Below are 55,281 nucleotides of genomic sequence, written 5' to 3'. Positions count from 1 at the left end.
CGAGCGCCTTCGAGCATGCCCATATCGATGAGTTGCTGCATCTGCTCGAGCGAGTCGAAGTGCGAGGTGGTGCTGAGCCGGCTGCCGCTGCCCGTCTCCTCGAAGGCGAAGGCCATGCGGGTGGCCGGGAGGTCGGGGTTCGGTACGCCCGCGGCATCCGAGAACCTGTCGAGAACTTCGAAGCCGTGGGGAGCGTCTGCTGAGGTCCAGTCCCAGCAGCCGTAGTGCACGTCCCCCTCTGGTCCGGTCATCGAGTACACGCTGCGTCCGCCGGCCAGGGCGTCGTGGCGTAGGAACTTGGCCGGATAGGTCGGTGGACCCCAGAACCGCTCGAGCTGGCGCGGGTCGGTGTACGCATCCCAGAGCCGACGCAGGGGCGCCGTGAAGTCGGCGACGATCGTGATGGTGAGCTGGTCGAGGTCTTTCTCGACTGACGTGACAGGCATGATGGTCCTTTCGGTTAGACGTCGAGTGGTGCCGGTTCGTCTTCCGCGAGCAGGATGTCGAGGCGGTCGATACGCGAACGCCAGACCTCCCCGAAGTGGTCGAGCAGGCGCTGCGCTTGGCGGATGCGATCCAGGTTTCCCCGCACCATCCGCTCACGACCACGTGCTTCTTTGGTCACGAGCCCCGCCTCCTCCAACACGGCAACGTGTTTCTGCACTGCCGCGAACGACATGTCGTAGGAGTCCGCCAGCTGCGAGACCGACACATCGGCGAGCAATGTGCGGCGCACGATATCGCGCCGCGTCGCGTCCGCGAGGGCTCGGAAGAGGCGGTTTACGTCCTGCTCGGAAAGCTCTAATACAACCATTTGATTGTATGATATCCAACGGAAACGAGTCACGCAAGCACTTGGAACCCGAATCGAGCTGCCGCAGGGATAACAACCGATCAGAGGTTGCGGTCGGCGTACACGGTCATCGCCTCGTGCACGAAGGCGGCGCCGTCCAGCCCGCCGTAGTTTTGAGCGAGCCGGTCGTCGGCCACGTACTTGGCGCCCATCCAGATGAAGTACTCCTTCGTGGGATGCCCGTCGGGCGCCCGCGGCGTGCCGGGGATGCTGTCCAGCCAGGCGTAGTGTCGCTGCGCGAGAGCCTGGGCCTCAGCGGAGTCGGCCGCGACCTTTCTCGTGGCCGCGGCGGCCCAGTCGGCGCCGAGTTCGGCAGCCGCGATGAGGAAGTCGTCCTGCTGGTCGTCTGACAGCGACCGGTACCAGGCGTCGCTCTCCCGGTAGGATTCCGGGCCCCAGAGCTGCTCGACCTCATCCTTGTACTCGGTGTGGTCGAAGCCGTCGAACATTTTCTCTGCCATCGGTTTCACTCCTTGTTCCAATTTGGTGATGGTGCGCTCGATGCTGGCCATTTGCCGGCCGAGCCGTTGTTGTTCGTGCGCCAGCCACCCGAGGTGCGCACCCAGCGCGGCGATGTCGTCGCGCTGACCGGCCAGTATCTTGCCGATTTCTGGGATGGCGAGTCCGAGTTGACGCAGCAGCAGTACCCGCTGCAGGCGCACCAGCGCGTCCGCGTCGTAGTAGCGGTAGCCGTTGTCGCCGATCCGGCTCGGCGGCACCAGGCCCACGGCGTGGTAGTGCCGCAACGTGCGCTTGGTGGTGCCCGCCAGCCGGGCGATTTCCTGAATGCTCCACTCATTTTCTGGGCTCATCCCGTCCCTCCACGATCGACGGTATGGGGTGACGCTACGTCCAGGTCAACCGGATGCCCAGCCGACGACTCCTCGTCGATGGAGGTCAGGTTCTCCCGGTCAATGGGTGAAGGAGGACCTGAGACCCTCGGTGGGCATGGGCGACGCGAGGTGGTCGAGGTACTCGACGGCCTCCTTGATGTCGCCGATCAGCGCCTCGGCGAGGTTTCGGCTGAGGCCGTTGCGCACCACGATCCGCTGCACGGTGAGGTCCGAGAGGTTGTCGGGCATCGGGTAGGCGGGAACCAGCCAGCCCTTGAGGCGGAGCCGCTCCGACAGGTGGTAGAGGTTCCACTTGTCGGTGTGTCCCTTGACGAGCTGCCAGGCGAATACCGGGATGTCGGTGCCGTCGTTCCACAGCTCGAAGGCCGCCATCTTGCCGATCTCCCCCGCCAGGTACACGGCGACATCCTGCGATGCCTTCTGCACCTTGTAGTAGCCATCCCAGCCCAAGCGCAGAAACAGGTAGTACTGAAGCAGCACCTGCGAGCCCGGGCGGGAGAAGTTGAGCGCGAAGGTCGGCATGTGACCGCCGAGGTAGGTCACGTCGAAGACGAGGTCGCTCGGAAGGTCCTCGACCGTACGCCAGACCACCCAGCCGAGTCCTGGGTAGACGAGGCCGTACTTATGGGCCGATGTGCTGATCGAAGCGACCCGCTCGACGCGGAAATCCCACTCCAGGTCGGGCTGGAGGAAGGGGGCGATCATGCCACCGGAGGCTCCGTCGACGTGGATCTTGACGTCGAACCCGGAGTCGGCCTGGATCCTGTCGAGAGCCTGCGCGATCTGCGCCACCGGTTCGTACATGCCCGTGTAGGTCACGCCCATGATGGCGACGACACCGATGGTGTTCTCATCGACGTATTTCTCGAGCTCGTAGCCGTCGAGCACCTTGTGCTCATCCGTGATCGGCACGTACCGCGCTTCGACGTCCCAGTAGTTGCAGAATTTCTCCCAGCACACCTGCACCGCACTCGAGAGCACGAGGTTGGGTTTCTCGGTCGACTTGCCTGCAGCCCTGCGGGCGAGCTGCCAGCGCCGTTTGAGGGCGAGTCCGCCGAGCATGCAGGCCTCCGAAGAACCGATCGTCGAGGTGCCGACGGCGCTCTTGGCATCGGGCGCGTTCCAGAGACTGGCGATCATCGTCCAGCACCGGGTTTCGATCGCCGCGGTCTGGGGATACTCGTCTTTGTCGATCATGTTCTTGTCGGCCGTCTCGGCATACAGCTTCGAGGCGTGCGGGTCCATCCAGGTTCCGACGAACGTCGCCAAGTTCAATCGCGCGTTTCCGTCGAGCATGGCCTCGTCGTGCACAACCTGGTAGGCGGTCTCCCCGAGCGACTCCTGCGCCGGGATCCGGTCGGTGGGAAAGTCCGTCGCCTCTCCCGGCCTCGCGAATATCGGATTGAGTTGGTTGCGGTCGCTCGTGCCGGTGAACGCATTCGGCGACTCCCCCGGCTTGAACGTTGTGACTTTCGGCTTGGAAACTGTCATCGTCGTGCTCCTGCCTGTCTCGTGGCGCAGTGGAGGTTCGAACCGACATACGGGGAAGCCGAACGGTGTCCGACTCCCCGGTCTCGGGTCTCGGGTTTCAGGTCGCGGTCTCGAATGCCGCCACACCGGTAAGTGTTGCCCGCTTGCCAGGGCGTGGCAAGGCAATGGCGCGCACCGCCCGCAGCTCCGGGTAGAGCAGTCGCAGGTCTCGCTCGACCCGGGCCTGCAGCGTGAAGCCCACGGCGGGACAACCCGCACATGCACCGCGCAGCCGCACGGTGGCCACATCGTCCCTGGCCAGAATCAGGTCGATCGCGCCGCCGTGCGAGCGGATGAAGTCGCCGGCCGCGCCGGCGAGCACGGTTTCCGCGGCCTCGTACAGTCTGTCGTCGGCCGACGGGTCTGGCGCACAGACGGCCAGCGTCCACGCCCCGGGCTGCTCGAGTGCGGCGTGCAGAGCGGCGCGCACGCGTGCGCCCTGTGCCGGCCAGAGCGCATCCGGCCCGAGCGCGATGAGCACGCCGGCGCGGTCGACCCGTATGCGGCGCACGACGCCGGTGCCGAGCATCACGCCGAGATCCCCTGGCGCCGTGCGCACCTCCCCCACGGTCAGGATTCCGGCGGGGATGACCCAGCGGAGCGTGTCTGGCTGGCCCGCGACGGCCTCCGGGTGGGTGGGGATCACGGTGCGGCGCCGGCAGCCACCGCGAGCAGGACCGCGCCGTGGGCCAGCCACGCACCCAGCCAGGCCAACACAAACATGTACCCGAAAGCGATCAACGGCCACTTCCAGGTGCCGGTTTCGCGCCGCATCACCCCGACGGTCGACATACACTGCAGCGCGTAGACGAAGAAGACCAACAGGGCCGCCACTGTCGGGGCGCTGAAGACGGGTTCTCCGGCGTGGCTGCCATCGGTGTATGTCATGGCCGCCAGGGCCTCCGCGGGGTTGTCGGGGTCGGCGGCCGATGCGATCTGGCCGAGCGTGGCCACGAAGGTCTCCCGGGCCGAGAGCGACGCGAGCACACCCACGTTCACCCGCCAGTCGAAGCCGAGCGGATCGAAGACGGGTTCAACCGCTCGGCCGATGGCGGCCGCCGCACTGGTGTCGAGCACATACGCCGAGACGGCGCCGTCGTCGGCCGGGTCGATGCCCGCCGCGCGCAGTTGCGCGTCGGAGTGCAGCGGCAGGTTGAGCAGCAGCCACAGCAGAATCGTCGTGACCAGGATGATGGTTCCACACTTGCGCAGGAACGCGGCGGCCGATCCCCACATCGATAGGGCGATCGAACGCAGCGTCGGAATCCGGTACGGCGGCATCTCCATGTAGAACGGCATCAGCAGGCCATCGCGGTCTTGCACGGCCTTCACGACCCAGGCGGCAACCATGGCGGACACGGCCCCCAGCACGTACAGCGCGAACATGACGAGTCCCTGCACCTGCAGGGGGCCGAACCGTGCGCTCGGGCTGACCAGCAGCCCGATGAGCAGGATATAGACCGGTAGCCGGGCGGAGCAGGTCATCAGCGGCGCGGCCATCATCGTTGCGATGCGGTCCTTGGCCGAGGGCAGGGTTCGGGTCGCCATGATCCCGGGCACCGCACAGGCGAACGAGGAGAGCAACGCCACGAAGGCCCGACCTTCCAGACCGACGGCTCCCATCACCCGGTCCATCAGGAACGCTGCCCGCGACATGTAGCCGATGCCCTCGAGCAGCGAGACCAACAGGAACATCAGCAGAATCTGCGGCAGGAAGACCACGACTCCGCCGACGCCCCCGAGAACGGCGTCGCCGAGAAGGCCGGCCAACCAGGGCAGCGGAACGAAGCGGTGCACCAGATCGGCCAGACCGGAGAACAGCACCTCCACCAAGTCTTGTAGTGGGGCGGCGAACGCGAAGATCACCTGAAAGAAGGCGACCATCACCGTGGCGAAGACCAGCGACCCCCAGAGCGGATGCAGCAGTACCGCGTCGATGCGCGCCGTTCGCCGGTCGGGGCTGGCCGGTCGGTGTCCTGCGGAGTGCAACACCGAGTCCACCCAGGCGCTCTGCTCAGCGCCGCCGCAGGGCGCGTCCAGAACCGGCCGCGGCCATCTCGACCAGCTGGGTAGGGCGTCGCGCAGGTCCGCGATCCCCAGACCACGGTGCGCCACGACCCTGATGACGGGCACGCCCAGGGCGCGTTCGAGGGCCACGGGATCGAGTGCGCCGCCGCGGCCGGCGAGTTCGTCGGTGAGGGTGAGCACAAGCACGGTGGGCAGGTGCAGAGCAAGCACCTGGGCCACGAGGTGCAGCGATCGGCGGAGGGTGGTCGCGTCGACGACCAGGACGAGCGCGTCCGGCCGGCCGATGCCAGGCAGGTTGCCGCTGAGCGCGTCGACGACAACCCGTTCGTCGGGGCTGATCGGGGTGAGCCCGTAGGTGCCGGGCAGGTCCTCCACGGCGAACCGCTGCGAGTCGACGCTCAGCGTGCCGGTGGACCGGCCAACGGTGACCCCCGGATAGTTGCCGGTCTTCGCGTTCAGTCCGGTCAGTCGGTTGAAGATGCTGGTCTTGCCGGCGTTGGGACTGCCGACCAGAAGGATGCGTGCGTCGACGGAGCCTACCGGTGTCGTGACGCCGCCGTGACAGGAGTCGGTCATCGGTCCACGGGCCGCGTCGGTATGGCGGCAGTGATCGACACGGTCACGAGGGCCGCCTGCGCGGCGCGCAGGCACAGGTCGAAATCGCAGACCCGGTAGACCACCGGGTCGCCGAGCGGGGCGCGTCGCAGTGGACGGATGGCCGTGCCGGGCACCAGACCGAGGGCGCCGAGTCGTTCCACGAGGCGCCTGCCGGGCTCGCTGTGGTCACTGCTGATCGCCAGGACACGACCGGTCTGGCCGACGCCGAGCCGGTCGAGAGTGGTGGCGTCGGTGGGGTGCGGCCGCTCGGGCTTTTCTTGGGCGCGGTGCATCCTCGTCATGTTCAATCCCTTGAGCTGGGGTGTGGTGCCGCCGGTGGGCGACCCTCCACCAGCGTAGAGAACATTAGGTAAGGCTAACCTTTATTGCGGCGCACACATGTGCAGGACCGCGGTGGCTTGCTAGCCCTCCGGCGCGATCGGGTCGGTGGCCCTGTCGTACACGTAGACATCCACGCGGGATTCCCTGAGCACGAATCGAGTGAGACTCTCCGGCGGTGATTGCGTGAGGTCCGCGATGGTGACTTGGCCTCCGGGGGAACATGCTTCGGCGTGGATCCCCTCGTTGAGTCCCTGAACAGGGTGGGCCACGAGCACGCAGGTCGTGCCATAGCGAGATTCCCCGCTCCAGACACTGAGATACCCGAAATTCTCGAAGCGCCGCATCTCCTCGGAATCGAGACCCAGCCGGTTGAGCGCGCCGTGCGGGTCTTCTGGCTCGTCGGCGTCGGCACCGTCTGACACCAGCTGGAGCACAAAGTCCGGTGGGGTAATGAACTTTTGCCCGAGTATGTAGTCCGGCGCGAGCCCGTAATTCGGAGGGTGCGGCCACATCACCGTGATGAGGATCGCGTTCACGAAGACGGCCGCGATGGCGACACCGAGGATCGCCAACCGGCGGCGACGACGGCGGGCCACTGGGGCCCCGTCGATGCCGTCGGCCGATGGCGGCTCCTCGGCAGGCTCAGGGAGCGGGCCGCGCTCCGGGGCCGGGGCGGGGACGGCTGCCGCGGCATCGACCCCGGGAGCCCGCTCTCGGTGGCGGGCGGCCTCCAGTTCGGCCAGTCGGGCCTGAGCCGCAGGATCCCCGGTGATGTCGGCATCCCGTCCGTACGCGCGTCGGCGCAGTCGCTCCAACTCATCAGGCTCCTCGGGCTCGACCGGCCCCGGCACATCCATCTCCTCATTATCGGCGCGGGCGCGACCCTGGGATAGGGTCCACGCTGCCCGGCCGCCGTGCTGCGCTTCGCTCGTGAACGGCGAACGTCAGATGCGCGCCGAATGGGTTCTGGTGTCGGGGTCGCTGGCTGCGCGCGCCGCGTCCGTGGTCTCGCCAGGTTCCCAACGGAGCAGGTCGCCCGGCTGGCATTGGAGCACCTCGCAGAGGGCCTCCAACGTGGCGAATCGCACCGCCTTGGCTCGACCGTTCTTCAGCACCGCGATGTTGGCGGGGGTCACCCCCACACGTTCGGCCAAGGTGCCCACGGCCATTTTTCGCCGTGCAAGCATGACGTCGATGTCGACGACGATGGGCATCAGATGACCTCATCGAGTTCGGAGCGCAGCAACTGGGCTTCGGCCTCTCGCGAGACAGCCTGGTCGAGAAGAGCCCGCATCACGACGACGATCAAGGCCACGCCGGCGATCACCAGCGCGAAGCCGCAAACCAGGCCCACGATGCCCGGGGCGATACCACCGGGCGCGAGCAGCACGGCGAGCGCGAAGGTGAGAATCGACGCGGTGGCTATCGCGCCGATAACCACGTTCACGTACTTGAAGGCTGCGCGGGAGAAAACCGCTCCCTTCCGCACCAGCGAGAGCAACTGCCAGATGCAGATTGCGCTGACCTGCATGGTCAGGACACCCAGGACCACGATGATTGCAAACGTGGTGCGGGCCCAGACTTCCGCCCCGTCCAGGTCTGCCCAGAGAAGTGGCACCATTACGGTCTGCACGATCACGGAACCGACGAGCGCCACTGCGATCACAACCCGCAGCGCGATGATTACCGAGATTCTCATAGGTGCTCCTTCGATTGACTGACGGTAGGAATCTATCGTTAATCAATCGAAATAGCGAGCTCTACCGATTCTTGCCCCCAAGACCCGGCACGGACGTCACCTGCTTCATCCACGCGGCGACCTGGCGTTCGTCGAGGTCGTCTACCGACTCGAGCTCCACACCCCGGGTTGACTTGCCCATCCCCACCGGGGTCACCGGCGGCACGGGCTCGAGCGCCGTGCCATTGATGAACATGACCTTGACATGGCTGGCGAAGGCGCCGCAGCTGAAGCACCAGCCGTCCCCGACGCCGTAGTACGCCATGCCCCACTTCACAGAGCGTTGCAGGTCGGGAAGAGTCTTGGCCGCGAGCGCATCGACCGCTTGAGCGACGTCGCGCTGTGGCTGAGGCAGGCTGTCGATGTAGGCGAAGACCGGCTTGTCACCGACCGCAGCTTTGGCGGGGCTGGCCCGGCCCGTCATCGCGTCCGGCGGCGTCCAGGCGGTGTCGCCGCGTGCCGGTGCGCCCGTGGCCGACGTCTGGTCTTCACTCTTGCCGATCTCGCTGCTGTCCATGGCGAGATCATATTCCTCACGCCACGCTCCGCCCCTCCCCTGGCAACTTCAAGCTGAGTGTGTCTGGATCCCCTTGACAATCTTTCTGACGACACTCATGATTGAGCATGGTCAGAACGTTCTGAACCCGTTCCTATTGTGTTCGATCCCAGTCAAGGAGCACCACCAGTGCGATCATTCATCGTCGACAAGTACGCCGGCCCGTTGCACGAAGCGGAGACCCCCGAACCCGTCGTGGGAGACCAGGACGTTCTGGTGCAGGTGGTCGCCGCGGGGCTGAACCAACTCGACGAGAAGGTTCGCGCTGGAGAGTTCAAACAGATACTTCCCTACAAAATGCCTCTGTCTCTCGGTCATGATGTAGCTGGCACGGTGCTGCAGGTTGGGCCGGGCGTGCGTGACTTCACGCCGGGCGACGCGGTCTACGGCCGCGTCCGCGACGGACGCACCGGCACCTTCGCCGAGCGCATCGCCGTTGCCGAGTCCGATCTCGCGCCGGCGCCCCGCACCATCAGCACCGCAGAGGCCGCGTCGCTCCCCCTGGTTGCGTTGACGGCGTGGCAGGCACTCGTCGAGCGCGGCAAGGTGCAGCCCGGGCAGAAAGTCCTCATCCACGCCGGCTCCGGCGGGCTCGGCTCCATGGCGATCCAGCTCGCCAAGCACCTCGGCGCCTACGTCGCCACTACCGCCAGCGGTTCCAATGCGGACTTCCTGCGCGAGATCGGTGCCGACACTGTGATCGACTACCGCACCCAGGACTTCGAAGAGGAACTCTCCGACTACGATCTGGTGCTCGACAGCCTCGGTGGGGAGAACCTCGAGAAGTCCCTACGCGTCCTGGCGCCCGGCGGCAAAGCCATCGGGGTCTCCGGGCCTCCTGACCCCACGTTCGCCCGCACGGCCGGATTGAACCCGGTTCTGCGCGTGGCGATCACCGCGCTGAGCGGCAAGGTCCGGAGACAGGCGAAACGACTCGGTGTCAGCTACGAGTTCCTCCTCATGCGTGCCAGCGGTGAGCAGTTGCGGGAGATCACCGCACTCGTCGAGGCCGGCATCATCCGCCCGATCGTCGGAAAGACCTTCCCCTTCACCCAGACCCCAGAGGCCCTCAAGGCCCTGGTTCGAGGCGGCATCCGCGGCAAAATCGTCGTCACCAACCCCTGACCGAATTTCACTCCCAGAACCACACCCACCGGCCACCAGGAGAACCTCATGAGTACCGTCGACACCGAACCCGTCATCACCTCGTACGCGAAAGCGCCCACCAAGACCATCACCGCAGGGGGAACCACGTACTCCTACCGGGAGCTCGGGCCGAAGGGCGGCATCCCGGTGATTTTCTTCGTGCACCTCGCCGCCACCCTGGACAACTGGGACCCCCGCATCATCGACCCGATCGCGCAGAACCGGCACGTGATCACCTTCGATCAGCCCGGCGTCGGCACCTCAACCGGAACCTTCCCCGGCGAGCTGGACCACGCCGCCGATCAGGCCCATACATTCATCACCGCGCTCGGCTACTCCTTGATCGACATCTTCTCGTTCTCAATGGGCGGCATGATCGCGCAGGACCTCGTCGTCAAACATCCCGATCTCGTTCGCAAGCTCGTGCTCACCGGAACCGGCCCCCGCGGCGGTAGGGATATGGAGAAGGTGGTCGGCACCACGTACTACGACCTGCTCCGCGCCACCCTCACCCGCTCGGACCCGAAAGAGTTCCTGTTCTTCAACCGGAACACCACCGGAAAACGCGCCGGCAAAGCCTTCATCGCCCGCCTCAAGGAACGCATTGTCGACCGCGACACGGACATCAGGCTCACAGCGTTTCGCAGCCAGCTGAAGGCCATCCAACGCTTCGGCCGCTCTGCCCCGTCCGACCTGTCTGTCATCACCCAACCGACCCTGATCGCCAACGGCGACAACGACCGGATGGTGCCATCGGTGCTCTCTCGGGACCTGCACGAGCGCATCGCGGGCTCCGAGCTGATCATCTACCCCGACTCCGGGCACGGTGGCATCTTCCAGTTCCACGAAAGATTCGCACCCGTGGCGGTGAGGTTCCTCGCTCCCTAGTTCCTCCCGCAACTTATCCAGCGTGAGATCAGGCGCGCAAAATCAGGCTCACCTGTGCGGTGATCTCGTCGATGATCTCGTCGACCGATCGCGCGGCGTTCAGGCTCGCGGCCATACTGACGAACATGATCGCCGAGACGACATGGGCCAACGTCGCAGCAGCCTCGGGAGCCACGCGCCGGTCGCGTGCAATGACCTCGGCGACGAGTTGTTCAGTTTGAGTCGTGAGCGTGAGCGCCTCGCGGTGATGGGGCTCCTCAGGGTCGCCGAAGACGATCTCGCGGAGGTAGGTGCGCCCGTTGTCCACCTGCTTGCGGTTGCACTCGACGACCGGGCGAACGACGGCCAGAACGCCGGCCAGCACCCCTTCTGCAGCCACGGCATCCGCTCGGCCCCGTTCCAGTGCTCCAGCGTAGGTCGAGTTCTGCACGAGCAGCAGCAGCTCGCCCTTGGTCTTGGCATAGAGGAAGAGGGTGCCCGCGCCGATGTCCGCTCGGTCCGCGATCTCCTGCGTGGTCACGTCATCAACTCCGCGCGTTGCAAAAAGCTCTCCCGCCGCGGCGGTGATGCGCGCGAGTTTGTCGAGCTTGTTGCGCTCGCGTCGGCCGAGCATCCGGGATTCCACGGTCATTTTTCTCCTCCGGAAATATTTCATGACTGCGATCAGTTATGAGCACAGTCACTACTATCTGCGCTCGAATGTGCCTTGGCTCATTCTCCCACGCAGGACAAGAGCCCGCGCCCTCGACCGACCATCACGGGCTCACACACCCCTTCATTCGTACACCCTCTACAGAAAGTTCACTCATGCCCTCACTCACTGGATCAGTCGTTCTCGTCACCGGCGCGAACGGAGGCATCGGCACCAACTTCGTGCAGCAGGCCCTAGCCCGCGGCGCCGCCAAGGTCTACGCGACCGCCCGCACCCCGCGCAGCTGGGACGACGAGCGCATTGTGCCCCTCGTTTTGGACGTGACCGACGCGGCGTCCATTGCTGCCGTGGTCGCCGCGGCACCCGATGTCACCGTGCTGATCAACAATGCGGGGACCTCCATCTCGAGCCCCGGCATCCTCACGCATAGCGACGCGGAGATCAGGGCGAACGTGGAGACCAACTTCCTCGGGCCGCTGTTCCTGGCTCGGGCCTACGCGCCGCTGCTGGCGAACCGGGAGGGGGCGGCAATCATCGACATCCACTCCGCGCTCAGCTGGTACGCGGTGAACGGCATCTACAGTGCAACCAAGGCCGCCCTGTGGTCAGCGACCAACTCGCTCCGACTCGAGCTTGCGCCCGTCGGAGTGCACGCCGTCGGTGTGCACGTCGGCTGGGTCGACACCGCCATGGCGGCGCACACGACCGACGCGAAGCTCGACCCCGCCGTGCTCGTCGGCAAGGTGTTCGACGCAACCGAAGCCGACGAATACGAGGTCCTCGCCGACGAGACGTCCGTGCAGCTCAAGGCCGGGCTCAGCGCCCCTCTCGAGGCCGTGTACCCGGAGCTCGGCATGGCGAGCCGCTAGCCAACGCGGGAGAGGCCGCCGGGGATCATTCGAGAGAACTCTCCCCGGCGGCCCGTCACTCCTCGGACTCACAGGTGAATCTTGGCCACTGCCCGGGCCACGGCATCGATGGCCAGGGCGACGTCCGCGGCATCAGTCGACCAATTGCTCACCGAGATGCGCAGAACGTCGCGTCCGGCCCATGTCGACCCCGACATCCACACGACACCGTCATCAATCAGCGCCTGCGTGACGGCCCTGGTGCGCTCGGCTGAGCCGAACGACACCGAAACCTGGGTGAAGACGACGTCGTTGAGCACGTCGACCCCGCGGATCGACGACAACCCCTCGGCGAGGGAGCGCGCGTTGGCCGCGAGGCCCTCGATCAGGTTCACCGTTCCGGTGCGCCCCAGCGAGCGGAGCGCCGCCCATACCGGAATTCCGCGCGCCCGTCTCGACAGCTCCGGAACCCGGTCCATCGGATCTGCGACGTTGGCGTCATCCCGAATGAAATAGCTGGTGTGGGCGGTGAATGCCGACTGCGCCGCACCCGCACGTGCCACTATCGCGATGCCGCAGTCGTACGGCACGTTCAGCGTCTTGTGGGCGTCGGTGGCCCAGGAGTCGGCAGTGTCGAGCCCGTCGAGAGCATCCGCCCAACGCGGACTCGCCGCCGCCCACAGCCCGAAGGCGCCGTCGACGTGCACCCACGCGCCATGTTCGTGCGCCATCCGGATCGCCTCGCGGAGCGGGTCGAAGGCGCCCGAGTGCAGATTGCCGACCTGAAGAGCAAGGATCAGCGGGCCCGAGACCGTCGCCATTTCGGCGGCCAGAGCGTCGAGTCGAATCCGTCCCTGTTCGTCGGAGGCGACCAAGGTCGGCTCCCCCAGGCCCAGGTAGCGCAGAGCCAGTTCGACCGAGCTGTGCACCTCGGCGCCGGCCAGCACGGTCACCCTCGGTGAGCCGGTCAGACCGTCCCGGTTGACGTTCCAGCCCGCGGCTTCGAGCACAGCGCCTCGACCGGCCGCCAGCCCCACGAAGTTCGCCATGGTGCCGCCGGTCGTGAACCCCACCGAACTGGCAGCGGGAAGGCCCAGGAGGTCCAGGATCCATGCACCAGCACGCTCCTCGATCGCCGCCGTGGCCGGAGTCGCGTAGCGCAGGCCGTTGTTCTGGTCCCAGGCGCTCACCATCCAGTCCGAAGCCAACGCCGCCGGCAGTGTGCCGCCCATCACCCACCCAAAGAACCGACCGGAGCCGATGGCCATCAGCCCCGGTTCGGCAAGCCTGGCGAGTTCGTCGACGACTTCGGTGGCGTCTGTCGGGCCCTCCGACAGTTCCCTCGCGAAGGCTGTTTCGAGTTGCTCGACGTTCTCTCTCGGGCTCACCGGACGCGACGGCAGGGAGTTCAGCCACTCGGTAGCGTGCGCAGCGGCCTGCGCGAGCGGCGCTCGGTATTCGTCGGGAGTCAACGGCACGGGCACAGAGTACGCCGACCAGGCACCGCCCGGCTAGGTGCGTTTCACCCCGCTCTGCGAGGCGCACCGTTCTAAAGGAGGAAGATTGGTTTCGTGAAGATTCTCTCGATTCAGTCCGCCGTCGCTCATGGCCACGTTGGCAACTCAGCAGCCGTGTTCCCCCTCCAGCGCATCGGGGTCGAAGTGCTGCCGGTCAACACTGTGAACTTCTCCAACCACACCGGGTACGGCGCGTGGCGCGGATCCCTCATCACACCCGAGGATGTGCACGATGTGATCCTCGGCATTGAAGAACGTGGTGTGCTCCCCCAGATCGACGTCGTGCTCTCGGGGTATCAGGGCGGCACCGGCATCGGCGACGTGATCGTGGATGCGGTGCGGCGGGTGAAGGCGGCGAACCCCTCGGCCATCTACGCGTGTGACCCCGTGATGGGCAACGCGAAGTCCGGATGCTTCGTGGCGCCCGAGATCCCCGACCTGCTCCGGGATCGAGTCGTCCCCGTATCCGACATCATCACTCCAAACCAGTTCGAGTTGGGATTCCTCACCGGAACCGCGCCATCGACCCTGGACTCGACACTTGACTCCGTCGACCTGGCCCGGGCCATGGGACCGGCCACCGTACTCGTGACGAGTGTGGAACGCCCCGACCGCGAGCCCGGCACCATCGAGATGCTCGCAGTGGATGCTGAGGGAGCGTGGATCGTGCAGACTCCGCATCTGCCGTTCAAGGCGAACGGATCGGGTGACGTCACTGCGGCACTGTTCTCGGCGCACTACCGCGCCACAGGTGATGCCGCTGTGGCGTTGGAACGCACCGCGTCCAGCGTGTTCGATCTCATCGACCTGACGCACAAATCGGGTGAGCGAGAATTGCAGCTCGTGCAGGCTCAATCCTTCTACGCTCATCCGCGCATGCAGTTCTCCGCCCACCGCGTGCGTTAGCGCTCGCCAGCGCCGCCGCATCCGCGTAGTTTGGGAGCACCGCACAAGCGCGAACGAGGAGGTTCTCATGGCCGAGCTCTCACCCATCCAGCCGTGTCTGTGGTTCAACGACCAGGCCCGCGAGGCGATGGAGTACTACGTCGACGTGTTCCCGAACTCCCGAATCCTCTCGATCGAGGGGTATCCCAACGAGTCGCTCGACGAGCACTTCGTCGGGATGACCGGCAAGGTGCTGAACGGCCAGTTCCGGTTGAACGGCGTGGACTTCGTCTGCCTCGACGGCGGACCGGACTTCACCTTCAACGAGGCGATCTCCTTCGTGGTGTCCTGCGATGGCCAGGAGGAAATCGACCGCTACTGGTCGCGGCTCTCACACGTGCCCGAGTCGGAGCAGTGCGGATGGTGCAAAGACCGGTTCGGCCTGAGCTGGCAGATCATCCCCGCGAACATGGGCGACTTGCTCCGTCGCCCGGAACAGATCCAGGTGATGATGCAGCAGAAGAAGATTGTGATCGCCGAGCTCGAGAACGCTTGATGGTCGCCGGCGACACCGCAGCGCACCTGCCCTGAATCCCCCACCCGGCGGATCGGCGCGCGAGCTTCAGTCGCCGATCTCGACCGTGTACGAGACGATCTCGGTGACGCGCCCGTCGACGAAGTCGTAGATGTCGCAGGACGCCACCACCGAAACGTCCCCGCCACGTTCGGTGTACCGAGCGAGGCTGTCGACCACGACGCTGTCACCACCCACGACAGTGCGGAAGCGTTGGAATTCAGTGGTCACGTCCACGAGATCCGCGGCGCTCTTGTGGCAGAGGTTCTCGACGGCAGCGCGCCCGAGCACCGGCTCATCGCCGACGAGGCTCCACACGATGTCGTCGGCGAGATACGGCAGGGCCTCCTCGAAACGGTGGCTGGAGAACGCTTGCGCGATCTCCTCGGGGGCAGCGATCTGCTCGGGAGTGGCGCTCATGGTTATCGTCCTTTCCAACGGTCGTGTGCCGCGGTCGGTGCCGTTATCGTTTCCGACCCAGCTCTGGGCACGGTAGTCGCGTCCGGGCAGGTGAGCCAGCCCGAACGCCGTTCTCTCCCCGGCCGCCCCTCCCCCGTCGCCGGTGCCGCGCGTAGCATCGCCCTCATGAACGCGGCCAAGGACGACGCGACCACCCTCGACATCGACGGACGGGAGGTGCGCGTGAGTCATCCCGACAAGCTCGTCTTCCCCGAGCCCGGGCTCACCAAGCTCGACCTCGTGAACTACTACCTCGCGGTGGCCGACGGCGCGCTGCGCGGGGCAATCGATCGGCCCATGGTGCTCAAGCGCTTCGTGAAGGGCATCAACCGGGAGGCCTTCTTCCAGAAGAGGGCGCCCGAGTCGCGACCGCCGTGGATCGAGACGACCACCCTGCACTACGCATCCGGCACCTCGGCGGAGGAGGTCGTGGTGACGGATGCCGCCGCGATCGCCTGGGTCATCAACCTCGGCTGCATCGACCTCAACCCGCACCCCGTGCGCGCCTGGGACCTCAATCACCCCGACGAGCTGCGCGTGGACCTCGACCCGATGCCCGGGGTCGACTGGGCGCAGATCGTCGACGTGGCGTTCGTGGTGCGCGACGTGCTCACCGATCACGGCCTCGTCGGCTGGCCCAAGACCAGCGGCTCACGCGGCCTGCACATCAACGTACGGCTCGACCCGCGCTGGGACTACCGCGCGGTGCGCCTTGCCGCCCAGACCCTCGCCCGCGAGGTCGAGAATCGGGCACCGGGGCTGGCGAGCGCGCACTGGTGGAAGGAGGAGCGCGGCGAGAGCGTGTTCGTCGACTTCAACCAGAACGCAAAGGACCGCACCGTCGCATCCGCCTACTCGGTGCGCGCCCTGCCGGATGCCCGCGTGTCGACGCCGCTCGGCTGGGACGAGGTGCGCATCCGCCGCCCCGAGGAGTTCACGGTGGCGACAGTGCTGCAGCGGTTCGGCGAGCAGGGCGATGTCGCCGCCGGCATCGACGACGCGGCAGGCAGCCTCGACGCGCTGCTGGCTCTGGCCGAGCGGCTCGGACCTGCTGAGAAGGCCCCGGCGACACCCGATGGCTCCGGTCGGCGCCGCTCGAGCATGCCGCTCGTCGAGATCGCCCGGGCGAAGACCAAGGAAGAGGCCATCGCCGGCCTCGACGCCTGGAAGTCCCGGCATCCGGACGTCGTCACCTGCCTCGAGCCCGCGGACGTGCTCGTCGACGGCATGCGTGGCGCGAGCTCCCTCTGGTACCGGGTGCGCGTCAACCTGCAGCATGTCCCTGAGACCCTCCGGCCCGACCAGGGCCCGTTGGAGGTCGACTACGACCCGTGGGCCGGCCGCGGCTGAAGGTAGCTCGTCGGGCCTGGCGGGCCACGCTCGGATGCGGCCGAACGCGGCGGAAGCGCCCGTCGCCCTTAGTTCGCGCCCGGCGCAGGGGGTGTTTTCACTCGATGCTCGCTGTGGTCTTCGACGTCTGGCTTTGCCCTCAGAACGTCGGCGATATCTTCTTCCGGGCGCGGAGCGATGGTCTGGTCGACCTCGAGCTCTGGGACGGAAGTCTCGTGCGGGCTGGGAATGTGATTGCTCTGCGCGAGACGGAGGGCCTTGCCGGTGAAGTAGCTCACCTCGCCGGTGACGTCCTCGACGCCGAAGACCCAGTTGCCAGAAGGAGTGGCCCGAACATCGATGATTGTGCCGCGTGCGCGCGAAGTGAAGACGTCGTCGCCCAGCTTGAAAGCAGTGTCAGTCATAGGTCAGATTGTATGAGAGTCGGGTTGCGGCACACCTCCTACGCGACGGTCTCATTCAGCGGCGGCGGGTCCTCGAGGCGTCTGCTTTCCTCACGCGCATTTTGCAGCGGCGCCGCGAAGAATGCTCGTTCGTGCCCCGCAGACGCGCGGAAGGCGACGGCCATGCGGTGCCGGGTCGGTTCAGCCGAGGTGGAGGCGACCGCCGTGACGATTTCGATCGCGCGCGTGGAGGAGGCGGCGAACGCCTCATCGGCATAGGTGTCCAGCCAACTGCGGTACGGATGCGCATCGTGCGACAGCGGATGAAGCCGCATGCCGACGTCCTGGTACATCCAGAAGCACGGCAACAGCGCTGCGACGAGCACGCCGTAGTCGCCGCTCGCGGCGGCGGCTGCCAGGTGGTTGAGGTAGGCCGTTGTCGCCGCGCTGGGCTGCGCGCCAGCGAGGACCTCCTCGGCGATCCAGCTGGAGTGCAGGTCAAGTTCCGTAGCCATCGCGCCGTGCGCGCAGGCTGCCCAGAACGTCTGCTCGACGGCGGTCGGGGCGAGTCGGCTCGCGACAGCCAGCATCCGGGCGTAGTCGCGCAGGTAGAGGGCATCCTGGGCGAGGTACCAGACGAAGGCCTCCCGGTGCAGCGAGCCGTCCCCGAGCGCGCGGACGAACGGCAGCTCGTCGGTGTCGGTGCGGATGTCGAGGATGTCGTGCCACCATGACTCGGCCACCTGTGTCGGGGTGGGCCGTGTTTGCAGGCCGCCACGCTGCCACAGCCCGGCGAAGTGCTGGATCGGCCCGTGGCCGGAGCCGACCTGCAGGTCGTCGGCGTGGGCGATGCTCTCGGTCAGCCAGAGTTTCGCCTCGGCGACGGCGTCGCCCCACTGCGCGAGACTCGGCCCGACCGCGCCGGCCTCGGCGGCCGCCCTGGTCGCGATGGCGGAGGAGAAGGAACACCCGGTTCCGTGGGTGTTGCGGGTGTCGATCCGTGCCCCGGGAAACTCCCGCACGGTGCGGGCATCGACGAGGGCGTCTGGCACGAGGTCACCGGCCAGGTGCCCGCCCTTGGCCAGCACGAGAACCCGGTACGTCTCGGCGACCTGCTGCGCCTGGCGCAGCACCGCCGCCCAGTCGGTGGCCACGGGAGAACCGGCGAGGATGGCCAGCTCCGGAATGTTGGGCGTCACCAGGTGCACGACGCTCAATAGGTCGCGCAGCGCCTGTTCGGCATCTTCGGTGAGCAGGCGGTCGCCGCTGGTGGCGATCATCACCGGGTCGAGCACCACGAGCCTGGGCTTCACCTGGTCGAGCCACTCGCTCACGGTGCGGGTGACGTGCACATCGGCCAGCATCCCGATCTTGACGGCATCGATCTCGACGTCGTCGCTCACGGCGTGCAACTGCTCGCGCAGGAACGAGACCGGCGGCACATGCACCGAGCGCACGCCGTGGGTGTTCTGCGCGACCAGCGCGGTGACCACGGCCATGCCGTAGCCGCCGTTCGCCGCGATGCTCTTGAGGTCTGCCTGGATACCCGCCCCACCGGTGGGGTCCGTGCCGGCGATGCTCAACACGCGGGCAATGCGGGAAGCCTGGCCGGTCATGCGGTCACGCCCCAGGCTGCCCGGAATTCTCGCGCCGCCTGCTCGGGGTGCGGCGACGCACAGATCGCCGACACCACGGCGGCGCCCGCCGCTCCGCATTCGCGGAGGGCGGCCAGGTCGCCCAGGCCGACCCCGCCGATGGCCACGGCCGGCAGCGTACTGACGCCGACCAGGCGAGCGAACTCGGCCAGACCTAGGGCAGACGGTGCATCCTTTTTGGTGCGCGTGGTGTGCAGCGCGCCGATGCCGACGTAGTCGACCAGGGCCGGATCGTCGGCCGCCCGGCGCAGCTGGGCATCTGTCGACGCGCTGAGCCCGATCACGACGTCAGCCCCGACGAGGTCGCGCACCGCTCCGACGGGCAGGTCGGACTGCCCGACGTGCACCCCGGTCAGCCGTCGCCCGGCGGCGCGGGCGGCCAGGAACACATCGACCCTGTCGTTCACGATCAGCGCCACGGTGTCGGGCAGCACATCCGCGATGCGCAGCACGGTGTCCAGGAATTCCCGCCCGGCGGTCTCCTTCTCGCGCACCTGCACGGCGCTCACGCCTCCGGCAACGGCGTGCCGCACCACGTCCACGATGCTGCGCCCGGCCGCGGCGGCCTGCGCCGAGTCGGTCACCAGGTACAGCGACAGGTCCAAGTTCAGTGGAGCGCGGTCCAACGCAACACCATTCATCGGAGCACCGCCCGGCGTGCGATGTCCTCTGCATTGACGGTGGCCAGTGCGTCCACGAAGGCGACGGCGAAGCTGCCCGGCCCGGCGGCGGCCTCTGCCGCGAGTTCTGCCGCGACGGTGTACACCGTGGCCGCGGCCACCGTGGTGGCGAACCTGTCGGCGTCGACGGCGGCGAACGCGGCGATGACCGCGCCGAGAGCGCAGCCCCCGCCGGTGACGCGGGTGAGCAGCGGATGCCCGTTGTCGATGCGCACCAGCTCACGGCCATCCGTGATGATGTCGACGGGCCCGGAGACGGCGATCACCCCACCGGTCATCCCGGCCAGCGCGTCTGCTGCGGCCAGGGCGGCATCCACCTCGTCGGACGAGTCGACCCCGCGCCCGCCGGTTCCGGCGCCTGCCAGCGCGATGATCTCCGACGGGTTTCCGCGCACCACCGTGGGTCGCAGGTCGCGCAGGGCGAACGCCAGCGGCGTGCGCACGGGTAGGAAGCCGACGGCAACGGGGTCGAGCACCCACGGTGTACCGGCGTCGTTCGCGGCGGCGACGGCCTCGATCATCGCGTCGCGTTGTTCGGCGGTGGGCGTGCCGAGATTGACGAGCAGCCCGGAGGCGACCCGCGCGAACGCTGCCGCCTCGCCCGGAATGTCGACCATCGCCGGAGCCGCACCGAGCGACAGCAGCACGTTCGCGGTGAAGTTCATCACGACACCATTGGTTATGCACTGCACGAGGGGCGGGTGCGACCGCATCTCGTCGAGCGCTGAACAGGTGAATGAAATCAGGTCTTCTGGCGTGCGCATATGCGCGACATCCCTTCGCTAGTACTAACTAGATCAGGTTCAACGGGTGTTATCTCAGCTCCAGATGGAGCACCCCGTGTCACTTGGCTTTGGCCCAGCGTATCGCAGCGGCTCAGCGCCCAAGGCGGGCGCCGCGGCTCAGCTCGAAAGATACTGCAGCACAGCGAGCACCCGGCGGTGATCGTGTGCTGTCATCTGGAGGCCCAGTTTGGCGAACAGGGCAGTGACGTATTTTTCCACACTGCCGTTGGACAGGAACAGGCTTTGTGCGATCGCGGCATTCGAGCGACCTTCGGCCATCAGCCGCAGAACGTCGGTTTCGCGTGCAGTGAGCAGGTCGAGAGCATTGGACGATGAGCGTGGCGCCCCGATCAGCGCTGCCGCGACCTCAGGGTCGAGTACCAAGTGCCCCATCCCGACTTGGTGCAACGACTCGATGAACGAACCCACGTCGGCGACCCGATCCTTGAGCAGATATCCCACGCCGCTCGTCGCCACGTCCAGAAGGGTCCGAGCCCAACGCACTTCCGCGTATTGGGAGAACAACATCACCCCAACCTGTGGGTTGTGCCGCTTGATTCGCACCGCCGCTCGAACGCCCTCGTCGGTGTGGGTGGGCGGCATGCGGATGTCCATGATCACGATGTCGACCCCGCTTGCGGATGACGCCGCTTCAGCTGCTGCCACGGCCTCCTCACCGTTGCTCACCCCTGCCACTATGTGGTGTCCGCGACTGCTGAGCAACGCGACGAGGCCCTCTCTGACGATCGTGCTGTCGTCGGCAACGATTATCTTCACGAAGCGGCAGCCGCGGGCAAGGAGATTGTGATCAGTGTTGGTCCTCCTGCGGGGCTATTGACATCGAGCGTTCCGTCCACGGACCGTGCCCGCTCCAGCAGGCCGGCGAGGCCGGTCTGGTGCCCTGCGCCATCTCCGGGCGAAACGAACGCTCCTCCGCGCCCGTTGTCGCGAACCTCGAGCTCGATCCGACCGGAGCGCTCGGAGACTGTGACGCGCGCTTGAGTGGCTCGGGCGTGCTTGGACGCATTCGTGAGCAGCTCCAAGACGCTGAAGTAGGCGATCGATTCGATCACCGTCGACGGTCGGAAGATCAGCGAGACTTCCAGATTCACAGGGAACGGGACGCGGGAGCATGCCGAGATGAGGGCAGACTCGAGTCCGTCGTCGAGTACAGGTGGATGCATCCCTCGGGCGAGCTCGCGCAACTCAACGAGAGCCTCCCTGGTCGAGGAATGTGCCTGGTCGACGAGAGGAGCAATAACGCCTGGTTCGGCGCCGTGCTGGAGGCGGTCGCGAGCGTCTCCGAGGGTCATTGCCAGACCGACGAGGCGCGCTTGGGTGCCGTCGTGCAGTTCGCGTTCGATGCGACGGAGGGTGTCGTCGGCATTTTGGACTACGGCGGCGCGAGAGCGGGTCACTTCGGTCAGCCGAGCCTCCGCTCGGCTTGCCCCGAGCATGGACCGAATCACCACGCGTTGCAGGGAGGAGAGCCCGTGGTTCACGCTCGGCCAAACGAACAGGAAAAGAGCCAGGCCCAGCACCGCGAATCCAACCTGCAGGGGCACGGTATCGACGAATTCCCCCAAGAATTGCGCGCCGCGATGGGGCTGGCCGTCGTTGCCGATCTGTTCCGGCAGATACTGACCCCATACCGAGTGGGTGATCGCCCCCAACGCTGCCACCAGAACGCCGATGGAGATGCAGAATGTGGCAACCGTCAAGGCGAAGGACACGGGCAGGAACGCTAACGCCCGCCAGGTTGCGGCGTGGCTGAATCTGGAGGTGACGTAGCCGACCGCACCAGGCTTGAGGTCGTGCTTTCGTGGAACGTCAACGGCCTGGCCGAGTAACCGACGCGAGAGTTTCCTGGTCGCGGAGGCGAACCATCCGCACCCGGCCAGGAGAAACGCGGAGACAACCAGGCCCACCCAGGTGACGCCGACAGGCAACCCCACCGCAACGGCCACGCTGAACCAGAGCAGGCCCGCGACAGCGATGGGGAGGTGCGCTGCGTGGAAGGCGAACTCGCGCCAGGTCAGAGGGGAGAAAGCTGCAAGAACCCAGCGGGGCCGTTTCAAGGCGAGCGGAGTAGAACGTGGCGATACGGCGCTGAGCATGGGAGATCTTTTCTTATCGTGGGCGTGCCTGATGGCTGATCACCAGCATTCAGGATGCTGCGCGCGGCCACCACGGAGTTAGCCCCCGTTCTGTCAATAGTGTGACTTGGACCCCTTAGCGTGCGTGAATCACACGATCAGACATGAAAACATGGTGCCATGAATGAACCGTCGCTCATGGAACCGTTGGGACCACCGGACATCACTGCCTCAGCTGCGTTCTGGGAGGCGTACTGCCTCGCGAATCCGCAGGCCATCACCGCTGGCCCCGACTACACGGTTGAGTATTTCGGAGATTCGGCGCGTCTGGCGGACGAACTCCTGGGGATCGTGCTTTCTGGACGAAAGCGCGCAACAGCGGAACTCGTTGCTGATTTCGCTGCGCGCGGTGATCAGGTGCCCAGGATCGGCTCGCACTGGATTGCGTGTGACAGTACCGGTGCGCCACGGATCATCATCCGCAGTGTTGAGCTCCGGGTAGGTCCATTCACCAGCGTCGATGCCGCGTTCGCCGCAGACGAAGGCGAAGATGACGGATCGCTGGCCAGCTGGCAGAAGGAACATCGCATCTACTGGAAACGCGTCAGCGCCGCGCGCGGAGCGGACTGGACGGAGAACGACGACATCATCTTCGAACGATTCGCGGTCGTCTGGCCACCGGAGCACGCTGATCCGTCTCACTGAACGGGATGGGCGATGACGACCTTGCCCTTGCTGGATTCGGCGAGGGTGTGCGCCTCGACCGCGTGGATCAGGGAGAACTCGTGCGCTCAGGGCTGGCCGCCCAGTTGCCCAGGAGCCGGAGGGCGTCGGCGGAGCGTGAGCCCGGCTCGGCACCATAGATGAGCAACGATAGACCGGGATCGGCGACGAGTTCGGCGGCTTCGTAAACCAGATGGAGTTCGCCCACGATGGGGTGCCGGAAGTGCTTGGCACCGGTCCCGTGGTCGCGAACATTGTGGGCACCCCATCGGCTGCGGAAGGCTTCACTGAGGGTGGCGAGTTCATCAATGAGGTCGCGCAGGTGCGTGTCGCGAGGGTCCCGTCCTGACTCCATCCGGAGAATTCCGACGGTGATGTCAGCGGCGAGCTCCCAGTCCGGGTGGAACGGTTCGGAATGCTCCCGGTCAAGGAATGTGAACCGAGCCAGGTTGGGCTGAGGTCCCTGCGCAGCATACATATCGGCGTATAACGCGCGCCACATCCCGTTGCCGGCCAAGACATCCATACTTCCGTTACGGACGAACGCGGGCCCGGACGCGATCGCGTCGAGCACGACCTGCAGGCCGGGGCGCACGCTCACCGTGCGGCCGAGCCGCCGGCGCGGCCGCACGGAGCTGGAGTCAACGGTGCGAACCAGATCGAACAGGTGCGCCCGCTCGGCTTCGGTGAGCAGAAGCGCATCGGCGATGGCGTTGACAACCGACTCAGACACCGAGCCCACGTCACCGCGTTCCATCCGGGTGTAGTACTCCACGCTGACTCCGGCCAGCTGGGCAACCTCTCCGCGCCGCAGACCGGGAACCCGCCGGTTCGTGCCAGGTGGAAGCCCGACCTGCTCGGGTTTCACTCCCCCGCGCCGCGAAGTCAGGAAATCCCGCAGCTGCGACGTCGTCTCCATATCCTTCAGGCTAGTTGCGATAGCGCCGCCGCCGGCACCCGTCATTGGGTTCAATACCAAAACGCCGCTTGGGCAACGTACGGCTCTTCGAGCACCCGGATCTCCTCGTCAGTGAGCCGCAAATCGACTGCGGCTGCGGCCTCGGCGAGGTGATGTGGCTTAGTGGCCCCGACGATCGGCGAGCTCACGACGGATTTGCTCAGCACCCACGCCAGCGCAACCTGTGCCATCGATACTCCGCGGTCGGCCGCGACCCGCTCGACGGCGTCGATGATCGGGCCGTCGAAGTCCGTGTCAAAGGCTTTCGCGACGGTGTCAGCTTCCGAACGCTCGGTGGCGGCGCCACGCGGGCGCGTCAGCCGCCCCTTCCCCTGAGGCGAATACGGCACAGCGCCCACGCCCATGTCCGCGCACATGGGCAGCATCTCGCGCTCTTCCTCGCGCTTGATCAGGTTGTATTGATCCTGCATCGACACGAAGCTGGTCCAGCGGTGCACGGCCGCTGCCGTCTGCAGCTTCGCGAACTGCCAGGCATACATCGAGGATGCCCCGAGGTAGCGAACCTTCCCCGCCCTGACAATGTCGTGCAGCGCTTCCATCGTTTCCTCGACGGGCACCTCCTCGTCGAAACGGTGGATCTGGTAGAGGTCGATGTAGTCGGTGCCGAGGCGACCGAGGGAAGCATCCACCTGCTCGAGGATGCCCGCACGGGACAGTCCCGATCCTCCGGGTCCGGCATGCATCTTGCCGTTGACCTTGGTCGCCAGAACGATCTCCTCACGGCGGGAGTAACGCTTCACGGCGCGGCCCACGTATTCCTCCGACGAGCCGCCCTGGTACGCGTTCGCGGTGTCCCAGAACGTGACGCCGAGTTCGACGGCCTGGCGGAAGAATGATGCCGAGGCCTCCTCATCGAGGGTCCAGTTGTGTAGGCCGGTGTTCGGGTCGCCGTAGCTCATGCACCCCAACCCGATGCGGCTCACTGTGAGACCACTGCGGCCGAGACGGGTGTATTCCATAACGTTCTCCATGCTCTTCGACAGCAGACGATTCGACTGCTGTGAGCGACCGTACCGGGCACCCCACCTACGCGGGAGTCCCTGCCGGGGAACGTCTCACAACGGCATTCTTCCTGTCAGGCGGACTGCCGCCGTGAAGTCAGGCGCTTCCCTGGGCAGCTCGGCGAGAGCGGTACCTCCCTCGAAGCCGACGCGAACTACGTCTTAGGACTCCGAGGGCTCCATCGGCAGTTCGGCTCCGTAGTTCCACGACAAGATGGCCGGCTGCTCGCGGTAGTAGCTGAGCACCGAGACCGATCCCGCATCCAGTGTGATCTGCGCGCCGAACCGAGGGGCCAATCTCAGGTACACGGCCGTCAGGATGCGCAGGAAATGGCCGTGCGCGATCAGGGCGACGTCTCCATGCACCATCGCAGGCAGCACCCGCGTGAGCACCCGCGATGCGCGGGCGGCGACCTCCTCGACCGTCTCACCAGGCGTGTCACCGCGAATCACGCCGTGTGTGAATGCGCTCCAGTTGTAGCCCAGCTCGCTGCGGATCTCGCGGGTCGTGCGCCCCTCGTATCCGCCGTAGTCCCACTCCAAGAGAAACGGGTCGACCTCGGCATCAAGGCCAGCGAGCTCAGCAGTCTGCCGCGCACGCTGCAGCGGCGAGGTCAGCACGAGCGAGAAATCGTAATCGGCCACCAACTTGCCCGCGCCGCGGGCAAGTTCCTCTCCCCTGGCAGTGAGCGGAACATCCGTGAGCCCAGTGTGTTTGCCATCCTTCGACCACTCCGTCTCCCCGTGGCGCAAGAGAATCAGCTTTCCCGACGGGTTGTCCGGAGCGGGGTGGTCGGGCAGCGGATCGTTTGTGAACATACGGCAACAGTAGTATCGCGTCCCGGATTTGCGATGGCAGCTACTTGACCGCCTGGGCTAGACGGTGATCTGGTCAAGTTCCTCGAGGTCGGCATCGGACAGGGCCAGGGCGGCGCCGGCGATGTTCTCGCGCAGGTGAGACACAGAAGACGTTCGCGCAGGTGCACGAGGTCGAGGACATCGACACCGAGGGTTTCAAGGTTGTCGTTGATCTGTGCCCGCAGGTCGTCGGGCCTCCGTGACGACGGCCAGCCGCCCTGGGCGTCGCGGCGTCCACCGGCCTTCGTCGCGATGAAGAGATCTTTGGCGTATGGGTGCAAGGCTTCGCGGATCAGTTCGTTGACGACCCGGGGACCATAGGTTTCCGTGGTGTCGATATGGGTGATGCCGCTCTCTACCGCATGACGCACGACGGCGAGTGCTGCATCGTGATCCTTCGGTGGGCCGAGCACCCACGGGCCGGCGAGCTGCATGCCGCCATACCCGAAGCGCGAAACGGTGGTGTCGCCGAGGGTCCAGGTGCCGCCGGGAAGGGTGAGTGTGGTGCTGGTCATGGGATGCCATTGCCGGCCTGTTTTGTGAAGGGAGAGCCCGAGGTGTGTGCTCGGTTACTCACGCCGTCCGCCTCGAAAAGCTAACGCCATCCAAGTCACCAGGCTCGTCTGACGGGATGGCGCACTCGGCCGCTCGCTCCCCCAGACGTTGATTGATGGCGACGAGGTGCGCCGGCTCGCCTCACAGGCGGGCGTCAAAGCGGCGCCGGTAGCTGGATGGCGTGCACCCGAACGCTGAGAGAAAGTTCTGTCGGAGGGTGACCGTGTTCCCGAAGCCGCATGAGTGCGAAACCTGGTCGATGGAGAGGTGGGTTGTTTCGAGTAGTCTCCGCGCCTCGTCGAGGCGCCGTGAGCGTACCCACGCGGCTGGTGTTGTCCCGGTCGACGCCTGGAACGCCCGCACGAAAGATCGACGACTCATGTGGGCCGCTGCTGCGAGTTGGTCGACGCCGAGGTCATCGTCGAGATGTGCGAGCGCCCAGTCGCCCGCCCGCGCAATCGGGTCGCTGCTGACGCGCCGGGCCATGGGCCGTTCGATGTATTGGGCTTGGCCGCCCTCGCGGTGCGGCGCCACGACGAGTGAGCGGGCGACCTGGTTGGCCGCGTCAGCGCCCAGGTGCGAGCGGACGAAGTGCAGGCAGGCGTCCAGGCCGGAGGCGGTGCCGGCTGAGGTGAGCACGTCGCCCAGGTCGACGTACAACGCCGAAGCGTCAATCGCGATGTCGGGATGACGAGCGGCGAGGCGGTCAGCGGCCTTCCAATGCGTCGCCGCCGAACGGCCGGCGAGGAGACCGGCATCGGCGACGGCGATTGCTCCCAAGCAGAGCCCGACAATGACCGCCCCGCGATCGTGCGCGTCGTGTAACGCTCTGTACAGCACCGGGGTCAGTTCACGCCCGTCCTCCGCCCAGGACGGCACGACGACAACGTCCGCATCCGCTGCGGCTTCCGCCCCACTGATCCCGCCGAGTTGATAACCCTCGGCAGTGTCGATGGAGCCGGCACGATCGGAGAACAGCACCGTTGACCACTCGGCGAGACCCCGGCGGGCGACCTCATCAAAAACAAGCTGAGGCGTCGAGAGATGGAACATCGACGCACCCTCGAACGCATAGATGGCGATCTTCACAAGTCCCCCAAAGGTTGGCCTAGATCCATAGTATTGCGTCATTTGAGCCAATGGTGTGAACTGGCCGAGCTCGGGAACATAGTGGAAACGCAGTTGATGCTGCCCTATTTTGCAGGAGCTAATGACCCATGACCACACCTCGTCGCGCACTGATCCTCGTTGACGTGCAACAGGAGTACTTCAGCGGACCGCTGGAAATCCAGTACCCCGCGCACGCGGACTCGTTGCCGAGAATCACGGCCGCCATCGACGCAGCTTCCTCGGCGCGCATTCCGATCGTTGTCGTCCAGCACAGCGCTGGAGAGGACGCACCTGTCTTCAACCCCACGATGGCCGGCTTCGCGCTGCATCCCGAGATCGCTAGTCGCCAGCGCCCCGAGTGGAAGACCGTGTCAAAGCAGTTCGGCACGATCTTCGCCGGCACGGATGTTCTCGCATGGTTGCGCGAGCACGACATCGACACGATCACCCTTGTGGGGTACATGACCAACAACTGCATCATCGCCTCGGCTGCCGAGGCCGAGACCCACGGGCTGGCCGCTGAAGTGCTCTCTGACGCATCCGGGGCAATCAACATCGCCAACGAGGCGGGCTTCGCCGACGCGAAGACCGTGCACACAACGCTCATGGCCCTGTTGCACTCGAACTTCGCCGCGGTCGCCACTACGACGACCTGGGCCGATGCCGTCGCCGAGGGTTCCGTGTTGACGAAGGACGGCCTCGGGAGTTCGGCGGTTGTCGGCGCCCAGCGCGCTGCCGAGCAGTGAGCTCGGCACCGGCAAGAGCCCGGCTGAGTGCGCTCTACGCTTCCGCGGTCGAGATTCTCCGCAGGATTACCGGCGAATACCGTGCGGGTCTCATCGCCCACGACATCATTCCCGATCCCGCCACTTACGAAGGCCGCAAATAGGAGGACATCGAGGCGATGGATCAGGCAACGACCGCGTGCCGAGTATCACTCTCCTTCAGTGGCCGTCTCGTGGTGCGGCGTACCGACGGGTTTGGATTCGGACGAGCCGCCGTGCTCGGACTGCTCCTGGTTGAAGACCACGGTGCCGGCAATGGACTGGATCCACCATGAGCACACAAAAATTGCCCCCATCACCAGTAGCAGGGAGTTGGCGTAGAGCGTCAGCCGCAATCCGGCAGGCAGCTGACTCCGTTCAAGATTCAGTGGTGGCCGGCGGCTGTGGTTCCGAACAGGAGCGTGCGCCGCTCGACGTCGTAGAACACGGTCTCAGCTGTCGACAGCAGGTCCTGGAGGTTGTCGGCGTCATCTGCGTCGATGGTGAGCACCTCTTCCCATGCGCCCTGGTCAAGCACAAGCTGAAGGGTCCAGGTCCCGGGTTTCCCAGGTTCACCGGCGACCCAACTGAACTGGTAGTGGCTGAGCTGACGCACCTTGAGGCTATTGTCGGTCACAGGTTGCGACACGTTGGCCATGAATATTCTCCTCATCATTTGCGCGCGGTCTACCCGCGATTAAGGCACCGTACGCACGTCGGGCCAGCACGTCAACGACCAGAGTTGGGCGTGCAAAGCAACCCCCGGGTAGGCCGTGCGATCCGAGGCTACCGTGTCCGGTATGAGCGGAATTCCTGACCTCCCAACCAACATCGACACAACTTCTCGGGCACAACGAGCCATCGTCTCCGCCGCCGACTCCGGAATCGGCCGCGCCACCGCCGTGGCGCTGGCCGCGGCAGGCAGCGACGTAGGCATCACCTGGCACACGGACGAGCACGGCGCCCTCGATACCGCCGAGGAGGTCCGAGCCCATGGTGCCCGAGCTGTCATCGCCCACCTCGACACCACCGACATACCCGCCTGCGGTGACGTGATCGACCGGCTAGCCGAGGAACTCGGCGGACTGGACGTCTTCGTCAACAACGCCGGAACCGGCGGAGCCACCCCGTTGCTCGACCTCGGGTACCGGGAGTGGAACGAAATAATCACGACTGACCTGAGCGGCGCTTTCGTCTGCATTCAACGCGCCGCACGACGAATGGTGGCCGCCGGCACCGGGGGTCGCATCATCGCCGTCTCCAGCGTGCACGAACACCAGCCCCGAGTGGGTTCAAGCGCCTACGACGCAGCGAAACACGGCCTCGGCGGGCTGGTGAAGACCGCAGCACTCGAACTCGCGCCGTACGCCATCACGGTCAACACCGTTGCGCCAGGAGAGATCGCGACCCCGATGACCAGCCAGACCGATGAAGACCCACACGGCACAGAACGTCCCGGCATCCCACTCGGACGACCCGGTCACGCGCGGGAAATCGCTGCCGTGATCGCCTTCCTCTCCTCATCCGCATCCAGCTATATCACCGGCAGCTCAATCGTGGTCGACGGCGGCATGCTTCAGATGGGGCCACAAGCCGGTTCACACCTCACGAGCAACGAATGGCGTTCCGTGTAGGTCTGGAGAATTGTCGTTACGAGCGGCTAGTAGGGCTGCGGATCGCACGGCGATGCTCCCGATCAGCAGTGTGACCAGTCCGATGGCAAGCCACGCCCACACCATATGTCCGGGGCCGCCCCACAGCGCGAGCCAGTGCACCGTGTAAGTTCCGCTCGACGCGGCGGTGAAAGTGAAAGCCCAGAACCCCAGCGTGAAAGGCAGTCGCCAGTACGCTCCCAGCATCATCAGTTGCACGAGAATCAGCACAACGAAGGTACCCAGCAGCATTGTCTCCACCAGATCGATCCGACCGCCGTTCACCGCGAACCAGGCGTTACCCGCGACGGCCGGCGGTGCGGAGAAGATCGCGAAGGTCGGCAGGAGTGCAGCGGGCGGAGCCGGGCGGAACGCCATCCGCGCCAGGATGATCGTGCCGAGCACGAGCCAGAAGAGGATGCCCACCGCGATGGCAGCCTCGCCCAAGAGCGTCCAGCCGAAGGTGCCTGCACTCTGCCCGACGATGAAGGCCGCCGCCACGGTGGGCAACAAGTACCCAGCGTGGATAGCGTCGATGCTTCGCTGGCGCAGCGCCAGCTGGGCGAGAAACCAGGCCCCGAAGAGCAACCCGATGGCCACGAACACGCCCGTGATGATGCGGCCGGCGATCGGGAGCTGCTGCGCGTAGTGCGTGCAGACGAGCATCGCCGACGTCGGGGCGAGCGAGGCGAACGCCCCCTGCACCGGGTCGCGCAGGTCCTCGCGGATGCTTCCACCGCGGTTGCGGGATCGCCAGAGGTAGTTCGCAACGACCGCGATCCATGCCGCGGCCGCGAGCATCCAGAGCCCCTCGGCGATGATCTGGGGCGCGAGCGACGTGGCACCGGCCATGGTCCAAGTGCCGGCGAGGCCGGATAGCCCGAATGGGATGCCGAGACTGCTCAGGGGGGCCCGGGCGGTGTCGCGGGCGGTCTGCCGCGGGGGCGATGTCATGCGCATGTCTCCTCGCGGGCGGACCAGGCGTGTGGGCGGCCTGCCCATCACATCGTCATACATCCCACCCAGGTCCACGCTACGCGGGGTGAGCCGGGACCTTGGTCACAGGCCGGCGCCGGCGACGATCCTGACGCCAAATTAGTGCGTACCCCTCCGGGCGCCCCTCTCCTTCACAACAACCGCTCATCGAGCCGACGGGATTTGAAGACGTTTCCTCACACACCCGGGGTCGCCGCCGCTGGGGAGAACCCCAACTCGGGCCAGCCGCCGTCTAAACTGGTCGTTTGCCCACGGAAGGAACCTCAATGAGCATGGAAGGCGCGGCCTGGAGCTCGCTGTACAAGATCTCGAGCGCCAGGGACGGCAAGCACGGCTTCTCCCGTGAGTCCGTTCGGCGGATCCTGACGTTCGCGGTGCCCTACCGGCCCATGCTGGTGATCTTCATCGCCCTCTCCATCGTGGGAGCTTTCCTCGCGGTCGCAACGCCGGTACTCGCCGGCCAGGTGGTCGACGTCATCGTCGCCGAGGGCGCGGCCTCCACCATCGTGTGGCTCGCCGTGGTCATCGCCCTCGTGGCCGTGGCCGACGCCGCCGTGTCACTCGTGACCCGCTGGTACTCGGCGCGGATCGGCGAAGGCGTGATCCTGGACCTCCGCACCGCCGTCTTCAACCACGTGCAGAAGATGCCGATCGCGTTCTTCACCCGCACGCGCACGGGCGCCCTCGTGAGCCGCCTCAACAACGATGTGATCGGCGCTCAGCAGGCCTTCAGCGGCACACTGTCCGGCGTGGTCACGAACCTCGTGGCGCTGACCCTCACCCTGATCGTCATGCTCAGCACGTCCTGGCTGGTGACGGTTCTCGCCGTGATCATGCTCCCCATCTTCCTGGTACCCGCGCGCCGCATGGGCAGCCGCCTCGCAGCGCTGCGCCGCGAGGCCGCCGATCACAATTCCGCCATGAGCACGCAGATGACCGAGCGCTTCTCGGCGCCCGGCGCCACCCTCGTCAAGCTGTTCGGCCGGCCCGACGAGGAGGCCGAGGAGTTCCGCGTGCGCGCCGCCCGCGTCCGCGACATCGGGGTGCGGACCGCGATGCTGCAGTTCGTCTTCTTCACCGCACTGATGCTCGTCTCCGCCCTGGCCCTCGCGCTCGTGTACGGGCTCGGCGGCTCCCTCGCACTCGCCGGCCAGCTGAACACCGGTGACGTGGTCACCCTGGCGCTGCTCCTCACCCGCCTCTACGCGCCGCTGACCAGCCTCGCCAACGCACGAGTGGAGATCATGAGCGCGGTGGTCAGCTTCGAGCGCGTCTTCGAGGTGCTCGACCTCGACCCGCTCATCAAGGAGAAGCCCGACGCCGCCGCCGTTCCCGAAGGCCCGGTGTCCGTTGAATTCGACAACGTCCGCTTCGCCTACCCGTCCGCAGACAAGGTGTCCCTCGCCTCGCTCGAGGAGGTCGCCACCCTGGACACCCGCGGCGGCGAGGAGGTGCTGCACGGCGTGTCCTTCAGGATCGAGCCCGGGCAGACCGTTGCCCTCGTTGGCACGTCCGGGGCCGGCAAATCCACAATTGCGCAGCTGCTCTCCCGCCTGTATGACGTCGACAGCGGCGCCGTGCGCCTCGCGGGCACGGATGTCCGCGATGTCACTTTCGCGTCAATGCGACACACCCTGGGCATGGTGACGCAGGACGGCCACCTGTTCCACGAGACCATCCTCTCCAACCTGCGCCTCGCTAGGCCGGAGGCGTCCGACGATGAGGTGTGGGATGCCGTGCGCCGTGCGCGGCTCGAGCCGCTCATCCGGTCCCTGCCGGACCAGCTGGACACCATGGTCGGCGAGCGTGGCTACCGGCTCTCCGGGGGTGAGCGTCAGCGGATGACCATCGCGAGGCTCCTGCTTGCCCAGCCGCGCGTCGTCATCCTCGATGAGGCGACGGCGGCGCTGGACTCGACGTCTGAGGCCGCCGTGCAGGCGGCCCTCAGCGAGGCGCTCGAGGGCCGCACGGCGATGGTGATCGCCCACCGCCTCTCCACAATCCGCAGCGCGGACCTGATCCTCGTGGTTGAGGACGGCTCGATCGTGGAGCGCGGTACACACGAGGAACTGCTGGCTATGGGTGGGCGGTACGAGGAATTGCACCGGACCCAGTTCGCCGTGCAGAAGAATGTCGCGGCCGATGAGGAAGCGCTAAGCGGGATCTAGACGGTATGAGGGTGTTCAGCTCTTGAGTCTGGGGCCTTCGTTCAAGTTCGGGCGAAGGCACCGTCGCTGTCCAACGGTGCAAACTCGACGACCCGACCAAGCGCAGATCGCTTGGCCGGGACGTCAACCGGTCACATGTTCTTGGTCACCTCATAGGCGTTCCACACCGCGTACATGATGCTCGAAACCTGCTCGGCATCGCCGATGAGGTGCAGTTCGGGCACCGAGAACTGGATCTCTTCATAGAGCGAGCGCTCAGACACGTAGCCAACCGCGAGCACGGCCGAATCTGCCACGATGACGGTCTCGTCGCCAGTGGCTCGGTCGCGCACCACGTAGCCGCCGTCGCGAGATCCGGTGACCATGCTGTTCACCCGCAGGTCGATGTTCTTGAATGCGACCAAGTCGCGAACCATGTCGGAGTTCGCAGTGCAGAGCGGCCCACCGGCGGTGAGGATGTCGTTCTGGTACTCCACGAGCGTGGTCGCGATGCCGCGGCCCTCCAGCCAGAGGGCCAGCTCGCTGCCCACGAGACCGCCGCCAATGATCACCGTGGAAGCACCGACGTCTTCCCGGCCCAGCAGCACGTCCTCGGCGGTGTAGACACGGTTGGCGCCATCGACGGTCATCATCTTGGGCTTGGAGCCGGTGGCAACGATCACGGCATCGTAGCCGCCGGCCTCCACCATGGCCTTGGTAACGAGGGTCTCGAAGTGCACGGGCACTGCCAGCTCGGTGAGCTCGTTGGTATACCAGGCCGCGAGGGCGAGGTCGTCTTCCTTGAAATCGGGCTGGCCGCCGGCGATCAGGTTGCCGCCGAGCCGGTCGGTCTTCTCGAACACGGTCACGGTGTGGCCGCGCAGGGCGAGGGTGCGGGCGGCTTCGCATCCAGCCACGCCGCCGCCGACCACCATGACGTTCTTCTTGAGCAGGGTGGGCGAGAGGCCGTAGGTTTTCTCCCGGCCGGCGGCGGGGTTGACGGCACAGGAAATAGAGGTGAAATGCTGCAGACGGCCCATGCAGGCTTCCTGGCATGACAGGCACGGGCGCACGGTGTTGTATTTGCCGGCACGGATCTTGTTGGGAATGTCGGGGTCTGCCAGCAGCGGCCTGGCCATGCCGATGAAGTCGGTCTGTAGATTGCGAATGGCGTCGGATGCCCGGTCCGGGTCCTCCATGCGGCCGGCGGTGATCACCGGGATCTTCACGACGCTCTTGAGGATCTGGTTGTACGGCAGGTACAGGCCCTTGGCCTGGTACATCGGCGGGTGGGTCCAGTACCAGGAGTCGTAGCTTCCGACATCCGCGTTGAGGCAGTCGTAGCCGGCCTTCTCGAGCAGGATCGCAACGGCGATGCCCTCCTCGATGTCGCGGCCCTTCTCCTCGAACTCCTCGCCCGGCAGGCCGCCCACCTTCCAATCCTTGATCATGGACTTCATGCCGTAGCGCAGCGAGACGGGGAAGGCGGCGCCGCAGGTGCGCTTGATCTCGTGCAGGATCTCGACGGCGAAACGCAGCCGGTTCTCCAGCGATCCGCCGTATTCATCGGTGCGCTGGTTGAAGAACGAGATCGCGAACTGGTCGAGGAGGTACCCCTCGTGCACGGCGTGAACCTCCACGCCGTCAAAGCCGGCCTTCTTGCAGACCGCGGCAGCCTCGCCGAACTTCTTCACGATGTAATGGATCTCCTCCACCGTCATTTCGCGGCAGGTCACACCGTCGATCCACCGGTGCGGGATGGGCGACGGGGCGATGGCGGTCTGGCCGAGAATGGACGGGATCGACACCCGGCCGAACCCGGCGGCAAGCTGACAGAAGATCTTCGAGCCGTAGGCGTGGATGCGTTCGGTCATCGGCTTGGCCGTCGACACGAAGTAGTTGGGGTTGAGGGTCGCACACGGCAGCGAGGGCAGGGAGCAGACCTCCACCTCGTTCTCCACCTTGGTGGTGCCCGTGATGATCAGGCCGGCGCCCCCCTTGGCCCGCTCAACGTAATAGTCGGCGGCGCGCTCGGTGTAGGCGCCCTGCTCGTCGCAGAACCCACCGGGGCCCATGGGCTCCATCACGAAACGGTTCTTCATCTCTACAGTGCCGATCTTCATCGGGTCGAAGAGAACGTGGTATTTCTCGTCCAGCATGCGCCTGCTCCTCAGTCGTGTGCCCGCCGCCCATGCTGGTGCCGCGGCTGCGACAGTGCCGACCGGATGAGCCTAGCCAAATCGTACAACCGTTGAACTAAGTGCTCGCAGGGGCTTTGGTCCCGTGGCGACGGCCGGCTGGGGAGCCGGCAACCCCCGGCTCGGGCACGGTGTGACATCATCCGTAGATGACACATTCGGCTTCCGCACGGCTCGTGAGCAGTGACGTGCGGGAACACAATCTCGGAGTGGTGCTCACTCATCTCGACACCGTCGGGTCGGCCGGCCGGGCGGAGATCGCCACCGGCACCGGGCTGGTGCGTGGCTCGGTCACCACCTTGATCGCCGACCTGATCGAGCTCGGCCTGGTGCGGGCTGCAGAGTCGGGCACCCCTGGCTCGCCAGCCGAGTCGACGGGGGCTCAGATCGGCCGGCCCCGCACACGTCTCGAAATCGCCGGCAACCACCTAGCGGTGCTGGGCATCCAATTCGCCGTAGACGAGGTGCTGATATACGGCTCCGACTTATCCGGACGAATGCTGGTCGGCGCCGAGCACCATGTGCGCACCCCGATCGGCAACCCCGAGGCACTCGTCGACCTCCTGTCCACGTACATCAACGGCGCCGTCCAAGAGTTACAGGTCGCCGGCCACACCGTCATTGCACTCGAGGTGGTTCTGCCCGGCAGAGTCCCCACCGGAACCAGTCTTGTCACCTCCTCGATAGAGTTCGGCTGGTTCGGCGTTGATGTCGGTCGACTCCTAGGGTCACGGATGACTCCGTTCCCCCACGGCATCACAGTGTCGAATGATGGCAACATGGCTGCGTACGCCGAGTTCACCTCCTTGCAACGTGACCCGACAGTCGGGCGGGTCACCGACATGATCTACGTGAAATCCGACACCGGTATCGGCGGCGGCGCCATTGTGAATGGTCGCGTTCTCCATGGCGCACGGGGTGCAGCATTCGAGCCCGGCCACATGATCGTTCAGCATGATGGTGCCCGGTGCGAGTGTGGCAAAGACGGCTGCCTGGTCGTGGCTGCTGGGCCAACCGCGGTGTTGCATGCTGCAGGCCTTGATGACTTCCGGCGCGACAACGGACTGCCCGACGCGCTTAACGAGCTCGTGCGCCGGTACGCCGCGAACGATGCTCAGACGGTTGCGGCAGTGGCTGATGCGGCTCACTGGTTCCGCATCGCATTGTCCAACCTGATCGTGACGCTGGAACCGCAAATCGTGGTGCTCGGCGGCTATCTGGCGTCCTTCACCGACCAGCTCACCCCCCGGGTCGAGAGCACCTTGGCGATTCTGGGCACCGAGCTCGTGACCGGCGCCGTCGCGGTTCGCCCAAGCGCTCACGGGCGCCTGGCTGCCGTGCAAACGGCGGTGGCAGAGCGCCGCCGCCACTTTCTGGCCAATCCAGCCGCGTTGCGCCCGCTACTCCGCCGAGCATGACTCATCGATCAGGCCAGCAGCACCGGCGATCAACGCGGTAACGACGATGAGAACGGTACCAACGGTTCAACACGAGGTCAGTAACGGTCTCCCCCACGACGAGAATGTCTCGGCCGCTTCAAAGCGCAAGCGGTTCGACCTGAAGCGAGGTGAGAGGGGCGCGGGGAAAGATCTGCTGGGTGATCGCGACGGTGCCGTCGTCGGCGAAGACCTCAAGGATCGTGGCGTCGATGACGATGGTGAGGTGCAGGCGCGCATCGTCGCTCATCAGGGGTGCAGTGTCCACAGAGGGAAATGCGGGGTGGAAGTCCACGGCGCCGCTGTGGGTGCGGTCGGAGGAGATAGTGCGCTCGTCGCCGTCGATCATGAGAACCACCCGATCGTCCGCGGCGCCGCTCAGGGTGAGCTCGGTGCGCTCGCCCGGGCCGCAGGGCACGGTGACCGTGAAAACGGTGACCGCCGAGGGCTCGGCCGGCAGCACCGGCTGTTGGCCTACCCGCAGGCGCCCATCCGCGGACCGCACGAGGGTCAGCTCACGGACAAGGGACATCGCCGATCGCCAGGGGTAGGTGGGCGTGACGTTGGCGTACTCCCAGTTGCTTGCCCAACCGATCATGAGACGGCGACCGTCCGGCGCGTCGTTAAATGACACCGCCGCGTAGTAGTCCCGGCCGTAGTCGAGCCAGTCGAAGGTCGAGAGGTCGGTGGACTCGGAGAGGCGGTCGGGGGTGAAGACCGCGCCGTCGAAGTCCCCGATGAAGTACTGGGTTCCGGATCCTCCGGCGATCGAACCGGGATTCAGGCTCACCACCAACACCCACCGGGTCTCATCCGTGCCCTGAATGGTCAGCGGGAAGAGGTCCGGGCATTCCCATACTCCCCCGACCGCGTGGGCGGGACCGAAATGGGACTGCCGGCTCCAGGTGATCAGGTCGTCGGAGGTGTAGATGACCACTCGGAAGTTGGTCGCCTCCACGGCGACCATCACCCAGTAGCCGTCGTCGCCGCCGTACCAGAACACCTTGGGGTCGCGGAATTCCGCGGATCCGATGTCCAGGACCGGGTTGCCCGCATACCGGGTCCAGGTCATTCCGGCGTCGAGGCTGTAGGCCAAGGACTGCGCCTGGCTTGACGGTCCGTCGATCAGTCCCGGCCGGGCGCTGGTGTAGATCGCAACCAGCGCCGTCTGGCCGGGTCCCGCGAATCCAGCGGTGTTGCGCACATCGACGACGGCGCTGCCCGAGAACGCCATCTCGTCGGCGGTGGCCGGAATGGCGATGGGCTGCTCGGTCCATGACACGAGATCGCTGGACGTGGCATGTCCCCAGGAGATGTTGCCCCAGGTGTCGCCGAACGGATTGGTCTGAAAGAAGAGGTGGTAGACCCCGTCGTGGTACAGCAGGCCGTTCGGGTCATTCAGCCAGGCACTCTCAGCAGTGAAGTGGGCCACCGGACGGGGCGAGGATGTGGGCAGATTTTCCCGAGAAAGAGTGAGTTCGGGGCGGGTGGTGGTCATGGGTGCTCCTGACGTGTCAGTCGTCTGGTCGGTCGGTTAGTACGTGAGCGACGGGCGCGCAGGTAATGAGGGAAAACGGCTCGTGCGGGCGGGCGCCCACACGAGCCGGAGGGTTACTCTCCGCCCTTTTGGAAGCGGTCGTAGGCCTGCTGGTAGGTGGCGATGACGTCGTCGACGCCCAGGGACTCCAGCTGGGAGACGTAGCCGTCCCACTCCTTGTCCACGGTTCCGTTCACGATCCAGGCCGCGAACTTCTCCTTGACGAGGGCGTTGATGTCGGTCACGGCGAAGGAGGTCTGGTCGAGCTCCTCGGTCGAGAGCATCACCGGCGGGTAGGCCTCGTTGGCCTTGAAGGGCGCGTAGTACTCGGTGACCAGGTCTTGGCGTTCCTTCGCGCGGGGCTCGGGTGCCACCACTGTCGCGAAGTCCTCCTTCGTGGTGATCTTCGGTCCGCCCGGGGCGACCTTCTGGCGGCGCTCCCCCTCGGCCTCGCCTCCGGTCGCCGGGATCTGCACCAGGATGCCGGCGGCATCCTCTTCGAGCGTGACCCCGACAGGGCCCCAGTTGGACTGCGCGGACATCACCGGGTCAAACAGACGGTCGGCCCAGCGCATGGTGGCCGACGGGTACTCGTTGGACTTGGTGATGGCCATCGCGCCCCGGTTGATCTCCTGGTTGTTGGCGACGCTGGCGAGCTTGTCTCCGTCGACACCCTCCAGGATGCCCAGGAGCGCGTAGTCATCGACCCGGTCGTCCCCGACCATCTCCTTCAACTCCCACCAGAAGAAGGAGCCGAGCACTGGGGTCTCCGCCTTGCCCTTAGAGAGGTAGGCGAGGTCGTCCTGGGAGAACGATTCCTGATCGATCAGGCCATCAGCATGCCAGTCGGCCAGGGCAGCGACGCCGTCCCGGTAGCCATCCGTGTTGGCCGTGAACTCGACCTCGCCGTCACGCACGATCCGGTGGTCGTTGTTCTCGGGTTGACCGCCCAGCGCGGCGATCAGATCGTTGGGGTTGGCGCAAAAGGAGTCGGTGCGAAACGACAGCGGGATCTCGTCGGCCTGGCCGTTGCCGTTGGGGTCCTGAGTCGCGAACGCCTCCAGAGCGTCGTGGTACTGGTCGATCGTGGTCGGCATGGGCAGGCCGAGGGCATCCAGCCAGGCCGTGTTGATGTAGAGGAAGTTCGGGTGCTGCAGAATACCGAGCTCCTCGACCGACGGGAGGGTATAGATGTGACCGTCGGAGGCGGTGATCGCGGCACGGATGTCCGGGCGGTCGTCGAGGATTCCGGACAGGGTCGGCGCATACTCCTCGATCAGGTCCTCCAGCGGCAGCAGCGTGCCGTTGCCGCCGTACTGCGCGATATCGGCGTCGGTCAGGCCGGAGTTGTACAGCACGTCGGGCAGGTCGTCGCTGGCGAGCATCAGGTTCTTCTTCTCGATGTACACCTGCTCGGGGAGGTTCTTCCAGTTGATCTTGATGTTGGTGTCTGCCTCCCACTGCTGCACGAGGGCCATGGTGTCGTAGTCGGGCGCCAGGGCCGACTTCGTGCCGCCGAACGAGAGCGACAGCGTGTCGGTCACGATGGGGAGGCCGTCTGCCTGAAAGCCGAAGTCAGCGGATTTGTCCTCGATTTCGGTGCTGTTGCCGCCGGCCGAGCAGCTGCTGAGCAGCAGCACGCCGCTCACGCCCAGGGCCATGCTGGTGAAGAAACTACGGTGTCTCATCTGTGTTCCGATCTTCTTGGTGGTGGGGTTGGTGGTGGGCACGGGAGGTCAGCTCTTGACGGCGCCGAGCAGGGCGCCCTTGGTGAAGTGCTTCTGCATGAACGGCAGCACGATGAGCAGCGGCAGCGTGGAGATGACGATCATTCCGTACTTGATCAGTTCGCCCAGGCGCTGAGCGGCAGCGTAGGAATCCATCGCGCCCGAGCCGCCGGCCGAGGACACTTCGGACTGGATCAGCACATTGCGCAGCACCAGCTGGAGCGGGTATTTGTTCTGGTCTTCCAGGAAGATCAGGGCGTCGAAGAACGCGTTCCAGTTGGCGACCAGGTGGATCATGATCATCAGGAAGATCAGCGGCTTCGACAGCGGGAGCACGATGCTCCAGAAGAACCTGAAGTCGTGTGCGCCGTCGAGTTGCGCCGCATCCCGCAGCTCGGCGGGAACGTTGTTCTCGAAGAAGGCCCGCGCGATGATGAGGTTCCAGACGCCGATGGCGCCGGGCAGTACGACGGCCCAGATCGAGTCGAGAATACCGAGGTCGCGCACCACCAGGTAGCGGGCGATGAGTCCCCCGTCGATGAACATGGTGATGATGAACAGGAGCATGAAGAATGTGCGCCCGTACAGGTCTTTGCGGGAGAGGGCGTAGGCGGCGCAGAGCACCGACACCACGCTGATGCAGGTGCCCACCACGGTGTAGAGGACGGAGTTGCCGAAGCCGCGCAGGATGGTGGAGTCCGAGAAGATCCGGGCATAGCCCTCGACGGTGAAGCCCTTGGGCCACAACCAGACATTGCCGTTGAGGATTTCGGACGGTTCGCTGAACGAGGCGATCACGATGAAGTACATCGGGTAGAGGATTGCCAGGATCACCAGGAGCAACCCGCCGATGGCGACGACGTTGAAGACCGGATCCGCCATGCGGGAGCGCCAGCTGCCGGTGTTGCGGGGCAGTGCCGCGCGGGGTGGCGGCGTGGGCTTCGGCTCGGTAAGCGGAGCGTCGGACGTGTGAGTGATGTGGGTCATGGCGTCGTCACCAGAGACTTGATTGGCCCGCCTTGCGGGCAACCTGGTTGAAGGTCAGCAGCAAGACGAGGTTGATGAGTGAGTTGAACAGCCCGATGGCTGCGGAGTAGCTGAACTGCGCCTGCTGCAGTCCCACCTTGTAGACGTAGGTCTGGATGACTTCGGACGTCGGCAGATTGAGGTCGGTCTGCATGAGCAGCACCTTTTCGAATCCGAGGTTGAAGAGGTTGCCGATCGCCAGGATGAACAGGATCGTGATCACGGGCATGATGCCGGGGATGTCGATGTGCCGGATGCGCTGCATCTTGTTGGCGCCGTCGACCCGGGCGGCCTCGTGCAGCGACGGGTCGATCGCGGTGAGGGCGGCGAGGTAGACAATCATCGAGAAGCCGGCGTTCTGCCAGATGTCCGATCCCACGAACAGCGGCCGGAACCACTCGGGTATCCCCATGAAGAACACCGGATCACCGCCGAAGGTTTCGATGGCGTTGTTGACGATCCCGGCGCGGGGCGAGAAGAGCAGGTGGATCATGCCGACGACCACGACGATCGAGATGAACGACGGCGAGTAGAGCACGGTCTGGGTGAATTTCTTGAACCGTTCGCTTTGCAGCTGGTTGACGATCAGCGCGAGGATGATCGGCACCGGGAAGGCCAGCAGCAGCCCCAATGCGTTCAGGCTCAGGGTGTTCACCAGGAGCCGCTCGAACTGGAACGACGTGACGAACCGGGCGAAGTGTTCCAACCCCACCCAGGGGCTACCGGAGAAGCCGTCCGCGGGGTTGTAGTCGCGGAACGCGATCTGGGCGCCGTACATCGGCCAGTACTTGAAGATCAGCACATAGACCACAGCCGGAGTTAGTAATACGTATAACTGCCATGACACGAGCGCGCGTTTCAGCGGCGAGCGGCGCTTCCGCTTCGTTCGCGCAATGGGAGGGGGCGAGATTGGCACTTGTGGGGGTGAAAGCTGAACTGTCATGCGGGCACCTTTGCACTCGCCACTGATCCACGGGAGATCAGTGAGCATTCAATGGGATTTTGGCTGGGCTTCTGCTTGTTTTCGTTGAGGAGGAGTTCGACGGCCCGTCGAGCCATCTGTTCATACGGCAGCTCCATCGTGGTCAGGCCGGGATCCAGGTGGGGCGCGATAGTGTCCTGGTTGTCGAAGCCGACGATGGAACAGTCAGTGGGGACGCGGAGGCCCAGAGACTCGAGGGCGCGGTAGGCCCCCCAGGCTGTGCGGTCGTTTCCGCAGAAGATGGCTGTGGGCCGGTCGGTCTGGCGCATCAAATCCTTGGCGAGGTCCAGTCCGTCCTCGACGATGCCCGTACCGGAGCGCAGTTGCCTTGGGTCCTCGGCGATGCCGGCCTCGGCCAGTGCCCGACGGTAGCCGGCGAGCCGTCCGATGCCAGCGGGCAGGTCGCTCTCGGGTGGCTGGATATTGATCATGGCAATGCGTCGATGGCCCGCTTCGATCAGGGCCCGTGTTGCCGTGTAACCACCGAGTTCTTCGTCGGGGAAGACGCTGGAGACCAGGCCCGCGCGGTCGCGGGCATTGACGACAACCGTGGGCACGTCCCGCAGCGCGAGAGGGATGTCGACCACCCGGTGGTACATCGACGCATAGACGACTCCCTGCACCCGGTAGGAGAGCATCATGTCGATTGCAGCCGCCTCGAGTTCGGCGGTGTTGTAGGTGTCGACGCTGAGAATGACATGGCCGGTCTGCCAGGCCAGGAGCTGGGCCCCTTTGAGAAGCTTTCCCGCGAAGGGGGCGCTTGCCACCTCATCGGATATGAAACCAATGATCCCCGACTCACCACTACGGAGGGACTTGGCAAAGGCGTTGGTGCGGTAGCCCAGTTCGTTCACTGCCGCCATGACGCGAGTTCGGGTGGCGTCGGTCACCCGATTGCCGGGTGCGTTGTTCAGCACGAGCGAGACTGTGGCCTGGGACACACCAGCGTGCTGGGCGACTTCCCACATCGTTGTCGCGCGGCCCTTGTGTGCCATCTGTACCACCTCCTCGTGATCGTGCAGTTAATCGTATGACTGACCATAACCGCGGGCACGTGACGGCGTCAAGGAAATTCCATAACTGCCGCGGGATTAAGCCTGCTGTGACATTCACCGGTCACTGTCGGCGTTCGGTGAACGTGCCCTGTCGAGGGTTCTGTGACACTGAGGATCGTGTGACGGCAGCGTGGTTCTGGGCGATGGACTATCTCACGGTTCCGGAGTGCCCGATATGGCCTGTTTGTAGGCGTCGATTTTCCGTTCAAGGGCGGAGAGGTGTCGGTTGACCTCGGCCAGACGCGCGAGGACGGCGGTCTGGTGTTGCTCCAGGAGGGTGAGCCGTTCTTCGTCGCTGGACCCAGCCCGGTACGCCGCAGCGTATTCCTTCATCTCCTTGACGTTCATCCCGGTACCCCTGAGCATCGCCACACCCGCCAGCCAGGTGAGTGCGGCCTGGTCGTAACGCCGCCACCCGTCGCCCCCGCGTCTCGGTGCCGGAGCGATGCCTTCCTTTTCGTAGTAGCGGATCGTGTCGACGGTGATACCGAGTGCATCGGCTGCCGCCGAGATCGTCAGAGCTGTGCCGGTCGCGGTGTTGACGTCGGGGAGCGGGTTCATGGTCACCAGTCTCCCATTTGACATGGTGTGCACACCAGGGTGGATGCTCGGGGTATCCGGTCATCCCGGCTCACGCGAAGGACACCACTTATGAAGCAGACCTCTCTCGGCTCGCAGGGCCTCACCACCTCGGCACTTGGCCTCGGCTGCATGGGAATGAGCGCCTTCTACGGCGGCGCCACCGAGTCGGGTTCCATCGAGACGATCCGTCGCGCCCTGGATCTCGGGGTGACCCTGTTCGACACGGCGGAAGCGTATGGGCCGTTCGCCAACGAGCAGCTCCTCGGCAAAGCACTCGGCATCGACCGGGACAGTGTGACGGTTGCGACGAAGTTCGCGACCGAGTTCGACGACGACGGCACTCCCAAGGGACTGAACGGGTCGCCCGCTTACGCCCGTCTCGCCCTGGACCGGTCGCTGCGGCACCTCGGAACCGACCACATCGACCTCTGGTACCTGCACCGGGTCGACCCGGAAACCCCGATCGAGGACACCATCGGGGCGATGGGGGAAGCCGTCACCGCCGGGAAGGTCCGCTACATCGGAGTCTCGGAAACCTCCGCAGACACTCTCCGGCGAGCGCACGCAACGTTCCCGATCGCGGCGATCCAGTCGGAGTACAGCCTCTTCGAGCGGGATGCCGAGCACAACGGGGTCCTCGACACCGCCCGCGAGCTTGGTATCGGATTTGTTCCGTTCTCACCCCTTGGGCGGGGGTTCCTTGGCGGCACTGTCACCCGGAAAGATGACCTCCCCGAGGGTGATGCCCGACGGAACCTGCCCCGCTTCTCCGATGAGGCCATCGACGCAAACCTCCGTGTCGTCGACACCCTTCGAGGGATTGCCGAGAGGAAGAACATCACTCCGGCGCAGCTCGCGCTGGCATGGGTTATCCAAGCCGGGACCACTCCCATTCCGGGTACCACCAAGGCGACCCGGATGGAAGAAAACGCCGCCGCCGCTGACGTCGTCTTCACGGAAGAGGACCTTCGGCAGATCGAGGAGGCGTCTCCGCACGGGGTCGCCACCGGCGCCCGGAACACCGAGGCAGGCATGGCTCGCGACCGCGGCTAATCACCAACCTCGCCGGGTAGGGGTGGATTTATCTCCTGGGCCTCACCCGACCAAACCGGTCGCGACCGGTAGTGGGTCACCCCGCGTCACAATGAGCGGCGCAGTAGGCTACCGGCATGCCACACCTTCCCTCCGCTGAGCCCACAGCTTGGAGGCAATGTGTTCCTGCGACGCGGAAAGTCGACTGACGGTTGGGCCCTGGTCGGGTTCGGGATATTCGCCTGCATCTTCTCCGCGATCGGGCTCTTCGGAGGTTTCGGGACCGTAGACAGCGGCGATCGATTGGGACTGATGGTCTACTTCGGTATTCCACTCGGGATCGCTGCAATCATTGGCGGGATCGTTTCCTTGTACCGCGACGGGCGCAGAACCCAAGACTGACGCGCTTACCGTAGGGAAATCATTTGGCTTTGCAATCACGTGTCCATTAGTTAGACGCCGATCCGAATTCGCACCCGAAGCTGGCCAATGTGTAGATGAGCCCGTCTAGCTCAACCTGGGTCCAGCCCTCCGGCTTGGAATCGCCGTCGTAAAAACTCCCGAAAACCAGAAGAGCTTCGGTGGCCAGAAGCATGTACTCGCGCCGCTCAGCAAGGGACGTGATCACGTTCGGCGCGACACCCCTCGCGTTCGCGGCCGGAGAGAGCCCGAAGAAGACGAATCGAGTCAGAAGGTGCCCGGCACCGTCTGCGTCTTCGAAAAAGTCGCGATCGGTTTCAAACGGAATAACCGTCTCCCCCACGACCAGCTTGAACACTCCGCCAGAAGATCTCCCCCGACCGGCCAGGAACTGTATCCACACGCCCCGTTCGTCATCAACGACCCTGGAGTCACTCGCGCTAGCGGCTTCCTCGATACAGAACATGCTCTCGCTTCCAATAAATAGCGCAAATGCTGAACCTCACGACGCGCGCCTCGACCGGCCAACTCTATCCACCACCGCACACCCGCCCCTGTCCCAATCCGGGGACGCGAGCCGCGCCCACGGCAGTCGTTATGACACGGTGCAGTCACACCACCCCGCTACGGCAATCGATTGAGGACAGTCGGAGTAACGCTGGGCGCCCATAAGAGGAGAGTAACGAGATGAGACCACTCAGATAATCGGACAACGTCGGCCTATGGGTGGGTAGGGTGACTCTCCCCCGGACCGTGACAGATCCGGGGACCTCCCTAGTGACGGCGATCTCGGTGGTCACCCTCGCCAGCGACGAATCGTCGTTCGTGACCGGGAGCCTGTTCCGTGTTGACGGAGGGATGACTGAACTCTGACTGTCAGTGACCGAGTTCGACGAGGAACACCCCGGCGATGATGAGGCCAATGCCCACGATCATCGTGCCTGACAGCGGATCTTTGAACAGGATGCGGCCGAGGATCGCTGTGAGCGCGACCCCGGTCGCGGCCCAGACTCCGTAGGCGATGCCGATAGGCAATCCGAGGGTGAGGGCGACCGCGAGCAGCGAGAATGCGACGAGATATCCCGCAACGACGGCGATGTACCAGCGCTTGTTGCCTTCGGTCGCAAGCTTGAGGCTAATCGTCGCGAACACTTCGGTGACGATCGCGATGGCGAGCAGGAGCCAGCCCATCAGATTGCCGCCTTCCCGCGGGCAGCGAGGGACCGTTGTGATCCGATTTCGACGAGAAGCACACCGGCCACGATGATCGCGATGCCCCCGAGCATGACTGGCGTGAGGGCTTGGTCGAAGAGCACGGCCGCCAGCACGGCGGTCAGCGCAACGCCCGATGCGCCCCAGATGCCGTATGCCACCCCGATCGCCATTCCGGCACGCAGCACCTGAATGAGAAGCACGAACGACGCAAGGTAGCCGGCGACGACAAGCGCGTACCAGCCCGGCTGGCCGACCGCGGCCTGCATGGAGAGCGCCGCCGTCACCTCCGACACGATCGCGGCGCCGAGGTACACCCACTTCATGCGGCACCCTCCTCGGCCAGAGTGGAGAGCGCTTCGGCCGCAACGGCGATCGATTGCTCGGCCGCCTCGTCGTCCCGATCGCTCAGCCATGACGAGGTGATTCCCTCGGAAACAGCGATGAACACTCGGGATACCTGGACCGCCGGCATGCGCCATGAGATGTTGCGCTCGGACGACCATGCTTCGACGCTGGCAGTGACCTCTCGAGTGTAGGACTCGTGTTCCCACCGGGCCAGGTCGTGCAGCGTTGGGTCGCGCCGCGCCAGCGAGATGAGCTCGGTGAGCGCGAGGGCCGCGTCGGGTCGCGCCCGGACGAGGTCGAGGTTCGCCCGGATTCCGGCCACAACCTTCTCGGTCACCGAAGGTGAGTCGATCTCCACGGCGAACGACGCAGTCATCGAACGGCGAAGTTCTCGTTCGAGAACCGCGCGGAAGAGATCGGCCTTCGAGCCGAAGCAGTAGTGGAACGCTCCGTGAGGGAGCCCCGCACGAGCAGTGACCGCCCGTGTAGTCACGGCCGTGAGGCCGTCGTCGGTCATCACGGCCAGCGCAGCGTCGACCAGCTGCTCCCGCCGCTCCTCCACACTTCGGTGTTCTTGTGTTGTCGTCATGCGTTGACCCTAGTTGAACTTGGCCAGATGGCCAAGTCTGGGAAACACCCAGAATGACCACGGTTTTCCCGCCATGCACTATCGACCTGGCCATCTGGCCAAGTCTGGGCAGAGGGTCCACTCATGACCGACTGCTTCTCACGCTCACTAAACTGGAGGCGCAATCGCATGAGAAGGGCAGCAAGGCATGCCGAAGATATCCGCGCCGACCGTAGCAGAACACCGCAGACGCCAGCGCGAGGCGCTCCTGGCGGCCGCCATAGAGCTGCTTGTGCATGGGGGCGTTTCGGCCGTCACCCCAGCGGCCGTAGGCGCAGCCGCGGGCCTGGCCCGCCCCAGCTTCTACCAGTATTTCGACTCGGGCGCCGGCATCCTGGCGGCCATCATCGAAGACTCATTCCCACGCTCGAACGCCCTGCTCGCCATCGCGCTCGACGGGCTAACCGAGCCGCTCGACGTGATGGACGCCTACGTGCGCGAGACGCTGCGCCAAGCCACCGAGGGAGCGCATCGCCCCGCCGCGGCCCTGTCGGCAGCACAGCTGCCCGACGAGTGCCGGGCCCGGCTGGCCGAACTGCACCACGAGCAGATCGCCCCGTTCATGGGAGCACTGCAGCAGTTGGGTGTGCCCGACCTGATGATCACCGCCCGCCTGCTCGGCGGGGTACTAGAGGCGGCGATGGGGGCCATTGAGTCGAATGCTGACTCTGATGCCGTCACCCGCTCAACCATCGCCCTGGTCCATGCCGCAGTGCAGCCGGCCGGGTCGCTGCACCCCTAACGACACTTACCTTTCCGGGCCGCAGACGTGAACGACGCCGACGAGGTGGCACTTCAGCCACGCTTTTGGCGCCTGCGTCGGGGTGCAACCTAAGCGGCCGCCGCCGCTTCGTGCACGCTCAGGTTGCCGTCGACCATGCTCAGAACGGTGTCCATCAGCGGCAGGTGGCTGCGATCGTGGGTCACCAACAGGGTGGCCACGTTGCGGGTGCGGGTCAGATCGATGACCAGCTCGATGATGGCGGCGCCGCGCTCCTGGTCCAGGGCGCTGGTGGGCTCGTCGACCACCAGGACGGAAGGGTCATTCATGAATGCTCGTGCGATGTTCACCCGCTGACGTTCTCCACCGGAGAGGGCGTGCGGGCGCTTCTTCGCCTTCTTCTCCACACCGACGGCAGCTAGGAGCTCTATCGCCTTCGCCCGCGTCTGGGCCCTCGAGCGATTAGACGGGGTCGAGCCCAGATGGCTCATCAGCTCAAGCTGCTCGAGTGCGGTGAGAGACGGGAGCAGGTTTGCCTGCTGGAAGACGATGCCGATCTGATCGCGGCGCAAAGCGGCGGTCTCCCTGCGGGCGAGGCCACCAGCCGCGGTGCCGTTGATCAGCACCGAGCCCTGCTCGGGTGAGATCAACGTAGAGGCCACGGCCAGAAGACTCGACTTGCCCGAACCGCTGGGGCCTGTGATCGCCGTGATCTCGCCGGGGAGAACTATCAGGCTCGCCGCATTGATCGCGGTGATGACGCTGTCGCCGTCCGGGTAGGTGAGGGTGACGTCGCGAAGTTCGATCATGGTTTACTCCTAGCTGTTCTGGGCATTGAGGGCGGACAGCGGGTCGGACTTGACGACACTGCCCAGCGCGAATGCTGCACCGACCAGGCCAAGGCCGACCATGGCAATGCCGGGAACCAGGGTGGTGAGCGGGCTGATCACGAAGGGAACGGCCGCCGGCAGTGCGGCGCCGGCCGCGATGGTGAGCCCGATTCCGAGCCCCACGCCGACCAGCAACACAACAAACGCCTGGCCGAGCGCATCCCGCACCAGACTGCCGGTTGAAGCACCGAGCGCCTTCAGCACGGCGATGTCCTTGCTGCGCTGGATGGTCCAGACTGTGAAGAACGCCCCGATCACCAGCGCGGAGATTCCGAGAAGTAGGCCGAGCATGAGACCTAGCGAGCCGATCTCACTCTTGAAGACCTCGATCGCCATCAACGACATCAGAACCGAACTTGAGACAGTTGCCGCGTCTGCGTCGACGAGGGCGGCATCCGTCGGTGCGCCCTGCACGATAAGCGCCGTCGCGAACGGGGCCTCTGCCGCCGTCTGCTTGGTCACGGTGGCGCGCCAGTCGTCGATCGTGGTCCAGATCACGCCGGTGTGGCTGTACTCGGAGTCCTGGGACACTCCGGCCACTGTGAAGGTGTCGCCGAAGATGAAGATCTCGTCGCCGACGTCGGCCGACAGGGCCTCGTGCGAACGCTCGGACAGGATGACGGTGCCCGCCTCCGTGGGGATCATCTGGTTCGGTGAGACACGGGCGAACGAACTGTCGACACCGAAGAGCGAGGCGGTCTGCTCGCGATCCCCGGCCGCCGTGACCCTGCTGGTCAGGATGCCGAGCGGCTCGACGACATCCACGCCGTTCGCCGCCGACCAGATGGCCGCGGACTCGGCGCTGATCGTGGAATCGGAAAAGCTGAGCGTTTTGCCCTCTGCCGGCGCAGACAACACGACCTTGTCGGCCTGGAACGGCATCACCGCAGAGATGTTGGCGTTTGCGAGCCCCTGGGTCAGGCCGCCCAGGAACCCGACCAAGAGGGTGATGAGAAGCACTACGGAAGCAATGAGAGCGAATCTGCCCCGGGCGAAGCCGAGGTCACGCCATGCAACGAACATGTCCAACCTTACTGACAGTGGTGTCAGCAACACTGTCGGCCCCAGCATAGCCCCTCGACCATGAGGCCCCCAAATACCGCGGCGTTCGTTGCCGTGCACCGTCCCTGCGTTCCGCTCCTCGGCCCCGCTTCCCGAGACCGCTACGGGGCTGCGCTCGCATGTCCAAGACAGCGGATCTTCTGAATCCCACCTCCCCTCCCCCGCAGGTCCGGGACTGCCCAGCGTCTCAGAAAGTCGTCTCACCACGGTTCGCATCCCATGTGTGACTGCCGGTTTCAGCGCTTGGTGGCGACGTTCTGTGAACGCCATTTCGTGTCTCGACATGGTTCTCGGCGCTGGCTCAGAGCGGGAAACCAGTGTGGTGTATCCAATGGGATTTCGTTCGCTTTGGAGTCCCCAGCGGGACGTGTTTCTGGATCTGTTCGAGGACGGAATGGCCCAAGCAGGGGCTGGAGGCCATCTCGCTGCGGGTCGATGTGCCGGTGGTCCTCGCCAAGGCTTGGATGATCGCGAACGTTTACGCCGCGATGTTCCACGCTCGGGCGAAGCGCCACTTCGGTGATGAGATGCCCGAAGGTGTAGCCCCGTATCCCACGCTCGCCATCGGACGACACCCCGAGCAGGTAATTGGCGGACGACCCCTCGGGTACCGGGAGGCGGTGACCCTACCGCCTGATGGCACCACCGAACCTCGCAAGTCCGGTCTGTTTTTCCACGGCAGCTTCATCCCGATGGACATCGATTACGACAGCAAGGTCGACGGAGTTGCATGCGTGGCCGAGTGGGGTGACTGCCCCTGAACGGGCCAGTCACCCCTACTTTCAGCTACAAGTGTGATTTCTCTCTGCGGCGAACGATGAGCGCGGCAAGGCTCAGCAGCGTTGTGAACAGAGCGAGCAGCACCACGAGGTTTGTTCGTACGGTATCCACGACGCCGCCCGCGAAAAATACCGATAGGGCGACCGCGGCAGTGGCAAATGGCGAACAGCAGAGCGCCACCAGCAAGAACAATGACGATCCGACGAGTAGTCATGTGATTCAGCGTACTGACCCCAACAACTCGCGGCCGGAGAGCCACCGATGTTCAACCAGATCCCACCGTTACTACTGAATGCCTGGCAAGTGGCGATGGCTGCTCCTCCGAAAGTTATCACAGCGGCAACAAGCCCTCCGATCGGTACCGCGGCAGCCCCCGCCCCGATCACCACCAGGGCTGCAGTCACGGCTCCAACTCCGGCTACCCAAGTCCGGCAGCTGCTATGAGCTTGGCCGTGTTGCAGCTGTTCGCCCCGAATTGAAAGCCCCATGGAATGTAGCGGCCGTTGTAACCGTTCTTACCCGAGCAGCTTGCTGCCAGGGCCGCGACGCGCTCTGATCCAGCCGAGGGTGCAGCCTTGACAGTGCCGACCACTGTCCATCCGTCGGACTCGAGGACAGCAGCGTAGTCCGCGATGCTTTGGGGAGTCGCGCCACCCTGGGCGGCGGCAGTCGCGTCGAATACGAGGGCTTCGGTGTCGGTGGATCCGATCACAGCAGCGATGTCCGTTTCGTCCTGGACGGTCAAGGTGACCGGCGTCCCACCCGAGACGACAGGTGTCGGCGGAGGTGTTTGCGGTGCGGCATTGGCCGCAGAGCTCGCCCCAAGAACAAGAGCGACCACTGTGGTGGTCGTTAGAAGGAGGGACTGCCACTTGCGGCGGCCAGTATTGGCGTGCATCTGTGATCCCCTTTGAATAGTGTCGGTTTTGTTTCTTGTCTATGGGATGTCCGGCTAGGTCCGAAGGTTCATGGTGGAGATGTTTTGCAGGCGGTAGTCCCTGTGCCCCTGAGCGATTAGCTGGTTTCTTGTCGCGAAAGTTACTGGGTCCGCGATCGAGCGGCCGGGGGAGAAGAAGCAACTCGACCACGCCGAACCGATCGACACGGTCCTCGTGTGCGGGTGAATAGCCCGTCAGGTCGTCGCCGTAGGTCGAAGTACCGTTGCCTGGCATCAAGCCCGAATTGCTTCGCCGCAGGGTTTGCCAGGAGCTATCACGAGTGAACCGTTCCGGTTGTCCGGACATCTCTCTGTGAAGGGGAAGATCCCCGATCATGCAGAGGAGCTCAGATGGGCAAAGTAAGTAGGCGCGGGACTCTTGCGGTTCTGGTTGTGGCAGGCGTGCTGGCGTTCGGGCAGGTGTCTAGCGCCATGGCGCAATCCGCACCCGGCGCCGTGGAGGTGCACTGCGCGGCACAGGTCACGCCGCTCAACGAACCGACGCTCCCGACTGATCCAGTCTGTTTCGGTACCGAGGTCGAAGTCGATGCGTATATTGCGAGCATCCAGCCACAGGGCTAGGCTGCTCGCCGCGCCAACGCATCAACGATCGTCGGGACGGTGTATCAGGGCGCAAACCGAACTGGTTCCAGTCTGACGCTGTGGGGGGCGAATGGGTGCGCCGGTTCAGTATTTGGGTTCAGTTCGCTGGAGTCCGGTTGGACCAACACCATTAGCTCGGCCAGTGGTCAGAACGGGTGTTGGGTGACTCTCTATACGGCGGTGAGCTATGGAGGATCCAGGCTGAATTGCACGCCGTATTGCGCCAGTCTTGGGAGCTGGAATGACAGTGTGAAATCGTTGGTTTTCCGTCCAAATGGAACATTCGGATAACCGGTTAACTCACCAGGGGTGCGAGCCCGACTATCTGGCAAACGTTCGCCGTTTCGCCGGGTACGACGGCCGCACTCCCATCACGCATCACACACACTTGCAGCTCCGGAACCACACCGGGCTTATTGGCTGGTTTGGTGGGTTCGAAATCGTTCGCGAGCACTCCTTGTTCCCACATGGCTGTGCAGAGCGTGAGAGCATCCCGGGCTTGGCCGCGTCCGTTGCTGTCCGCGATCGTCGCTGACGAGCCAGGGTAGGTGCCATCAGGGTCTGCGCTCGTCGAGCTGTAGCAATGAACGATCGCCGTGTTCTCCACGCTCTTCTCCTGCAGCAGGACCGTGGCACCCGTGGTAGCAATGCCCGCGACCAGGAAGAAACCAGTGACCGAGACCAAGATCCGGCGACGTCGACGTTGGATCCGACGGACGGGTTCGTTCCGGAGAGTGTGCAGAAGGAGCCCACGAATCGCGTCAGTTCTCTCAGGGGTCATCTCAGGCTCAACGGAGTTCATCCTGGTATCCCTTCTGAGGTCAATTCGCCGGCCGTATGTACTGTTATGTCCGACTCACCTAGATAGGTTCGGAGTTTTCTGCGCGCACCGTTCAATCGTGACTTTACTGTCCCTATTGGCACATCAAGCACCCCGGCGACCGTAGCCATCGAGAGCTCCTCAACAAGGCACAAGTCGACAACAGTCCGCTCGACCGCGCTTAACCGGCGCAGCGCCTGCGTGAGTATGTTGGCTCGCTCTTGCAGGTCCAGCCGGTCGTCAACATCGGGAACCGGATCAGCCGCAGGAGCAATTGGAAGCTTGGCGAGAAGCCGGCGATAGCGTCGGGCGGCTCGGTCACTGTTCAGAGTGAGGTACGTCGTGACCGAGAGCAACCACGGCAACAGCGAACCATCTACGATACGCACTTTCTCGCGGGATCGCCAAGCTTCCAAGAAGACCATGGCGACCACATCCTCCGCATCATGCACGCTGCGAAGACGGGAATAGGCCTTCCGGAATATTCGGGCGCGATGCCGATCGAAGAGGACTGCAAACGCACTCTCCGTGCCCGCCACCGCTTCAAGCCACAGCGAAGCATCCGATACAGCGTCGCCGTTCACAAGCCCCTCCCCCCGGACACTTTTCAGACTAGCCGGTCAATCATTGCCCAATTCAAATATGCCCCGAACTAGGGGCCAAACCGGAAGGGGTCCGTTGCACACCCATCAGCCCAGATTTGAACCTTTGGGAATCACCCGGACATACCAGGGAGAACCACTCCTCAAACTGATCCCCCTGGAGACACTGATGGCTGAATCACGAACAATCTCCGTCGATATAACGCACCTCGTAGAGGCAGCTCTGCACCTACCGGATCCTGAACGAGATACCCGATCAAACCCTGTCGACGGCGCAACTCATCCAGCTTTCAGCGCGCAGTAGTTTGTTCATTCACGAGCTTGATTGATCCCGAGTCCGTCCTGTTTCTCATTGGCGTACTCCTCGTTCTCAACCTGAGCGTTCTGGGCAGGATCAAGACCCTCGAGCGCAAGACCACTGACCGAGATGACTCGGGAGGCACATGCAGATGACCGACACCGAATATCGCCACTCTGTGAAACGACGACTGCCCGTTCTGTTCTCGCCTATCCGTCTCCCCCTCTTCCTGGGGTCTGTGGTGTGGCTCATCGTGTTGAACATGATCTACATCAGCAACTCCGGCAATCCGTCATGGGCTGGTCCCGCCTCGGCCTTTCCGATCCTGGTGTGGGTGACGGTCATGCTGATGACGGACAGCCGTTATCGGAGGGCGGGGAACGGAAGCTCTTCACCGAATCGGCCCAGAACGCGTCCTCACTAGCAGGGGAGGGTGGCGACAGGACGGGACAGTTTCACCGCTACCGTCAGATCCAACCGCACCCTCTTTATAGTTTTCAGGTGCCCTGCGGCTTTCCATCAATTCAACGGATATCACGGCGTCCGGCAGTACTCTCCGAATTCCGACGGCTGGCCATTCCCTACCGCGTCCGTTTCCCCAGTCAAGGTCGAGAGCATCTCATGATCCCGGCTCCTGGCCGAAGATGCGTGCCAGCCTGCATTGGTCCTGCGAGTTCGACGTAGACTACTGGGCCAGCTAACGCCAGGCGGCTACCAAGGAGCGCGGGTTCCGATTTAAGTCTTCGCCGCGACATCAACGACATGAAAAGATTCGTGGAGCGCGATACACACGAGGGACTGCTGGCTGTTCGAAGCGGAACAGGATGGAGACGCCCAATGCCCAATTGGCCTGTACCCGTGCCATGCACTTGCTTCATTTGAACCTGCGACCCCCTGTAAGGTTCTAGCCTTAACTCGGGCTTTGCCGAAAATGTCCGATAACTCTCGGATTCCCATGTGTTTACAGGGAACCGGGCGGTTCACAGCCCCTAATTGTACTCGGTCAATTGGGGTCGGCTGAAATTGAATCTGATGACTAAATGATGACTGTTAGCGGCCATGACAAACTGCCCATAGGCGGCCACGGAACTGCCCACTGACGGCCAATAGAACTGCCCGCTGGTGGCCATGAGATCTGCCCACTTCTATTTCTGAACCCCCGCCCGGTTACACGGCGGGAGCCC

At 65.0% G+C, this 55,281-nt stretch carries 58 protein-coding genes and 1 riboswitch (1 of these 59 only partly in view); of the genes, 15 read left to right on the top strand and 43 right to left on the bottom strand.

Annotated features, from left to right (window positions below; translation table 11 throughout):
- The 11 genes from ACEN2M_RS03215 to ACEN2M_RS03165 all read right to left on the bottom strand — a co-directional run.
- On the bottom strand, window positions 1-446 hold the start of the coding sequence (locus tag ACEN2M_RS03215; protein WP_441646685.1) for an SRPBCC family protein. 535 nt of this gene lie to the left of the window's left edge; 446 of the gene's 981 nt are visible here — the first part of the coding sequence; the start codon lies at window positions 444-446; its stop codon lies off the left edge, out of view.
- Between the two features lie 14 nt (window positions 447-460).
- On the bottom strand, window positions 461-814 hold the full coding sequence (locus ACEN2M_RS03210; RefSeq protein ID WP_441646684.1) for an ArsR/SmtB family transcription factor: 354 nt from the start codon (window positions 812-814) through the stop codon (window positions 461-463).
- Between the two features lie 80 nt (window positions 815-894).
- Entirely contained in the window at window positions 895-1,665 is a 771-nt protein-coding gene (locus ACEN2M_RS03205) for a MerR family transcriptional regulator (RefSeq protein WP_441646683.1), read from the bottom strand.
- A 99-nt stretch (window positions 1,666-1,764) separates the two neighbouring features.
- Window positions 1,765-3,198, bottom strand: coding sequence for a glutamate decarboxylase (locus ACEN2M_RS03200; RefSeq protein WP_441646682.1), 1,434 nt, complete (start codon window positions 3,196-3,198; stop codon window positions 1,765-1,767).
- A 97-nt stretch (window positions 3,199-3,295) separates the two neighbouring features.
- Window positions 3,296-3,883 (bottom strand): NifU family protein, encoded by a 588-nt coding sequence (locus ACEN2M_RS03195; RefSeq protein ID WP_441646681.1) that lies wholly within the window; start codon window positions 3,881-3,883, stop codon window positions 3,296-3,298.
- On the bottom strand, window positions 3,880-5,841 hold the full coding sequence (gene feoB / locus ACEN2M_RS03190) for a ferrous iron transporter B (protein WP_441646680.1): 1,962 nt from the start codon (window positions 5,839-5,841) through the stop codon (window positions 3,880-3,882). The genes ACEN2M_RS03195 and feoB overlap by 4 nt, the downstream gene beginning before the upstream one ends.
- On the bottom strand, window positions 5,838-6,164 hold the full coding sequence (locus ACEN2M_RS03185) for a FeoA family protein (RefSeq protein WP_441646679.1): 327 nt from the start codon (window positions 6,162-6,164) through the stop codon (window positions 5,838-5,840). The genes feoB and ACEN2M_RS03185 overlap by 4 nt, the downstream gene beginning before the upstream one ends.
- Before the next feature lie 120 nt (window positions 6,165-6,284).
- A complete protein-coding gene (locus ACEN2M_RS03180; RefSeq protein WP_441646678.1) occupies window positions 6,285-7,061 on the bottom strand; it encodes a hypothetical protein in 777 nt (258 codons plus the stop codon).
- A gap of 87 nt (window positions 7,062-7,148) precedes the next feature.
- The gene (locus tag ACEN2M_RS03175) at window positions 7,149-7,418 is read right to left on the bottom strand and encodes a helix-turn-helix domain-containing protein (protein WP_441646677.1); all 270 of its coding nucleotides are present in this window, start codon (window positions 7,416-7,418) and stop codon (window positions 7,149-7,151) included.
- Window positions 7,418-7,903, bottom strand: a complete 486-nt coding sequence (locus tag ACEN2M_RS03170) for a DUF2975 domain-containing protein (protein ID WP_441646676.1) — start codon at window positions 7,901-7,903, stop codon at window positions 7,418-7,420. The genes ACEN2M_RS03175 and ACEN2M_RS03170 overlap by 1 nt, the downstream gene beginning before the upstream one ends.
- Before the next feature lie 61 nt (window positions 7,904-7,964).
- Window positions 7,965-8,459, bottom strand: coding sequence for a DUF1801 domain-containing protein (locus ACEN2M_RS03165; protein ID WP_441646675.1), 495 nt, complete (start codon window positions 8,457-8,459; stop codon window positions 7,965-7,967).
- A 168-nt stretch (window positions 8,460-8,627) separates the two neighbouring features.
- On the opposite strand from ACEN2M_RS03165, the gene ACEN2M_RS03160 reads away from it, so the two are divergent.
- The gene (locus ACEN2M_RS03160) at window positions 8,628-9,623 is read left to right on the top strand and encodes an NADP-dependent oxidoreductase (protein ID WP_441646674.1); all 996 of its coding nucleotides are present in this window, start codon (window positions 8,628-8,630) and stop codon (window positions 9,621-9,623) included.
- A 48-nt stretch (window positions 9,624-9,671) separates the two neighbouring features.
- Window positions 9,672-10,532 carry an alpha/beta fold hydrolase gene (locus ACEN2M_RS03155; protein ID WP_441646673.1) on the top strand — a complete coding sequence of 287 codons (861 nt, stop codon included), beginning with the start codon at window positions 9,672-9,674 and terminating at the stop codon, window positions 10,530-10,532.
- Window positions 10,533-10,560: 28 nt separating this feature from the next.
- Here the strand turns inward: ACEN2M_RS03155 and ACEN2M_RS03150 are convergent, their stop codons facing one another.
- The gene (locus ACEN2M_RS03150; RefSeq protein WP_441646672.1) at window positions 10,561-11,163 is read right to left on the bottom strand and encodes a TetR/AcrR family transcriptional regulator; all 603 of its coding nucleotides are present in this window, start codon (window positions 11,161-11,163) and stop codon (window positions 10,561-10,563) included.
- A gap of 176 nt (window positions 11,164-11,339) precedes the next feature.
- Between ACEN2M_RS03150 and ACEN2M_RS03145 the strand changes: the two genes are divergently transcribed.
- Window positions 11,340-12,053, top strand: a complete 714-nt coding sequence (locus tag ACEN2M_RS03145; protein ID WP_441646671.1) for an SDR family oxidoreductase — start codon at window positions 11,340-11,342, stop codon at window positions 12,051-12,053.
- Between the two features lie 68 nt (window positions 12,054-12,121).
- Here the strand turns inward: ACEN2M_RS03145 and ACEN2M_RS03140 are convergent, their stop codons facing one another.
- Window positions 12,122-13,510, bottom strand: a complete 1,389-nt coding sequence (locus ACEN2M_RS03140; protein WP_441646670.1) for a pyridoxal phosphate-dependent decarboxylase family protein — start codon at window positions 13,508-13,510, stop codon at window positions 12,122-12,124.
- 93 nt (window positions 13,511-13,603) lie between these two features.
- Between ACEN2M_RS03140 and pdxY the strand changes: the two genes are divergently transcribed.
- Both pdxY and ACEN2M_RS03130 read left to right on the top strand, forming a co-directional pair.
- Window positions 13,604-14,455 (top strand): pyridoxal kinase PdxY, encoded by an 852-nt coding sequence (gene pdxY / locus ACEN2M_RS03135; protein WP_441646669.1) that lies wholly within the window; start codon window positions 13,604-13,606, stop codon window positions 14,453-14,455.
- Window positions 14,456-14,522: 67 nt separating this feature from the next.
- Window positions 14,523-14,990 (top strand): VOC family protein, encoded by a 468-nt coding sequence (locus ACEN2M_RS03130; RefSeq protein ID WP_441646668.1) that lies wholly within the window; start codon window positions 14,523-14,525, stop codon window positions 14,988-14,990.
- Window positions 14,991-15,056: 66 nt separating this feature from the next.
- Here the strand turns inward: ACEN2M_RS03130 and ACEN2M_RS03125 are convergent, their stop codons facing one another.
- Window positions 15,057-15,428: a nuclear transport factor 2 family protein gene (locus ACEN2M_RS03125; RefSeq protein ID WP_441646667.1), complete on the bottom strand. Its 372-nt coding sequence runs from the start codon at window positions 15,426-15,428 to the stop codon at window positions 15,057-15,059.
- A 165-nt stretch (window positions 15,429-15,593) separates the two neighbouring features.
- Between ACEN2M_RS03125 and ligD the strand changes: the two genes are divergently transcribed.
- A complete protein-coding gene (gene ligD, locus ACEN2M_RS03120; RefSeq protein ID WP_441646666.1) occupies window positions 15,594-16,817 on the top strand; it encodes a non-homologous end-joining DNA ligase in 1,224 nt (407 codons plus the stop codon).
- A gap of 68 nt (window positions 16,818-16,885) precedes the next feature.
- On the opposite strand, the gene ACEN2M_RS03115 is transcribed toward ligD, so the two are convergent.
- The 6 genes from ACEN2M_RS03115 to ACEN2M_RS03090 form a co-directional block, all read right to left on the bottom strand.
- Entirely contained in the window at window positions 16,886-17,221 is a 336-nt protein-coding gene (locus ACEN2M_RS03115; protein WP_441646665.1) for a hypothetical protein, read from the bottom strand.
- Window positions 17,222-17,259: 38 nt separating this feature from the next.
- Window positions 17,260-18,816 carry a bifunctional hydroxymethylpyrimidine kinase/phosphomethylpyrimidine kinase gene (locus ACEN2M_RS03110; RefSeq protein ID WP_441646664.1) on the bottom strand — a complete coding sequence of 519 codons (1,557 nt, stop codon included), beginning with the start codon at window positions 18,814-18,816 and terminating at the stop codon, window positions 17,260-17,262.
- Window positions 18,813-19,481: a thiamine phosphate synthase gene (thiE, locus tag ACEN2M_RS03105; RefSeq protein ID WP_441646663.1), complete on the bottom strand. Its 669-nt coding sequence runs from the start codon at window positions 19,479-19,481 to the stop codon at window positions 18,813-18,815. The genes ACEN2M_RS03110 and thiE overlap by 4 nt, the downstream gene beginning before the upstream one ends.
- An 11-nt stretch (window positions 19,482-19,492) precedes the next feature.
- The gene (gene thiM, locus ACEN2M_RS03100; protein ID WP_441646662.1) at window positions 19,493-20,299 is read right to left on the bottom strand and encodes a hydroxyethylthiazole kinase; all 807 of its coding nucleotides are present in this window, start codon (window positions 20,297-20,299) and stop codon (window positions 19,493-19,495) included.
- A riboswitch (TPP riboswitch) is annotated at window positions 20,293-20,386 on the bottom strand. Its footprint overlaps the gene before it by 7 nt.
- Before the next feature lie 51 nt (window positions 20,387-20,437).
- Window positions 20,438-21,097, bottom strand: a complete 660-nt coding sequence (locus tag ACEN2M_RS03095; protein ID WP_441646661.1) for a response regulator transcription factor — start codon at window positions 21,095-21,097, stop codon at window positions 20,438-20,440.
- Window positions 21,094-22,437 (bottom strand): sensor histidine kinase, encoded by a 1,344-nt coding sequence (locus ACEN2M_RS03090; protein ID WP_441646660.1) that lies wholly within the window; start codon window positions 22,435-22,437, stop codon window positions 21,094-21,096. Before ACEN2M_RS03090 ends, ACEN2M_RS03095 begins: the two co-directional genes overlap by 4 nt.
- Before the next feature lie 159 nt (window positions 22,438-22,596).
- Between ACEN2M_RS03090 and ACEN2M_RS03085 the strand changes: the two genes are divergently transcribed.
- A complete protein-coding gene (locus ACEN2M_RS03085) occupies window positions 22,597-23,121 on the top strand; it encodes an ASCH domain-containing protein (protein WP_441646659.1) in 525 nt (174 codons plus the stop codon).
- Window positions 23,122-23,188: 67 nt separating this feature from the next.
- Here the strand turns inward: ACEN2M_RS03085 and ACEN2M_RS03080 are convergent, their stop codons facing one another.
- From ACEN2M_RS03080 to ACEN2M_RS03060, 5 genes are all read right to left on the bottom strand, one after another.
- Complete coding sequence (locus ACEN2M_RS03080) at window positions 23,189-24,103, bottom strand: helix-turn-helix transcriptional regulator (RefSeq protein ID WP_441646658.1); 915 nt, start codon at window positions 24,101-24,103, stop codon at window positions 23,189-23,191.
- A 5-nt stretch (window positions 24,104-24,108) separates the two neighbouring features.
- Complete coding sequence (locus tag ACEN2M_RS03075; protein ID WP_441646657.1) at window positions 24,109-25,077, bottom strand: aldo/keto reductase; 969 nt, start codon at window positions 25,075-25,077, stop codon at window positions 24,109-24,111.
- Between the two features lie 204 nt (window positions 25,078-25,281).
- A complete protein-coding gene (locus ACEN2M_RS03070) occupies window positions 25,282-25,938 on the bottom strand; it encodes a histidine phosphatase family protein (RefSeq protein WP_441646656.1) in 657 nt (218 codons plus the stop codon).
- A complete protein-coding gene (locus tag ACEN2M_RS03065; RefSeq protein WP_441646655.1) occupies window positions 25,878-26,492 on the bottom strand; it encodes an aldo/keto reductase in 615 nt (204 codons plus the stop codon). The genes ACEN2M_RS03070 and ACEN2M_RS03065 overlap by 61 nt, the downstream gene beginning before the upstream one ends.
- A 181-nt stretch (window positions 26,493-26,673) precedes the next feature.
- Complete coding sequence (locus tag ACEN2M_RS03060) at window positions 26,674-27,621, bottom strand: GlxA family transcriptional regulator (RefSeq protein ID WP_441646654.1); 948 nt, start codon at window positions 27,619-27,621, stop codon at window positions 26,674-26,676.
- A gap of 128 nt (window positions 27,622-27,749) precedes the next feature.
- On the opposite strand from ACEN2M_RS03060, the gene ACEN2M_RS03055 reads away from it, so the two are divergent.
- Window positions 27,750-28,388: an isochorismatase family protein gene (locus ACEN2M_RS03055; protein WP_441646653.1), complete on the top strand. Its 639-nt coding sequence runs from the start codon at window positions 27,750-27,752 to the stop codon at window positions 28,386-28,388.
- Between the two features lie 188 nt (window positions 28,389-28,576).
- Here the strand turns inward: ACEN2M_RS03055 and ACEN2M_RS03050 are convergent, their stop codons facing one another.
- Window positions 28,577-28,762 (bottom strand): DUF6766 family protein, encoded by a 186-nt coding sequence (locus ACEN2M_RS03050; protein ID WP_441646652.1) that lies wholly within the window; start codon window positions 28,760-28,762, stop codon window positions 28,577-28,579.
- A gap of 29 nt (window positions 28,763-28,791) precedes the next feature.
- A complete protein-coding gene (locus tag ACEN2M_RS03045) occupies window positions 28,792-29,064 on the bottom strand; it encodes a hypothetical protein (protein WP_441646651.1) in 273 nt (90 codons plus the stop codon).
- 142 nt (window positions 29,065-29,206) lie between these two features.
- On the opposite strand from ACEN2M_RS03045, the gene ACEN2M_RS03040 reads away from it, so the two are divergent.
- Window positions 29,207-30,040, top strand: coding sequence for an SDR family oxidoreductase (locus ACEN2M_RS03040; RefSeq protein ID WP_441646650.1), 834 nt, complete (start codon window positions 29,207-29,209; stop codon window positions 30,038-30,040).
- Here the strand turns inward: ACEN2M_RS03040 and ACEN2M_RS03035 are convergent.
- Window positions 30,005-31,012 (bottom strand): hypothetical protein, encoded by a 1,008-nt coding sequence (locus ACEN2M_RS03035; protein ID WP_441646649.1) that lies wholly within the window; start codon window positions 31,010-31,012, stop codon window positions 30,005-30,007. The two genes, ACEN2M_RS03040 and ACEN2M_RS03035, sit on opposite strands and share 36 nt — an antisense overlap.
- Before the next feature lie 308 nt (window positions 31,013-31,320).
- Here ACEN2M_RS03035 and ACEN2M_RS03030 point away from each other — a divergent pair, with 308 nt between their 5' ends.
- Window positions 31,321-33,222, top strand: a complete 1,902-nt coding sequence (locus tag ACEN2M_RS03030; RefSeq protein WP_441646648.1) for an ABC transporter ATP-binding protein — start codon at window positions 31,321-31,323, stop codon at window positions 33,220-33,222.
- Between the two features lie 131 nt (window positions 33,223-33,353).
- Here ACEN2M_RS03030 and ACEN2M_RS03025 read toward each other — a convergent pair whose 3' ends face one another.
- Window positions 33,354-35,360 (bottom strand): FAD-dependent oxidoreductase, encoded by a 2,007-nt coding sequence (locus ACEN2M_RS03025; protein ID WP_441646647.1) that lies wholly within the window; start codon window positions 35,358-35,360, stop codon window positions 33,354-33,356.
- 215 nt (window positions 35,361-35,575) lie between these two features.
- On the opposite strand from ACEN2M_RS03025, the gene ACEN2M_RS03020 reads away from it, so the two are divergent.
- On the top strand, window positions 35,576-36,817 hold the full coding sequence (locus tag ACEN2M_RS03020) for an ROK family protein (protein WP_441646646.1): 1,242 nt from the start codon (window positions 35,576-35,578) through the stop codon (window positions 36,815-36,817).
- A gap of 118 nt (window positions 36,818-36,935) precedes the next feature.
- Here the strand turns inward: ACEN2M_RS03020 and ACEN2M_RS03015 are convergent, their stop codons facing one another.
- The 6 genes from ACEN2M_RS03015 to ACEN2M_RS02990 form a co-directional block, all read right to left on the bottom strand.
- Complete coding sequence (locus ACEN2M_RS03015) at window positions 36,936-38,333, bottom strand: glycoside hydrolase family 32 protein (RefSeq protein ID WP_441646645.1); 1,398 nt, start codon at window positions 38,331-38,333, stop codon at window positions 36,936-36,938.
- A gap of 113 nt (window positions 38,334-38,446) precedes the next feature.
- Window positions 38,447-40,102, bottom strand: coding sequence for an ABC transporter substrate-binding protein (locus ACEN2M_RS03010; protein ID WP_441646644.1), 1,656 nt, complete (start codon window positions 40,100-40,102; stop codon window positions 38,447-38,449).
- A gap of 6 nt (window positions 40,103-40,108) precedes the next feature.
- The gene (locus ACEN2M_RS03005) at window positions 40,109-41,086 is read right to left on the bottom strand and encodes a carbohydrate ABC transporter permease (RefSeq protein WP_441646643.1); all 978 of its coding nucleotides are present in this window, start codon (window positions 41,084-41,086) and stop codon (window positions 40,109-40,111) included.
- Between the two features lie 7 nt (window positions 41,087-41,093).
- Window positions 41,094-41,936 (bottom strand): ABC transporter permease, encoded by an 843-nt coding sequence (locus ACEN2M_RS03000; RefSeq protein WP_441646642.1) that lies wholly within the window; start codon window positions 41,934-41,936, stop codon window positions 41,094-41,096.
- A 128-nt stretch (window positions 41,937-42,064) separates the two neighbouring features.
- Complete coding sequence (locus ACEN2M_RS02995; RefSeq protein WP_441646641.1) at window positions 42,065-43,102, bottom strand: LacI family DNA-binding transcriptional regulator; 1,038 nt, start codon at window positions 43,100-43,102, stop codon at window positions 42,065-42,067.
- A 213-nt stretch (window positions 43,103-43,315) separates the two neighbouring features.
- Entirely contained in the window at window positions 43,316-43,723 is a 408-nt protein-coding gene (locus tag ACEN2M_RS02990) for a MerR family transcriptional regulator (protein ID WP_441646640.1), read from the bottom strand.
- 90 nt (window positions 43,724-43,813) lie between these two features.
- On the opposite strand from ACEN2M_RS02990, the gene ACEN2M_RS02985 reads away from it, so the two are divergent.
- Window positions 43,814-44,797, top strand: a complete 984-nt coding sequence (locus ACEN2M_RS02985; RefSeq protein ID WP_441646639.1) for an aldo/keto reductase — start codon at window positions 43,814-43,816, stop codon at window positions 44,795-44,797.
- A 427-nt stretch (window positions 44,798-45,224) separates the two neighbouring features.
- On the opposite strand, the gene ACEN2M_RS02980 is transcribed toward ACEN2M_RS02985, so the two are convergent.
- From ACEN2M_RS02980 to ACEN2M_RS02965, 4 genes are all read right to left on the bottom strand, one after another.
- Window positions 45,225-45,662 carry a hypothetical protein gene (locus tag ACEN2M_RS02980; protein ID WP_441646638.1) on the bottom strand — a complete coding sequence of 146 codons (438 nt, stop codon included), beginning with the start codon at window positions 45,660-45,662 and terminating at the stop codon, window positions 45,225-45,227.
- Between the two features lie 410 nt (window positions 45,663-46,072).
- Window positions 46,073-46,387: a DMT family transporter gene (locus tag ACEN2M_RS02975; RefSeq protein WP_441646637.1), complete on the bottom strand. Its 315-nt coding sequence runs from the start codon at window positions 46,385-46,387 to the stop codon at window positions 46,073-46,075.
- Window positions 46,387-46,734 (bottom strand): DMT family transporter, encoded by a 348-nt coding sequence (locus ACEN2M_RS02970; protein WP_441646636.1) that lies wholly within the window; start codon window positions 46,732-46,734, stop codon window positions 46,387-46,389. Before ACEN2M_RS02970 ends, ACEN2M_RS02975 begins: the two co-directional genes overlap by 1 nt.
- A complete protein-coding gene (locus ACEN2M_RS02965) occupies window positions 46,731-47,345 on the bottom strand; it encodes a TetR/AcrR family transcriptional regulator (RefSeq protein ID WP_441646635.1) in 615 nt (204 codons plus the stop codon). The genes ACEN2M_RS02970 and ACEN2M_RS02965 overlap by 4 nt, the downstream gene beginning before the upstream one ends.
- A gap of 187 nt (window positions 47,346-47,532) precedes the next feature.
- Between ACEN2M_RS02965 and ACEN2M_RS02960 the strand changes: the two genes are divergently transcribed.
- The gene (locus ACEN2M_RS02960) at window positions 47,533-48,126 is read left to right on the top strand and encodes a TetR/AcrR family transcriptional regulator (protein ID WP_441646634.1); all 594 of its coding nucleotides are present in this window, start codon (window positions 47,533-47,535) and stop codon (window positions 48,124-48,126) included.
- Window positions 48,127-48,215: 89 nt separating this feature from the next.
- On the opposite strand, the gene ACEN2M_RS02955 is transcribed toward ACEN2M_RS02960, so the two are convergent.
- Both ACEN2M_RS02955 and ACEN2M_RS02950 read right to left on the bottom strand, forming a co-directional pair.
- Window positions 48,216-48,914 (bottom strand): ABC transporter ATP-binding protein, encoded by a 699-nt coding sequence (locus ACEN2M_RS02955; protein WP_441646633.1) that lies wholly within the window; start codon window positions 48,912-48,914, stop codon window positions 48,216-48,218.
- 9 nt (window positions 48,915-48,923) lie between these two features.
- Window positions 48,924-49,955, bottom strand: coding sequence for an FtsX-like permease family protein (locus ACEN2M_RS02950; RefSeq protein ID WP_441646632.1), 1,032 nt, complete (start codon window positions 49,953-49,955; stop codon window positions 48,924-48,926).
- A gap of 545 nt (window positions 49,956-50,500) precedes the next feature.
- Here ACEN2M_RS02950 and ACEN2M_RS02945 point away from each other — a divergent pair.
- Window positions 50,501-50,818, top strand: a complete 318-nt coding sequence (locus tag ACEN2M_RS02945) for a hypothetical protein (RefSeq protein ID WP_441646631.1) — start codon at window positions 50,501-50,503, stop codon at window positions 50,816-50,818.
- Window positions 50,819-51,255: 437 nt separating this feature from the next.
- Here the strand turns inward: ACEN2M_RS02945 and ACEN2M_RS02940 are convergent, their stop codons facing one another.
- Window positions 51,256-51,735, bottom strand: a complete 480-nt coding sequence (locus ACEN2M_RS02940; protein ID WP_441646630.1) for a hypothetical protein — start codon at window positions 51,733-51,735, stop codon at window positions 51,256-51,258.
- A gap of 660 nt (window positions 51,736-52,395) precedes the next feature.
- Between ACEN2M_RS02940 and ACEN2M_RS02935 the strand changes: the two genes are divergently transcribed.
- Entirely contained in the window at window positions 52,396-52,668 is a 273-nt protein-coding gene (locus tag ACEN2M_RS02935; RefSeq protein ID WP_441646629.1) for a peptidase inhibitor family I36 protein, read from the top strand.
- A gap of 507 nt (window positions 52,669-53,175) precedes the next feature.
- Here the strand turns inward: ACEN2M_RS02935 and ACEN2M_RS02930 are convergent.
- Window positions 53,176-53,781, bottom strand: a complete 606-nt coding sequence (locus ACEN2M_RS02930) for an RNA polymerase sigma factor (protein WP_441646628.1) — start codon at window positions 53,779-53,781, stop codon at window positions 53,176-53,178.
- Between the last annotated feature and the right edge of the window lie 1,500 nt (window positions 53,782-55,281).

Origin of the sequence: Cryobacterium sp. W22_MBD10_FK3, from assembly GCF_052113745.1 — a bacterium.
In the GTDB taxonomy this organism is placed as follows: domain Bacteria; phylum Actinomycetota; class Actinomycetes; order Actinomycetales; family Microbacteriaceae; genus Cryobacterium.
Note: the sequence above shows the minus strand (reverse complement) of the source record. Positions and strands in the feature narration are given on the sequence as shown.

What these genes read in the sequence shown, in the direction of transcription:
- ACEN2M_RS03210 (WP_441646684.1), bottom strand. Translation starts at nt 814, where the DNA reads ATGGTTGTATTAGAGCTTTCCGAGCAGGACGTAAACCGCCTCTTCCGA.
- ACEN2M_RS03205 (WP_441646683.1), bottom strand. Translation starts at nt 1,665, where the DNA reads ATGAGCCCAGAAAATGAGTGGAGCATTCAGGAAATCGCCCGGCTGGCG.
- ACEN2M_RS03200 (WP_441646682.1), bottom strand. Translation starts at nt 3,198, where the DNA reads ATGACAGTTTCCAAGCCGAAAGTCACAACGTTCAAGCCGGGGGAGTCG.
- feoB (WP_441646680.1), bottom strand. Translation starts at nt 5,841, where the DNA reads ATGACCGACTCCTGTCACGGCGGCGTCACGACACCGGTAGGCTCCGTC.
- ACEN2M_RS03185 (WP_441646679.1), bottom strand. Translation starts at nt 6,164, where the DNA reads ATGACGAGGATGCACCGCGCCCAAGAAAAGCCCGAGCGGCCGCACCCC.
- ACEN2M_RS03180 (WP_441646678.1), bottom strand. Translation starts at nt 7,061, where the DNA reads ATGGATGTGCCGGGGCCGGTCGAGCCCGAGGAGCCTGATGAGTTGGAG.
- ACEN2M_RS03175 (WP_441646677.1), bottom strand. Translation starts at nt 7,418, where the DNA reads ATGCCCATCGTCGTCGACATCGACGTCATGCTTGCACGGCGAAAAATG.
- ACEN2M_RS03170 (WP_441646676.1), bottom strand. Translation starts at nt 7,903, where the DNA reads ATGAGAATCTCGGTAATCATCGCGCTGCGGGTTGTGATCGCAGTGGCG.
- ACEN2M_RS03165 (WP_441646675.1), bottom strand. Translation starts at nt 8,459, where the DNA reads ATGGACAGCAGCGAGATCGGCAAGAGTGAAGACCAGACGTCGGCCACG.
- ACEN2M_RS03155 (WP_441646673.1), top strand. Translation starts at nt 9,672, where the DNA reads ATGAGTACCGTCGACACCGAACCCGTCATCACCTCGTACGCGAAAGCG.
- ACEN2M_RS03150 (WP_441646672.1), bottom strand. Translation starts at nt 11,163, where the DNA reads ATGACCGTGGAATCCCGGATGCTCGGCCGACGCGAGCGCAACAAGCTC.
- ACEN2M_RS03145 (WP_441646671.1), top strand. Translation starts at nt 11,340, where the DNA reads ATGCCCTCACTCACTGGATCAGTCGTTCTCGTCACCGGCGCGAACGGA.
- ACEN2M_RS03130 (WP_441646668.1), top strand. Translation starts at nt 14,523, where the DNA reads ATGGCCGAGCTCTCACCCATCCAGCCGTGTCTGTGGTTCAACGACCAG.
- ACEN2M_RS03125 (WP_441646667.1), bottom strand. Translation starts at nt 15,428, where the DNA reads ATGAGCGCCACTCCCGAGCAGATCGCTGCCCCCGAGGAGATCGCGCAA.
- ligD (WP_441646666.1), top strand. Translation starts at nt 15,594, where the DNA reads ATGAACGCGGCCAAGGACGACGCGACCACCCTCGACATCGACGGACGG.
- ACEN2M_RS03115 (WP_441646665.1), bottom strand. Translation starts at nt 17,221, where the DNA reads ATGACTGACACTGCTTTCAAGCTGGGCGACGACGTCTTCACTTCGCGC.
- ACEN2M_RS03110 (WP_441646664.1), bottom strand. Translation starts at nt 18,816, where the DNA reads ATGACCGGCCAGGCTTCCCGCATTGCCCGCGTGTTGAGCATCGCCGGC.
- thiM (WP_441646662.1), bottom strand. Translation starts at nt 20,299, where the DNA reads ATGCGCACGCCAGAAGACCTGATTTCATTCACCTGTTCAGCGCTCGAC.
- ACEN2M_RS03090 (WP_441646660.1), bottom strand. Translation starts at nt 22,437, where the DNA reads ATGCTCAGCGCCGTATCGCCACGTTCTACTCCGCTCGCCTTGAAACGG.
- ACEN2M_RS03085 (WP_441646659.1), top strand. Translation starts at nt 22,597, where the DNA reads ATGAATGAACCGTCGCTCATGGAACCGTTGGGACCACCGGACATCACT.
- ACEN2M_RS03080 (WP_441646658.1), bottom strand. Translation starts at nt 24,103, where the DNA reads ATGACGGGTGCCGGCGGCGGCGCTATCGCAACTAGCCTGAAGGATATG.
- ACEN2M_RS03075 (WP_441646657.1), bottom strand. Translation starts at nt 25,077, where the DNA reads ATGGAATACACCCGTCTCGGCCGCAGTGGTCTCACAGTGAGCCGCATC.
- ACEN2M_RS03070 (WP_441646656.1), bottom strand. Translation starts at nt 25,938, where the DNA reads ATGTTCACAAACGATCCGCTGCCCGACCACCCCGCTCCGGACAACCCG.
- ACEN2M_RS03065 (WP_441646655.1), bottom strand. Translation starts at nt 26,492, where the DNA reads ATGACCAGCACCACACTCACCCTTCCCGGCGGCACCTGGACCCTCGGC.
- ACEN2M_RS03055 (WP_441646653.1), top strand. Translation starts at nt 27,750, where the DNA reads ATGACCACACCTCGTCGCGCACTGATCCTCGTTGACGTGCAACAGGAG.
- ACEN2M_RS03045 (WP_441646651.1), bottom strand. Translation starts at nt 29,064, where the DNA reads ATGGCCAACGTGTCGCAACCTGTGACCGACAATAGCCTCAAGGTGCGT.
- ACEN2M_RS03040 (WP_441646650.1), top strand. Translation starts at nt 29,207, where the DNA reads ATGAGCGGAATTCCTGACCTCCCAACCAACATCGACACAACTTCTCGG.
- ACEN2M_RS03035 (WP_441646649.1), bottom strand. Translation starts at nt 31,012, where the DNA reads ATGACATCGCCCCCGCGGCAGACCGCCCGCGACACCGCCCGGGCCCCC.
- ACEN2M_RS03030 (WP_441646648.1), top strand. Translation starts at nt 31,321, where the DNA reads ATGAGCATGGAAGGCGCGGCCTGGAGCTCGCTGTACAAGATCTCGAGC.
- ACEN2M_RS03025 (WP_441646647.1), bottom strand. Translation starts at nt 35,360, where the DNA reads ATGCTGGACGAGAAATACCACGTTCTCTTCGACCCGATGAAGATCGGC.
- ACEN2M_RS03015 (WP_441646645.1), bottom strand. Translation starts at nt 38,333, where the DNA reads ATGACCACCACCCGCCCCGAACTCACTCTTTCTCGGGAAAATCTGCCC.
- ACEN2M_RS03005 (WP_441646643.1), bottom strand. Translation starts at nt 41,086, where the DNA reads ATGACCCACATCACTCACACGTCCGACGCTCCGCTTACCGAGCCGAAG.
- ACEN2M_RS02995 (WP_441646641.1), bottom strand. Translation starts at nt 43,102, where the DNA reads ATGGCACACAAGGGCCGCGCGACAACGATGTGGGAAGTCGCCCAGCAC.
- ACEN2M_RS02990 (WP_441646640.1), bottom strand. Translation starts at nt 43,723, where the DNA reads ATGAACCCGCTCCCCGACGTCAACACCGCGACCGGCACAGCTCTGACG.
- ACEN2M_RS02985 (WP_441646639.1), top strand. Translation starts at nt 43,814, where the DNA reads ATGAAGCAGACCTCTCTCGGCTCGCAGGGCCTCACCACCTCGGCACTT.
- ACEN2M_RS02980 (WP_441646638.1), bottom strand. Translation starts at nt 45,662, where the DNA reads ATGTTCTGTATCGAGGAAGCCGCTAGCGCGAGTGACTCCAGGGTCGTT.
- ACEN2M_RS02975 (WP_441646637.1), bottom strand. Translation starts at nt 46,387, where the DNA reads ATGGGCTGGCTCCTGCTCGCCATCGCGATCGTCACCGAAGTGTTCGCG.
- ACEN2M_RS02970 (WP_441646636.1), bottom strand. Translation starts at nt 46,734, where the DNA reads ATGAAGTGGGTGTACCTCGGCGCCGCGATCGTGTCGGAGGTGACGGCG.
- ACEN2M_RS02965 (WP_441646635.1), bottom strand. Translation starts at nt 47,345, where the DNA reads ATGACGACAACACAAGAACACCGAAGTGTGGAGGAGCGGCGGGAGCAG.
- ACEN2M_RS02960 (WP_441646634.1), top strand. Translation starts at nt 47,533, where the DNA reads ATGCCGAAGATATCCGCGCCGACCGTAGCAGAACACCGCAGACGCCAG.
- ACEN2M_RS02955 (WP_441646633.1), bottom strand. Translation starts at nt 48,914, where the DNA reads ATGATCGAACTTCGCGACGTCACCCTCACCTACCCGGACGGCGACAGC.
- ACEN2M_RS02940 (WP_441646630.1), bottom strand. Translation starts at nt 51,735, where the DNA reads ATGCACGCCAATACTGGCCGCCGCAAGTGGCAGTCCCTCCTTCTAACG.